The organism is Sphingopyxis sp. Soil_C_28 (genome assembly GCF_057657055.1).
In genome coordinates this window covers 535,001-590,256 of sequence record NZ_JBDGJE010000002.1, presented here as the reverse complement: position 1 = coordinate 590,256, position 55,256 = coordinate 535,001, and the positions used below count along the sequence as shown (strand labels likewise).

Annotated in this window: 55 protein-coding genes, 1 tRNA gene and 2 rRNA genes (2 of these 58 running past the window's edge); 31 read left to right on the top strand and 27 right to left on the bottom strand. The window is 64.3% G+C overall.

Annotated elements, in window-relative coordinates:
- The 4 genes in view from AC3A43_RS10960 to crtY are tightly spaced (each overlapping or abutting the next) and all read right to left on the bottom strand, a layout consistent with a single transcriptional unit that may run on beyond the window.
- Positions 1-546, bottom strand: partial view of a phytoene/squalene synthase family protein gene (locus AC3A43_RS10960; protein ID WP_487792566.1) — the 5' portion only. Its footprint begins 429 nt before the window's first position; only the first 546 of its 975 coding nucleotides appear in the window; its start codon is at positions 544-546; its stop codon lies off the left edge, out of view.
- Positions 546-1,127 carry an LOG family protein gene (locus AC3A43_RS10955; protein WP_487793040.1) on the bottom strand — a complete coding sequence of 194 codons (582 nt, stop codon included), beginning with the start codon at positions 1,125-1,127 and terminating at the stop codon, positions 546-548. Before AC3A43_RS10955 ends, AC3A43_RS10960 begins: the two co-directional genes overlap by 1 nt.
- Positions 1,127-2,602 carry a phytoene desaturase gene (locus AC3A43_RS10950; RefSeq protein WP_487792565.1) on the bottom strand — a complete coding sequence of 492 codons (1,476 nt, stop codon included), beginning with the start codon at positions 2,600-2,602 and terminating at the stop codon, positions 1,127-1,129. Before AC3A43_RS10950 ends, AC3A43_RS10955 begins: the two co-directional genes overlap by 1 nt.
- Positions 2,599-3,756, bottom strand: a complete 1,158-nt coding sequence (crtY, locus tag AC3A43_RS10945; RefSeq protein WP_487792564.1) for a lycopene beta-cyclase CrtY — start codon at positions 3,754-3,756, stop codon at positions 2,599-2,601. The genes AC3A43_RS10950 and crtY overlap by 4 nt, the downstream gene beginning before the upstream one ends.
- 74 nt (positions 3,757-3,830) lie before the next feature.
- On the opposite strand from crtY, the gene AC3A43_RS10940 reads away from it, so the two are divergent.
- Positions 3,831-4,598 carry a sterol desaturase family protein gene (locus AC3A43_RS10940; protein ID WP_487792563.1) on the top strand — a complete coding sequence of 256 codons (768 nt, stop codon included), beginning with the start codon at positions 3,831-3,833 and terminating at the stop codon, positions 4,596-4,598.
- The gene (locus AC3A43_RS10935) at positions 4,534-4,953 is read left to right on the top strand and encodes a DUF2141 domain-containing protein (RefSeq protein ID WP_487792562.1); all 420 of its coding nucleotides are present in this window, start codon (positions 4,534-4,536) and stop codon (positions 4,951-4,953) included. Before AC3A43_RS10940 ends, AC3A43_RS10935 begins: the two co-directional genes overlap by 65 nt.
- A 46-nt stretch (positions 4,954-4,999) precedes the next feature.
- On the opposite strand, the gene AC3A43_RS10930 is transcribed toward AC3A43_RS10935, so the two are convergent.
- A complete protein-coding gene (locus AC3A43_RS10930) occupies positions 5,000-5,215 on the bottom strand; it encodes a hypothetical protein (RefSeq protein ID WP_487792561.1) in 216 nt (71 codons plus the stop codon).
- A 114-nt stretch (positions 5,216-5,329) separates the two neighbouring features.
- Between AC3A43_RS10930 and lnt the strand changes: the two genes are divergently transcribed.
- The 6 genes from lnt to AC3A43_RS10900 all read left to right on the top strand — a co-directional run bounded on the left by lnt (position 5,330) and on the right by AC3A43_RS10900 (position 11,143).
- On the top strand, positions 5,330-6,919 hold the full coding sequence (lnt, locus tag AC3A43_RS10925) for an apolipoprotein N-acyltransferase (RefSeq protein ID WP_487792560.1): 1,590 nt from the start codon (positions 5,330-5,332) through the stop codon (positions 6,917-6,919).
- 49 nt (positions 6,920-6,968) lie between these two features.
- Complete coding sequence (metK, locus tag AC3A43_RS10920; RefSeq protein WP_487792559.1) at positions 6,969-8,189, top strand: methionine adenosyltransferase; 1,221 nt, start codon at positions 6,969-6,971, stop codon at positions 8,187-8,189.
- Positions 8,186-9,445, top strand: a complete 1,260-nt coding sequence (locus AC3A43_RS10915) for a threonine synthase (RefSeq protein WP_487792558.1) — start codon at positions 8,186-8,188, stop codon at positions 9,443-9,445. Before metK ends, AC3A43_RS10915 begins: the two co-directional genes overlap by 4 nt.
- 44 nt (positions 9,446-9,489) lie before the next feature.
- On the top strand, positions 9,490-10,218 hold the full coding sequence (gene trmB / locus AC3A43_RS10910; protein ID WP_487792557.1) for a tRNA (guanine(46)-N(7))-methyltransferase TrmB: 729 nt from the start codon (positions 9,490-9,492) through the stop codon (positions 10,216-10,218).
- Positions 10,219-10,341: 123 nt separating this feature from the next.
- Positions 10,342-11,031, top strand: a complete 690-nt coding sequence (locus AC3A43_RS10905) for a response regulator transcription factor (protein WP_487792556.1) — start codon at positions 10,342-10,344, stop codon at positions 11,029-11,031.
- Positions 10,994-11,143 carry a hypothetical protein gene (locus AC3A43_RS10900; protein WP_487792555.1) on the top strand — a complete coding sequence of 50 codons (150 nt, stop codon included), beginning with the start codon at positions 10,994-10,996 and terminating at the stop codon, positions 11,141-11,143. The genes AC3A43_RS10905 and AC3A43_RS10900 overlap by 38 nt, the downstream gene beginning before the upstream one ends.
- Positions 11,144-11,302: 159 nt before the next feature.
- Here the strand turns inward: AC3A43_RS10900 and AC3A43_RS10895 are convergent, their stop codons facing one another.
- A complete protein-coding gene (locus tag AC3A43_RS10895; RefSeq protein WP_487792554.1) occupies positions 11,303-11,638 on the bottom strand; it encodes a hypothetical protein in 336 nt (111 codons plus the stop codon).
- A gap of 113 nt (positions 11,639-11,751) precedes the next feature.
- On the opposite strand from AC3A43_RS10895, the gene AC3A43_RS10890 reads away from it, so the two are divergent.
- Together AC3A43_RS10890 and AC3A43_RS10885 are read left to right on the top strand one after the other, a co-directional pair.
- Entirely contained in the window at positions 11,752-12,648 is an 897-nt protein-coding gene (locus AC3A43_RS10890; RefSeq protein ID WP_487792553.1) for a LysR family transcriptional regulator, read from the top strand.
- Positions 12,649-12,771: 123 nt separating this feature from the next.
- Complete coding sequence (locus AC3A43_RS10885; RefSeq protein WP_487792552.1) at positions 12,772-13,539, top strand: sulfite exporter TauE/SafE family protein; 768 nt, start codon at positions 12,772-12,774, stop codon at positions 13,537-13,539.
- A 78-nt stretch (positions 13,540-13,617) separates the two neighbouring features.
- On the opposite strand, the gene AC3A43_RS10880 is transcribed toward AC3A43_RS10885, so the two are convergent.
- On the bottom strand, positions 13,618-14,169 hold the full coding sequence (locus AC3A43_RS10880; RefSeq protein WP_487792551.1) for a hypothetical protein: 552 nt from the start codon (positions 14,167-14,169) through the stop codon (positions 13,618-13,620).
- Between the two features lie 192 nt (positions 14,170-14,361).
- Here AC3A43_RS10880 and AC3A43_RS10875 point away from each other — a divergent pair, with 192 nt between their 5' ends.
- Entirely contained in the window at positions 14,362-15,498 is a 1,137-nt protein-coding gene (locus AC3A43_RS10875; RefSeq protein ID WP_487792550.1) for a beta-ketoacyl-ACP synthase III, read from the top strand.
- Between the two features lie 45 nt (positions 15,499-15,543).
- Here the strand turns inward: AC3A43_RS10875 and AC3A43_RS10870 are convergent, their stop codons facing one another.
- From AC3A43_RS10870 to hisB, 5 genes are read right to left on the bottom strand one after another with little or no spacing between them, the layout of a single operon-like run.
- On the bottom strand, positions 15,544-16,632 hold the full coding sequence (locus tag AC3A43_RS10870; protein WP_487792549.1) for a calcium:cation antiporter: 1,089 nt from the start codon (positions 16,630-16,632) through the stop codon (positions 15,544-15,546).
- 50 nt (positions 16,633-16,682) lie between these two features.
- Positions 16,683-17,462, bottom strand: coding sequence for an imidazole glycerol phosphate synthase subunit HisF (gene hisF, locus AC3A43_RS10865; protein ID WP_487792548.1), 780 nt, complete (start codon positions 17,460-17,462; stop codon positions 16,683-16,685).
- Positions 17,459-18,193: a 1-(5-phosphoribosyl)-5-[(5-phosphoribosylamino)methylideneamino]imidazole-4-carboxamide isomerase gene (hisA, locus tag AC3A43_RS10860; protein WP_487792547.1), complete on the bottom strand. Its 735-nt coding sequence runs from the start codon at positions 18,191-18,193 to the stop codon at positions 17,459-17,461. The genes hisF and hisA overlap by 4 nt, the downstream gene beginning before the upstream one ends.
- On the bottom strand, positions 18,181-18,786 hold the full coding sequence (gene hisH / locus AC3A43_RS10855; RefSeq protein ID WP_487792546.1) for an imidazole glycerol phosphate synthase subunit HisH: 606 nt from the start codon (positions 18,784-18,786) through the stop codon (positions 18,181-18,183). Before hisH ends, hisA begins: the two co-directional genes overlap by 13 nt.
- A gap of 49 nt (positions 18,787-18,835) precedes the next feature.
- On the bottom strand, positions 18,836-19,423 hold the full coding sequence (gene hisB / locus AC3A43_RS10850; protein WP_487792545.1) for an imidazoleglycerol-phosphate dehydratase HisB: 588 nt from the start codon (positions 19,421-19,423) through the stop codon (positions 18,836-18,838).
- 96 nt (positions 19,424-19,519) lie between these two features.
- On the opposite strand from hisB, the gene AC3A43_RS10845 reads away from it, so the two are divergent.
- The 4 genes from AC3A43_RS10845 to AC3A43_RS10830 are packed head-to-tail and all read left to right on the top strand — an operon-like array spanning position 19,520 to position 22,118.
- Complete coding sequence (locus AC3A43_RS10845; RefSeq protein ID WP_487792544.1) at positions 19,520-20,002, top strand: SspB family protein; 483 nt, start codon at positions 19,520-19,522, stop codon at positions 20,000-20,002.
- A gap of 1 nt (position 20,003) precedes the next feature.
- Positions 20,004-20,318: a hypothetical protein gene (locus AC3A43_RS10840; protein WP_487792543.1), complete on the top strand. Its 315-nt coding sequence runs from the start codon at positions 20,004-20,006 to the stop codon at positions 20,316-20,318.
- Positions 20,315-21,709 (top strand): class II fumarate hydratase, encoded by a 1,395-nt coding sequence (fumC, locus tag AC3A43_RS10835; protein ID WP_487792542.1) that lies wholly within the window; start codon positions 20,315-20,317, stop codon positions 21,707-21,709. The genes AC3A43_RS10840 and fumC overlap by 4 nt, the downstream gene beginning before the upstream one ends.
- A gap of 40 nt (positions 21,710-21,749) precedes the next feature.
- Complete coding sequence (locus AC3A43_RS10830; protein WP_487792541.1) at positions 21,750-22,118, top strand: hypothetical protein; 369 nt, start codon at positions 21,750-21,752, stop codon at positions 22,116-22,118.
- Here AC3A43_RS10830 and AC3A43_RS10825 read toward each other — a convergent pair.
- Positions 22,115-22,675 (bottom strand): DUF2585 domain-containing protein, encoded by a 561-nt coding sequence (locus AC3A43_RS10825; RefSeq protein ID WP_487793039.1) that lies wholly within the window; start codon positions 22,673-22,675, stop codon positions 22,115-22,117. The genes AC3A43_RS10830 and AC3A43_RS10825 overlap by 4 nt on opposite strands.
- A gap of 55 nt (positions 22,676-22,730) precedes the next feature.
- Here AC3A43_RS10825 and gmk point away from each other — a divergent pair, with 55 nt between their 5' ends.
- A complete protein-coding gene (gmk, locus tag AC3A43_RS10820; RefSeq protein ID WP_487792540.1) occupies positions 22,731-23,393 on the top strand; it encodes a guanylate kinase in 663 nt (220 codons plus the stop codon).
- Positions 23,394-23,413: 20 nt separating this feature from the next.
- On the opposite strand, the gene AC3A43_RS10815 is transcribed toward gmk, so the two are convergent.
- From AC3A43_RS10815 to AC3A43_RS10800, 4 genes are all read right to left on the bottom strand, one after another.
- A complete protein-coding gene (locus tag AC3A43_RS10815) occupies positions 23,414-23,857 on the bottom strand; it encodes an acyl-CoA thioesterase (RefSeq protein ID WP_487792539.1) in 444 nt (147 codons plus the stop codon).
- A 1-nt stretch (position 23,858) separates the two neighbouring features.
- Positions 23,859-24,641, bottom strand: coding sequence for an SDR family NAD(P)-dependent oxidoreductase (locus tag AC3A43_RS10810; protein ID WP_487792538.1), 783 nt, complete (start codon positions 24,639-24,641; stop codon positions 23,859-23,861).
- 117 nt (positions 24,642-24,758) lie between these two features.
- On the bottom strand, positions 24,759-25,928 hold the full coding sequence (locus AC3A43_RS10805; protein ID WP_487792537.1) for an acetyl-CoA C-acetyltransferase: 1,170 nt from the start codon (positions 25,926-25,928) through the stop codon (positions 24,759-24,761).
- A gap of 31 nt (positions 25,929-25,959) precedes the next feature.
- Entirely contained in the window at positions 25,960-27,114 is a 1,155-nt protein-coding gene (locus tag AC3A43_RS10800) for an acyl-CoA dehydrogenase family protein (RefSeq protein WP_487792536.1), read from the bottom strand.
- A gap of 218 nt (positions 27,115-27,332) precedes the next feature.
- Here AC3A43_RS10800 and AC3A43_RS10795 point away from each other — a divergent pair, with 218 nt between their 5' ends.
- From AC3A43_RS10795 to AC3A43_RS10765, 7 genes are all read left to right on the top strand, one after another.
- The gene (locus AC3A43_RS10795; RefSeq protein WP_487792535.1) at positions 27,333-28,202 is read left to right on the top strand and encodes an SMP-30/gluconolactonase/LRE family protein; all 870 of its coding nucleotides are present in this window, start codon (positions 27,333-27,335) and stop codon (positions 28,200-28,202) included.
- Between the two features lie 296 nt (positions 28,203-28,498).
- Positions 28,499-30,634 (top strand): M3 family metallopeptidase, encoded by a 2,136-nt coding sequence (locus AC3A43_RS10790; RefSeq protein ID WP_487792534.1) that lies wholly within the window; start codon positions 28,499-28,501, stop codon positions 30,632-30,634.
- 821 nt (positions 30,635-31,455) lie between these two features.
- Positions 31,456-32,358: an SPFH domain-containing protein gene (locus AC3A43_RS10785; RefSeq protein WP_487792533.1), complete on the top strand. Its 903-nt coding sequence runs from the start codon at positions 31,456-31,458 to the stop codon at positions 32,356-32,358.
- A gap of 9 nt (positions 32,359-32,367) precedes the next feature.
- On the top strand, positions 32,368-32,571 hold the full coding sequence (locus tag AC3A43_RS10780; RefSeq protein WP_487792532.1) for a type II toxin-antitoxin system antitoxin: 204 nt from the start codon (positions 32,368-32,370) through the stop codon (positions 32,569-32,571).
- A 1-nt stretch (position 32,572) separates the two neighbouring features.
- Entirely contained in the window at positions 32,573-32,815 is a 243-nt protein-coding gene (locus AC3A43_RS10775; RefSeq protein ID WP_487792531.1) for a hypothetical protein, read from the top strand.
- Positions 32,816-32,903: 88 nt separating this feature from the next.
- Positions 32,904-33,575, top strand: coding sequence for a ribulose-phosphate 3-epimerase (rpe, locus tag AC3A43_RS10770; protein WP_487792530.1), 672 nt, complete (start codon positions 32,904-32,906; stop codon positions 33,573-33,575).
- Positions 33,576-33,578: 3 nt separating this feature from the next.
- Positions 33,579-35,357, top strand: coding sequence for a heparinase II/III family protein (locus tag AC3A43_RS10765; protein WP_487792529.1), 1,779 nt, complete (start codon positions 33,579-33,581; stop codon positions 35,355-35,357).
- A 42-nt stretch (positions 35,358-35,399) separates the two neighbouring features.
- Here AC3A43_RS10765 and AC3A43_RS10760 read toward each other — a convergent pair whose 3' ends face one another.
- A complete protein-coding gene (locus AC3A43_RS10760) occupies positions 35,400-37,775 on the bottom strand; it encodes a TonB-dependent receptor plug domain-containing protein (protein ID WP_487792528.1) in 2,376 nt (791 codons plus the stop codon).
- 188 nt (positions 37,776-37,963) lie between these two features.
- On the opposite strand from AC3A43_RS10760, the gene AC3A43_RS10755 reads away from it, so the two are divergent.
- From AC3A43_RS10755 to AC3A43_RS10735, 5 genes are all read left to right on the top strand, one after another.
- Positions 37,964-39,418, top strand: coding sequence for a purple acid phosphatase family protein (locus tag AC3A43_RS10755; RefSeq protein WP_487792527.1), 1,455 nt, complete (start codon positions 37,964-37,966; stop codon positions 39,416-39,418).
- A gap of 37 nt (positions 39,419-39,455) precedes the next feature.
- A complete protein-coding gene (locus AC3A43_RS10750) occupies positions 39,456-40,478 on the top strand; it encodes a phytase (protein ID WP_487793038.1) in 1,023 nt (340 codons plus the stop codon).
- Positions 40,479-40,557: 79 nt separating this feature from the next.
- Positions 40,558-42,192: a bifunctional phosphoribosylaminoimidazolecarboxamide formyltransferase/IMP cyclohydrolase gene (purH, locus tag AC3A43_RS10745; RefSeq protein ID WP_487792526.1), complete on the top strand. Its 1,635-nt coding sequence runs from the start codon at positions 40,558-40,560 to the stop codon at positions 42,190-42,192.
- A gap of 68 nt (positions 42,193-42,260) precedes the next feature.
- Positions 42,261-42,941 (top strand): YqaA family protein, encoded by a 681-nt coding sequence (locus tag AC3A43_RS10740; protein WP_487792525.1) that lies wholly within the window; start codon positions 42,261-42,263, stop codon positions 42,939-42,941.
- A gap of 73 nt (positions 42,942-43,014) precedes the next feature.
- Positions 43,015-44,268: an NAD(P)/FAD-dependent oxidoreductase gene (locus AC3A43_RS10735; protein WP_487792524.1), complete on the top strand. Its 1,254-nt coding sequence runs from the start codon at positions 43,015-43,017 to the stop codon at positions 44,266-44,268.
- Positions 44,269-44,278: 10 nt separating this feature from the next.
- On the opposite strand, the gene AC3A43_RS10730 is transcribed toward AC3A43_RS10735, so the two are convergent.
- From AC3A43_RS10730 to AC3A43_RS10720, 3 genes are all read right to left on the bottom strand, one after another.
- Entirely contained in the window at positions 44,279-44,824 is a 546-nt protein-coding gene (locus AC3A43_RS10730) for a VOC family protein (protein WP_248458466.1), read from the bottom strand.
- Complete coding sequence (gene hppD / locus AC3A43_RS10725; protein WP_487792523.1) at positions 44,821-45,909, bottom strand: 4-hydroxyphenylpyruvate dioxygenase; 1,089 nt, start codon at positions 45,907-45,909, stop codon at positions 44,821-44,823. The genes AC3A43_RS10730 and hppD overlap by 4 nt, the downstream gene beginning before the upstream one ends.
- A 180-nt stretch (positions 45,910-46,089) precedes the next feature.
- Entirely contained in the window at positions 46,090-47,964 is a 1,875-nt protein-coding gene (locus tag AC3A43_RS10720) for an ABC-F family ATP-binding cassette domain-containing protein (protein WP_487792522.1), read from the bottom strand.
- Positions 47,965-48,044: 80 nt separating this feature from the next.
- Between AC3A43_RS10720 and AC3A43_RS10715 the strand changes: the two genes are divergently transcribed.
- Complete coding sequence (locus tag AC3A43_RS10715; protein WP_487792521.1) at positions 48,045-48,467, top strand: VOC family protein; 423 nt, start codon at positions 48,045-48,047, stop codon at positions 48,465-48,467.
- A gap of 2 nt (positions 48,468-48,469) precedes the next feature.
- Here the strand turns inward: AC3A43_RS10715 and AC3A43_RS10710 are convergent, their stop codons facing one another.
- From AC3A43_RS10710 to AC3A43_RS10700, 3 genes are read right to left on the bottom strand one after another with little or no spacing between them, the layout of a single operon-like run.
- On the bottom strand, positions 48,470-50,026 hold the full coding sequence (locus AC3A43_RS10710) for a DHA2 family efflux MFS transporter permease subunit (RefSeq protein ID WP_487792520.1): 1,557 nt from the start codon (positions 50,024-50,026) through the stop codon (positions 48,470-48,472).
- A gap of 3 nt (positions 50,027-50,029) precedes the next feature.
- Positions 50,030-51,190 carry an EmrA/EmrK family multidrug efflux transporter periplasmic adaptor subunit gene (locus AC3A43_RS10705; RefSeq protein ID WP_487792519.1) on the bottom strand — a complete coding sequence of 387 codons (1,161 nt, stop codon included), beginning with the start codon at positions 51,188-51,190 and terminating at the stop codon, positions 50,030-50,032.
- On the bottom strand, positions 51,190-52,617 hold the full coding sequence (locus AC3A43_RS10700) for an efflux transporter outer membrane subunit (RefSeq protein ID WP_487792518.1): 1,428 nt from the start codon (positions 52,615-52,617) through the stop codon (positions 51,190-51,192). Before AC3A43_RS10700 ends, AC3A43_RS10705 begins: the two co-directional genes overlap by 1 nt.
- 50 nt (positions 52,618-52,667) lie before the next feature.
- On the opposite strand from AC3A43_RS10700, the gene AC3A43_RS10695 reads away from it, so the two are divergent.
- Both AC3A43_RS10695 and AC3A43_RS10690 read left to right on the top strand, forming a co-directional pair.
- Positions 52,668-53,315, top strand: a complete 648-nt coding sequence (locus tag AC3A43_RS10695) for a TetR/AcrR family transcriptional regulator (protein WP_487792517.1) — start codon at positions 52,668-52,670, stop codon at positions 53,313-53,315.
- 80 nt (positions 53,316-53,395) lie between these two features.
- On the top strand, positions 53,396-54,694 hold the full coding sequence (locus AC3A43_RS10690; RefSeq protein ID WP_487792516.1) for an Hsp70 family protein: 1,299 nt from the start codon (positions 53,396-53,398) through the stop codon (positions 54,692-54,694).
- Between the two features lie 89 nt (positions 54,695-54,783).
- On the opposite strand, the gene AC3A43_RS10685 is transcribed toward AC3A43_RS10690, so the two are convergent.
- The 3 genes from AC3A43_RS10685 to AC3A43_RS10675 all read right to left on the bottom strand — a co-directional run.
- A tRNA-Met gene (locus tag AC3A43_RS10685) sits at positions 54,784-54,860 on the bottom strand.
- 121 nt (positions 54,861-54,981) lie between these two features.
- A 5S ribosomal RNA gene (gene rrf, locus AC3A43_RS10680) occupies positions 54,982-55,096 on the bottom strand.
- 119 nt (positions 55,097-55,215) lie between these two features.
- Positions 55,216-55,256 (bottom strand): 23S ribosomal RNA (locus AC3A43_RS10675) (it continues 2,752 nt past the right edge of the window).

The window sequence follows — 55,256 nt, the reverse complement described above, 5'->3', positions numbered from 1 at the left end:
GTCGCGCGCGATATTGGCAAGCTGGAACGCAATGCCGAGGTCGCAGGCGCGGTCGAGCGTCGTCTCGTCGGTCGGCTCGATGCCCATCACCAGCGCCATCGCGACCCCGACTGCGCCGGCGACATGATAGCCGTACCGCAACAGGTCGGCCTCGCTGCGCGGGCGCCAGTCCTTTGCATCGAGTTCGAAGCCCGCGATGATGTCGTCGATGACCGCGCGTGGGATCGCCACTTCGGTAAGCAGGAAGCCGAGCGCGTCGAACGCCGGATCGCCGGTCGGCTCGCCGGCAAAGGCTCTGTCGGTCTGCGTCCGGATATGCGCGACCGCTGCGACGGCGTCATGATCCTGCGTCATCGCGCCGCCATGGTCCTGCCCGTCGGTCAGGTCGTCGGCGGCGCGGCACCAAGCATAGAGCAGCCACACCCGTTCGCGCGTCTCGCGGTCGAACAGCTGGCTGGCGAGGGCAAAGCTTTTCGATCCGCGCGCGATGCTGTCGTGCGCGAAACCGTGGAGGGCATGTGCATCATAGACCCCCTCTTCGATCATTACAGATTTTCGGCCTTCATCGCGAAGATCGTCTTGTGCGGCACATAGGCGGCCATCTTATCGAGCAGGTCGTCGAGCCCCGCGTCAACGATCATGATCCCGGCGTGCGCGGGCCGGATGAAGCCGACCTCGACCATGTTCCGGTTGAAGGCGATCAGATCGTTGTAAAAGCCCGCCGCGTTGAGCAGCCCGACGGGCTTGGCGTGATAGCCAAGCTGCGCCCAGCTGATCGCTTCCCACAATTCGTCCATCGTGCCGACGCCGCCGGGAATGGTGAGGAAACCGTCCGACAGGTCGGTGAACATCTTTTTGCGTTCGTGCATGCCGCTGACGACATGCAGTTCGGTACAGCCGCGGTGCGCGACTTCGGCCCCGACCAGCGCCTCCGGGATAATGCCGATCACCTCGCCGCCGGCCTCCAGCGCGCTATCGGCAACCGCGCCCATCAGCCCGAGCCGGCCGCCGCCATAGACGACGCCGATCCCGCGCTCCGCCAACGTGCGCCCGACATGGCGCGCGGTTTCAATATAGATCGGATCTTCGGGGGTCGCGGACCCGCAATAGACGGCAAGGCGTTTCATCATTCTTCCAACATCAATTGGGCGGTCGCCTTGGCGCTACCGACGACCCCCGGGATACCCGCGCCCGGATGCGTCCCCGCGCCGACGAAGTAAAGATTCGAAATCACATCGTCACGGTTATGGGCGCGGAACCAGGCGCTTTGCCACAGGACGGGCTCGAGGCTGAAGGCGCTGCCCAGATGCGCCGACAGGTCGCGGCCGAAATCGGCGGGGGTGTAATGGAACCGCGTGACGAGGTTGGCGCGGAGACCCGGCAGGACGCGGCGCTCGACCTCGTCCAATATGGCGTCGGCAAAGCGCGTTCCGAATTCGCCGTCCCAATCGGCCTTCGCCTTGCCGAGGTGCGCGACGGGGGCGAGCGCATAGAAAGCAGCGTGCCCAGGCGGCGCCATGCCCGGGTCGGTAATGCTGGGATGGTGGAGGTAGAGCGAGAAGTCGTCGGGAACGACGCCGCCGTAAATATCGTCGAGCAGGCCCTTGTAGCGCGGGCCGAACAGGATGCTGTGATGCGCGATATCGGGATAGTCGCCCTTCACCCCGAAATGCACGACCATGAGCGAGGGCGACCAGCGTTTGCGCGCCAGGCTTTTCGCGACTTTACCCCCGCGCGGATGATCGGCGAGCAGCGCGCGATAGCTGTGCATCAGGTCGCCGTTGACCGCGACCATAGCGGCGTCGCCGTGCCAGCCGCTTGCGGTGGTGACCCCCGTCGCGCGGCCGTCCGCGGTGTCGATCTTCGCTACCGGATCGCCAAGGCGCAGCGTGCCGCCGAGCCGCTCGAACAGCCGCACCATAGCGCTGACCAGCGCATTGGTGCCGCCGCGCGCGAACCAGACGCCGCCGTCCTTCTCGATCGTATGGATCAGCGCATAGATCGCGCTGGTCGTCATCGGGTTGCCGCCGACCAACAGCGTGTGGAACGACAGCGCCTGTCGCAACCGTTCGTCCTGCACATAGGAGGACACGATCGAATAGACGCTGCGCCATGCCTGATATTTCATCAGCGCGGGCGCCGCCTTGATCATCGAGGCAAAGTCGAGGAAGGCGACCGCGCCAAGCTTCACATAGCCCTGTTCGTAGACACCCCGCGAATAGGTGAGGAAGCGGTTATAGCCGTCGACATCGGCGGGGTGGAGCTTTTCGATCTCGGCGCGAAGCGCGGCCTCGTCGTTCGAATAATCGAAGTTCGTCCCGTCGGGCCAGTTCAGCCGGTAAAAGGGCATGACCGGGACCAGATCGACGTCGGTCGCCATATCCTGCCCGCTGAGCGCCCATAATTCCTGAAGGCACGGCGGATCGGTGATCACGGTCGGCCCGGCATCGAAGGTGAAGCCGTCCTTGACCCAATGATAGGCGCGCCCGCCGGGCTTGTCGCGCGCCTCGACGATCGTCGTCGCGATCCCCGCCGACTGGAGCCGGATTGCGAGCGCTATGCCGCCGAAACCGGCGCCGATAATGATAGCCGAGCGGGTCATTTCCAGTCCAGTTTCGAAAGCGCCGCAATGGCGCGGCCCACAGATACGGGCGGCTTGCCCGAAAGGATGCGAAGCTTGTCGGTAGCGGTCGATCGTCCGGCGTAAAAGCGCGCGATCAATCCCGGTGCCAAGCGGTAAAAGCGCTCAAAAACCTTGAAACGCGCATCCGGCTCGGCAGCGCGGAACAGCATCGCGCCGAGCATGCGATAGAAGCGCTGCCGCCGCCACGACGCCGCCGCACGGTCGCGGAGCATGTTTGCCAGATCGGGGCGATCGACGATCCCGGGTAACGCGGTCGCGGTCCGCACCGCATCGGGAAGCGAATAACCCGTCATGGCCTGAAAGGCGCCCGCGCGCACGCCGATCCGGCCGGCGCGATCGGACTCGGGCCAGAGTCGGCCGAAATCGCCCGCAATGACGACCGGCAGAACGCCCGTTTCCTCGCGCGTCGTCGCGGTGACGTTCCATTGGCGCCGCGCCGCGTAGGTCGCGATCCGGTCGCGCACCTCGGCTATGTCGAGGTCGGGGCTGTCGCTGTAATAAGTGTCCTCGACGAAGACGGTCTCGGCATCGAAGGGCAACAGATAGACGAAGCGATAGCCGTCCATCTGCTCCACCGTCGCATCCATCACGACGGGCCGATCAAGGCCATGCCCGCCCTCGACGCTCAGCGCCTGTCCGACGAATTTCTGCCACCCGCAATCGAGACCGGGAAATTTGCCGACGCCGCGCGCGTCGATGACATGCTTCGCCGAAAGGCGCCCGCCGCGCGACAGCAGCAGATGGTCCGGCGCGACATGCTTCGCCTTGTCGGCGATGATGTGCCCGGCGGGTAACGCCCCGATGACCGCATCGGCGAGCGCTTCTCCGGTGATGCTCTTGTACCCCATTCGCACCCTGCGCTCGTGCGAGGGAAAGCGGACGTCGTACTGCGTCCAGTGATGCCGGACGAGCGGCGCGACGAGCCAGCGATCCTTTTTTGCGATGTCGCTGTCGAAAAAGGACCAGATATGATTGCCGCCGATCGGCCCCGGCTCGATCAGCCGCACGTCGAGGTCGGGGCGCTTAGCCGCCAGCGCAAGCGCGGCGAGCCCGCCGGCGAGCCCGCCGCCGACAATCGCGATATCGCAGAAATCTGTGTTGCCCGCCGCCATCGCACCGCCCTAGCCGCCCCGGCGCGCAGGCGCAAAGCCATTGCAACGCCGCGGCGAGCGGCTAGCCTCGCGCGATGACCGGCTGGCCGATCCTTGTTTCCGCTCTCGCGATGACCGCGATTGTCGGCGTGCGTTACCTGATCACCAGCGGCGCCTTCGCCTTTGCGACGCGGCTGAAACACCCCGGCCTCTATCGCGGGCTGGAACCGCAGATGCGCCGCGAGATCGGCTGGAGCCTTGCGAGCGCCGCGATCTACGGGATTCCGGCGGGCGTGGCCGCATGGGGATGGCAGGCGCATGGCTGGACGCGCATCTACACCGATTGGGGCGCTTTTCCGCTCTGGTATCTGCCCGTCAGCCTCTTCGCCTATCTGCTGATCCACGACACATGGTTCTACTGGACGCATCGCTGGATGCACCGACCGGCGTTGTTCCGAATCGCGCATGCGGTCCACCATCAAAGCCGCCCGCCGACCGCCTGGGCGGCGATGAGTTTCCACCCTGTCGAGGCGATCACGGGCGCTCTCGTCATCCCGGCGCTGGTCTTTGTCATCCCCATCCATGTCGCCATGCTCGGGCTTGTGCTGACGATCATGACCGTGATGGGCGTCGGCAATCATATGGGGTGGGAAATGTTTTCGCGCGCGCTTGTTCATGGACCAGCAGGGCGATGGCTGATAACCGCGACCCATCATGAACAGCATCATGCGGCCTATCGGGGGAATTATGGGCTTTATTTCCGCTTCTGGGACAAGGCGTGCGGCACGGATATCGGGCTTGGCGATTTTGCCGCTGCTCATCGGCGCCGCGAGCGCGCCACCGACGCCCGCGCCGACGGTTGAGGTCAGCGTTACCGGCCTGCGCAGCGCAAAGGGGCAGATCCTTGTCTGCCTCACCACCAATCCCAAGGCATTTCCCGATTGCAGCAAGGACAAGGCGTCGGTGCGGATGGCGGTAAAGGCCGCCGACGCCGGCGATTTCTTCGTGCGCGCGCCCGCGGCGGGCACCTATGCGATCGCCGTCGTCCATGACGAGAACAGCAACAACAAGATGGATGTCGCGATCTTTCTGCCCAAGGAAGGCTTCGGCTTTTCGCGCAATCCCACGATCACCGTCGGGCCGCCGAGCTTCAAATCGGCAAGCTTTGCGGTGACAGGCGACATGCGCCAGTCGATCAAGATGAAATATATGCTCTAACCGGCTCTGCGCCGTTCGATACGGCTTTGGGGTGGGAGGCGGACTTCTAGCTGCCGGTCAGATTGGCATTGCCTGGAGCGTAGATCGTGCCCAACGGCTCCTCCCATCCGTATTGCAGCTTCCCCGCTTCGATAGCCTCATCGATTTGGCTTAGAGCGCCTGCAATAAGGATTTGGAGGGTTTCCGGCAGTGATGGTTCGTTCGTCAGGTGAAACCTAAGATCATCTCGACAGCGGCAAAGATCATCCAACACAAGTTCCATAACGCATATCCTATCGCACGACTGACTCGTCCGCAATTGGTCGATTGCGGCCATTCCGCCGCTAAATCGCACGCGCCATTGTCGGGCGGTGGGCGCGGCGCTAAAGCAACGCCCGTGACCGCGACCTCCTCCCGCATCGCCGCTTTCGCCCAGCGCTGGCCAAAGCTTCTTGCCCTGTTGCTCGGTGCCGTTTCGGCAACCGGCTTTGCCCCGCTCCACCTCTGGCCGCTGACCCTGCTCGCGCTCGCGGGCTGGATGGCTCTGGTGGCGCGCAGCCCCAAGGGGTGGCGCGCGTTCGGCATTGGCTGGGCGTTCGGGGTCGGCCATTTCGTCGTCGGTCTCAACTGGATCGCGACCGCCTTCACCTATCAGGCGGCGATGCCCGCATGGCTCGGCTGGATCGCGGTGGTGCTGCTGTCGCTTTATCTTGCGGTCTATCCGGCTTTTGCCGCCTGGGGCGCCTGGATAATGAAGCCCAAGGCAGACGCACATTTTGCGGCGCCGTCCTTTCTACTGGCCTTCGCCGCGCTTTGGACGCTTACCGAATGGCTTCGCAGCTGGATTTTCACCGGCTTCGCATGGAATCCTCTGGGGGTGATTGCGGTCCCGCACGTTGCCGCGCCCGCCGGCTGGATCGGGACCTATGGCATGAGCGGGATCGTCTGCTTGCTCGCAGCCGTCCTGATATTGGCATGGTTTCACCGCCGTGTCGCGGCGGCGGTACTCTTCGGCAGCCTGCTCACCTTATGGGGTGCGGCATCTGTCACGCAAATGGGTCGTAGCGCCGACGCCGCCGTTCACTCGAAGGGTATGCAGCGCATCCCGATCACCGTCGTCCAGCCGAACGTCGGCCAGCAGGACAAGTGGGAAGGCAGCAAAGCCGACGCCAATTTCGCCAAGCTCGCCCGGCTGACCGCGCCAAAGAACGACACCCCGCGCCTGATCCTGTGGCCCGAGGCGGCGGTGCCCGATTATCTCGAAACGGGTTATCCGGCGCCCTATTACGACCGCTCGCCCGTCGAGGCGCGCTTGCGGTTGATCAAATTGATGAATCCCGACGATCTGATGCTGCTCGGCGCGCTCAAGCTCGAACTCGACAAGTCGGGCGATGTCGTCGGCGCGCGCAATGCGGTGATGACCATCCACGCCGACGGTACGCTTGGCCCGCGGTACGACAAGTCGCACCTCGTCCCCTACGGCGAATATCTGCCAATGCGGCCGGTCCTGTCCGCCATCGGCCTGTCGCGCCTCGCCCCCGGCGATATCGATTTCTGGCCCGGCCCCGGCCCGCACACGCTCGACCTCGGCGCCTTTGGCCGGGCGGGCCTGCAAATCTGCTATGAAATCATCTTTTCGGGACAGGTCGTCGACCGCGCACACCGCCCCGATTTCATCTTCAACCCGTCGAACGACGCCTGGTTCGGCGGCTGGGGTCCGCCGCAGCATCTGGCGCAGGCGCGACTGCGCGCGATCGAGGAAGGATTGCCGGTCGTGCGCGCAACGCCGACGGGGATCAGCGCGGTGATCGACGCCGACGGCCGGATCCTCGAATCGCTCCCGATGCACACCGCCGGCCGGATCGATACGGTGCTGCCGCAGGCGCATGCACCGACGCTCTTCGCCCGCTTCGGCAACATGCTGCCGGTCGGATTTGCGCTGCTGTTGCTCGCGGCCGCCATTGCCTTTCGCCGGCGCGGCCGCTAACAGCGCGCAGACATAAAGCATCCTTTATATTCGATCCAAAAGGTCTCCCATGCGCAACAGCTTCCTCTTCACCTCCGAAAGCGTGTCCGAAGGACATCCCGACAAGGTGGCCGACCAGATCAGCGATTCGATCGTCGACCTGTTCCTGTCGAAGGATCCCGAAGCGCGCATCGCCTGCGAAACGCTGACGACGACCCAGCTTGTTGTGCTGGCCGGCGAAATCCGTTGCAAGGGCGTGTTCGAAAATGGCGAATGGGCGCCGGGCGCGCTCGAAGAAATCGAGGCAACCGTCCGCAAGACCGTTCGCGAGATCGGATATGAGCAGGACGGCTTCCACTGGAAAACCTTCCGGTTTGAAAACAACCTCCATGCGCAGTCGGCGCATATTGCGCAGGGCGTCGACGCAAGCGGCGACAAGGACGAAGGCGCCGGCGATCAGGGCATCATGTTCGGCTATGCGTCGGACGAAACCCCCGATTTCATGCCCGCGACGCTCGACTATAGCCACAAGATCCTCGAACGCATGGCCGCCGACCGCAAGGCCGGTATCGCGCCCTTCCTCGAACCCGATGCGAAGAGCCAGGTCACGCTACGCTATGCCAACGAGCGTCCGGTCGAGGCGACCGCGATCGTCGTGTCGACCCAGCATGCGCCGGGCTATTATTTCCACAACGGCGAAGGCGACGAAGCGAAATATCTCGAACTGCGCAAATATGTGCTCGGCGTGATCGCCGACGTGCTGCCCGCCGAACTGCTGACCGCCAACACCGTCTATCACATCAACCCGACCGGGCGCTTCGAGATCGGCGGCCCCGACGGCGATGCCGGCCTGACCGGGCGCAAGATCATCGTCGACACCTATGGCGGCGCCAGCCCGCACGGCGGCGGCGCGTTCAGCGGCAAGGACCCGACGAAGGTCGACCGGTCGGCGGCCTATGTCACCCGCTACCTCGCCAAGAACATCGTCGCCGCGGGCCTCGCGCGCCGTTGTACGATCCAGCTCAGCTATGCGATCGGAGTCGCCGAACCGCTGTCGATCTATGTCGACCTGCACCGCACCGGCACCGTCGATGAAGGCAAGATCGAGGCGGTGATCCCGCAACTCGTCCGCCTGACCCCCAAGGGCATCCGCACCCACCTGGGCCTCAACAAGCCGATCTACAAACAGACCGCCGCCTACGGCCATTTCGGCCGCACGGCGGAGGGTGACAGCTTCCCGTGGGAACGCACCGACCTCGTCGACAAGCTGAAAGCGGCGCTCGCAAATTGAGCGCGCCGCTGCCGCTCAACGTCAATCTGAGGGCCGAGCGGCCGACCTTCGTCACTCATCTCGAATGCGGGCTGACCGGTGAGCGGATCGAGGCCGGTGTCCTGCACGGCCTCTCGCCCGCCGGCCGCCCGCTGCTCGTCCGCTATGACCTCGCCGGCGTCGGCGCAGCGATCGACAAGGCCGCTATCGCCGCGCGCCCGCGCGACCTGTGGCGCTGGCGCGAACTGCTGCCGGTGCGGCGCTCCGAAAACATCATCAGCCTTGGCGAAGCCGACACGCCGATCATCGCGCTCGACAAGGTCGCCGCTGCGGCAGGCGCAAGCGCCGGCACTTTGCTCGTCAAGGACGAAGGCCGCCTGCCGACCGGATCGTTCAAGGCGCGCGGGCTGGTCATGGCGATCAGCATGGCGAAGGAGCTGGGCGTGACCAGCATCGCGATGCCGACCAATGGCAATGCCGGTGCCGCCGCGGCCGCTTACGCGACGCAGGCGGGGATCGAAGCGATCGTCTTTTGCCCCGACGACACCCCCGAGATCAATGTGCGCGAGATCGCGGCGCAGGGCGCGCGCGTCTACCGCGTCAACGGGCTGATCGATGATTGCGGCAAGCTGGTGCGCGAAGGCGCGGCGGCGAACGGCTGGTTCGACCTCTCGACGCTGAAGGAACCCTATCGGATCGAGGGCAAGAAGACGATGGGGCTGGAGCTCGCCGAACAATTCGGCTGGGCGCTGCCCGACGTGATCTTCTACCCCACCGGCGGCGGCACCGGACTGATCGGCATGTGGAAGGCGTTCGCCGAATTGCAGGCGCTCGGCTGGATCACCGGCAAGCTGCCGCGCATGATCGCGGTGCAGGCCGAGGGCTGCGCGCCGATGGTGCGTGCGTGGGAAGCCGGCGAACGCCACGCGATACGCTGGGAGGATGCGCATACGATCGCCGCGGGCATCCGTGTCCCGCAAGCAGTCGGCGATTTCCTGATCCTCGACGCGGTCCGCGAATCGAACGGCGGCGCGATCGCGGTCAGCGATGTGGCAATCCAGCAAGCCGTCGACGATGCCGCGCGCGGCGACGGCCTGCTCCTCTGCCCGGAGGGCGGCGCAACGCTCGCGGCATGGCGTCAGGCGCGCGCCGAGGGCTGGGTGCGCGATGGCGAGACCGCCCTGCTGTTCAATTGCGCCACCGGCCTCAAATATCCGCTGCCCGATGCATCGCAGACGCTCGACCGCCACGCGCCCATCGACTTCACGCGACTCTGAGCCGCGACTTGCCGCCGCGCGGCCTCGCGGCTAGGGCGCGCGGCATGACTGCTTACAAACCCGGCGATCCGACGACGATCAACCGCCTCTATGGCCGTTCGAAGGGTAAGCCCCTGCGCGCTGGCCAGCAGGATCTGGTCGACACGCTGCTGCCGCAGATCGCGGTGCCCACCGAGGGCGACGTGACCGCCGAAGCGCTGTTCGGTTACGACCGGCCACTGCATTTCGAGATCGGCTTTGGCGGCGGCGAGCATATGGCGGGGCGCGCCGATATGCTGCCCGACCATGGTTTCATCGGCGCCGAACCCTTTCTCAACGGGGTCGCGCAGGCGCTGGTCCATGTCGCCGGAGATCATGGCGAGCGGCTACCGCTGGGCAATGTCCGCATTCATTTCGGCGACGCGCTAGAAGTACTGCGGCGGATTCCCGACGAGGCGCTGAGCTTCGCCTATCTGCTCCATCCCGATCCCTGGCCCAAGGCGCGCCATGCGAAACGGCGGATGATGAACGACGGGCCGCTCGACCTGATCGCGGCGAAGCTGAAGCCCGGCGGCGAATTCCGTTTCGGCACCGACCACCCGATCTATCTTCAACACGCGCTAATGGTGATGCGCCGCCATCGCCATCAGTTCGAGTGGCTGGCGCAGGACGCCCGCGATTTCCAGGTTCGCCCCGGCGGCTGGCCCGAAACGCGGTACGAGGCCAAGGCGCGCACGCTCGGGCATGAGGTGTGGTATTTCCGCTATAGGCGGACAAGCGCGAAGTCCGGCTGACACCCCGACCCGACAGATGTCGGGCATTGATCTTTTTCCTAATGCGAATAATTATTAACTCGTATGACGCCTCCGCTGCGACAAGGGGTAGCACGTCAGACTGCAGTACGAGGGACCGGGAATTTGTCGGCGATTGTTACGCGTGCGGAGCCAGCGGCGCTCACCGATCGGGCGCCGGCGCTCGCGCACCATATTGTCGTGGTCGACGACGATGCCGGGGTGCGAACGCTCCTGACCCGGATTTTGCGCGAATGCGGATATGAAGTCACCGGCGCGCGCGACGGCACGGAATTGAAAGCGATCGTCGGCACGGGCCGCATCGACCTGATCCTGCTCGACATCATGTTGCCCGGCGAAAGCGGCATCGCCCTGTGCCAGATGATCCGCGCGCAGAGCCGGGTGCCGATCATCATGATCAGCGCGCGTGGACAGGAAAGCGACCGGGTCGCCGGGCTCGATGTCGGCGCCGACGACTATATCGCCAAACCGTTCGGACGGTCGGAGGTGCTGGCCCGGGTCCGCGCGGTCTTGCGGCGCATGCGCGACCCGCACGCGCCGCTCGACGCGCCGGTGCCCGAACGGTTCGAATTTGCGTCCTGGCAATATCATGCACGGCGGCGCGAACTGATCGCACCTTCGGGCGCCGAGGTCGATCTGACCGCGGCCGAGCAGGATCTGCTGCTCGCGCTGCTCCGCCATCCGCAACGGATGATCGGCCGCGAAAGACTGCTCGAACTGTCGCGCAGCCGCATCGGTTCGCCAACCGACCGGCCGGGTGAACAACCTGCTCAACCGCGATTTCCGCGGCTATGACGTCGATTTCGGCAGTCCGGTGGGCAGCATCTACACGCCAACCTATATCGATCACTATAACAACAAGGACAAGGCGCGGAGCTATTGGGTGAGCGTCAACGCCCGCTTTTAAGGGCGCCCGCCCCTTCGGCCGGAGGCGGCTATGACGCGATTGCGCCCGTGCGCGCGAAGACAAACAAATGGGGCGGCCTCTTTACGAGGGCCGCCCCAGTTTTGTGGATCCGTCGGGGAGAGGGAGAGGACGGTCCGGAGATTGGTATGTCAGGCTGTCTTAGCGGGCAGCCATCTGGCTGTCGGTTTCGACTTCGGCGACGCCGGCGATCTTCAGCGCGGCGCGGAACTGCTTGGCAGCAGCGCGTTCGTTGCCGGCTTCGCAAAGCTTCTTGCCGGTCGAAACAAAGCGCTTGGCGCTCGACTGCTTGGCGCCTTCGACGCCGCCAGCGGCAACATGGGCCTGTTCGGCCAGACCGGCGCAGCGATAATCACCGCTCGACTGGGCGTAAGCGGGGGTCGCGGTTGCGATCAGGCCGGTGAACGCAAGTGCCGACGCGGCAACAATTGCAAAAGCGGCAGGAAAGCGGCGATAAGAGGAGAGCTGATAGGCCATGGGAGAGGTTCCTTTCGTTTCGTTGTGCAACCTTTTTAGTTGCTGTTGCGCACATAGATAATCCTCTATAATCTGCAAGTGCTTTGAAGCAGGATTTAACAATCCCCCATGGGGTGCTCGACGGGATCGAGGCTTTCCTGCGTGTCGCGGAACGGCGGAGCTTTTCCGCAGCGGCGGTCGATCTGGGCGTCTCGCCCTCGGCGATCAGCCAGACGATCAAGGGGCTCGAAGCGCGCGTCGGCGCGCCCTTGTTCATGCGCACCACGCGCAGCGTCGGGCTGACTCAGGCGGGCGAGATGTTCCTCGAACGCGCCGCGCCCGCCTATGCGGGTCTCGGCGACGCCTATGAAGCCGCGCGCAATCTCGGCAACCGGCCCGCGGGCCGGCTGCGCATCAACCTGATGCGCGGCGCGGTCCAGCCCTTGTTCGAACCGATCATCGCGGGCTTTTGCGAAACCTATCCGGAGATCGAACTGGAAATCTACGCCGAAGACGCTCTGGCCGACCTCAGCGCGGGCGGGTTCGACGCCGGGGTGCGGATGGGCGAATCGCTCGACGCCGATGTGATCGCCGTCCGCCTGACCGGGCCGTTTCGTTTCGTCGCGGTCGCCACCCCCGGTTATCTGGCGAAGCACGGGCGTCCGGAAAGCCCCGACGAACTGCGCAACCATCGCTGTGTGCGCATGCGCATGGGGAGCGGCGCATTGATGCCATGGACCTTCGAGAAGGGAAATCGCGAGATCGAGGTCGGGGTGACCGGGCCAGTGATCGTCAACGACTTCACCGCGATGATGGTCGCCGTGCACGCCGGGGTCGCAATGGGGATGACCGCAGAGCCGGTGGTCAAGGCGCAGGTCGCCTCAGGCCAGCTCGAGCTGGTGCTGGCCGACTTTGCATGTTCGACCTCGGGCCTGTTCCTCTATTATCCCAGTCGCAAGCAAGTGATGCCGAAACTTCGCGCGTTCATCGACTATGTGCGCGACTATCTGCCCGACGACGTCTCCGGCTGACTCTGTCGGAAGCGTGCGATCGAGCGCAGAAACAAATCCCTTTGCCGCCAGCAGAAAAATTGGGCTGGCGCCGACACGGAAATCCCGGCAGCAGGTTCTCTATCAAAAGGGTTGGGATGAATTATGATCGATTTTGCGGCTATCGACTTTACCGCCCTGTTGCCGTTCATCCTGATTGGTTTCGCAGCGCAGCTGGTCGACGGCGCGCTCGGCATGGCGTTCGGAGTCATCTGTAACACGCTGCTTGTCGCCGTTCTCGGCGTCCCGCCTGCGACCGCCTCGGCGCGCATCCATGTGGTGGAGATTTTCACGACCGGCGCGTCGGGACTCAGCCATTTATTTCACCGAAACATTGACTGGCCGCTGTTCTGGCGCCTTTTGATTCCGGGCGTGGTCGGAGGCGTATTGGGCGCCTATGTGCTGTCGTCGCTGCACGCCGATGTCGTAAAGCCCTTCGTGCTCGGCTACCTGGTGCTGATCGGCGTATGGCTGCTCGTTCGCGGCCTGCTCTATCCGCCCAAATTCGACAAGCCTAAGATCGTTGCGCCGCTTGCGGTCGTCGGTGGCTTTCTGGATGCCGCAGGTGGCGGCGGCTGGGGACCGGTGGTCACCTCGAACCTGCTCGTTCAAGGCGGCGAACCGCGCAAGGTCGTCGGCACCGTCAACAGCGTCGAATTCTTCCTTGCCGTCGCCGTCTCGATCGCCTTCATCTGGAATCTGGGTTTCTCGCAAATTCTCGGGCCGACGCTCGGCCTGATCGTCGGCGGGGTCGCGGCGGCGCCGCTGGGCGCAATGATGGCCAAACGCTTCTCGCCCAAAGTGATGTTGGTCATGGTCGGCATCGTGCTGATCGCAACCAGCGCCTTTGGCCTTTACAAGGCGCTGTCCTGAAGGACCGCTTTCGACTTTTAGCCCTCTCCGACGGGCGAGGGCCAATGGCCGTTTCCTGCCCCTAGGCGGACCGAATGCTCAATTCGCGGGCCGGGTCTCGTCGATCTTGTCGACCCATTCGGGATAGAAGCTCGGCTCGCGCGCCGACCAGCCCGGCGCGGTCGCAGCAGCTTCGCTGATCGACTGCAGAAGCAGCCGGCGCTTCTCTGGGTGGAGATGCGGCAGCGATGCCGCAGCGCAGAAAGCGCCGGGTAGCCACGGCCGCACATGTCCGCCAAGCAACCGCTCATAGAGGAAGCGATAGGGCGCAAAGGCGTGCAGCCGATCCTGGCCCAGGTCGAATGCCGATATCGCAATCAGCGGCGCCATGAAATGTTCGAGGGCGTCGAGGCCGCTGTCGTCGGGAATATGGGCACGGACATCAACCAGCCGCTGATAGACACGCGCCTGAACGCGGATCGCGGTTTCCTCGACCATGTCGCGCGACCAGCGCGCGATCGCGTCGTCGCGTTCCAACCCGATATCGAGCGAGCGGCGGATGTACCGCTGCGTCGCCGCCGGGAAGGCCGCAAATTCCTTGATTTCCGATATCGACAGATCACCTGCTGCCGGTCCCGAACGCGTCGCCATGGTCGTGCTCCCGCACGGCGCCCGGGGAGCCATCCCCCCGGAGGCCTGCAATTAGGCAGTCTGCCACCAAAATGGTTAGTGGCAGGTTAACCATTATATTAGCGATCGTTCAGCCAGCTTGTGGGCGTTGCGCGACGCCGCGACCGGGCCTAATCAGCGTGTCTTGAAACGATAAGACACACGAGAGCCATCATGTCGCACACACCGCAGCCGGTCATTTCAGCAACCGGCCTCTTCACCCCCGCCGAACGCATCTCCAACGAAGAACTTGTCGCCAGTTTTAACCAGTATGTTGCGCTGCACAATAGAGAAAATGCCGATGCCATCGCGGCGGGTGATGTCACCGAACTCGCAGAATCGAGCGTCGAATTCATCGAAAAGGCTAGCGGGATCGGGTCGCGCTTCGTCGTCGACAAGGCGGGCATCCTCGACCCTGAACTTATGGCGCCGCGGATCGATGAGCGGGGCAATGACGAACTGTCGATCCTTGCCGAAATCGGGGTCGCCGCCGCAAAGGACGCGCTGACGCGTGCCGGCCGCGATGCCGCGGATGTGGACGCGGTGCTGTGTGCGGCGTCGAATATGCAGCGGCCTTATCCGGCGATGGCAGTCGAAATTCAGGATGCGCTAGGGATCGATGGCTTCGGTTTCGACATGAATGTTGCCTGCTCGTCAGCGACGTTCGGCATCCAGACCGCCGCCGATTATATCCGCGCGGGGCACGCAAAGAGCGTGCTCGTCGTGAACCCCGAAATCTGTTCGGGCCACCTCAACTGGCGCGACCGTGACAGCCATTTTATCTTTGGCGACGTCGCGACCGCGATCCTCGTCGAAGACAAGGCGATTGCACCCGCGGGGCATTGGGACATTCTCGGCACCAAGCTCAAGACCGTTTTCTCGAACAACATCCGCAATAATTTCGGTTTCCTGAACCGCGGCCACGGCGGCATCGACCAATCGGGACCGAAGAGCGACAAGCTGTTCGTCCAAGAGGGCCGCAAGGTGTTCAAGGAGGTCGTGCCGATGGTCGCGAACATGATCGTCGAGCAAATGGACGTGCTGGGGCTGGCAGGCGGCGATATGCGCCGGCTGTGGCTGCATCAGGCAAACACCAACATGAATCGCCTGATCGCGCAGCGCGTGCTGGGGCACGAAGCGAGCGAGGACGAAAGCCCGACGGTACTCGATACCTATGGCAATACATCCAGCGCGGGGTCGATCATCGCCTTTCACCTCCACCATGAGGATATGGTGGCGGGTGAGACCGGGCTGATCTGTTCGTTCGGCGCAGGCTATTCGGCGGGCACGGTGTTCGTTCGCAAGACCTGAACCAAAAACGTTGCGAGCAATTAAATAGGGACTGTCCCTATTTAATTAGGGTACGAAAGTCGTGAACAGGTAGATCGCGAACAGCATCAGGTGGATCACGCCTTGCAGCACCGTGGTCCGCCCGTTCGCCAGCGTCTGCACCGATACGATCAGCGACAGGAACAGCAGCACCGTCGACTTGGCATCGAGCCCGAGGCTGATCGGCATGTCGGTCATGATCGAAAGGATTGCGACCGCCGGAATGGTGAGCCCGATCGTCGCGAGCGCCGATCCGAGCGCGAGGTTCATGCTGGTCTGCAGGCGGTCGGCCTTCGCCGCGCGGACCGCTGCCAGGCCTTCCGGCGCGAGGATCAATGCCGCGATCAGCACGCCGAGAACCGCCGGCGGTGCGCCCCAATCGGAGAGCAGAGCGCCCATGACCGGCGACAGATTCTTGGCGAGCAGAACAACCGCGACCAGACTTGCGAGCAGCAGCGCTCCCGATATAGCGGTACGCTGCCCGCTCGGCGGCGGCGCATGCACGTCGGGCTCTCCGTCGCCGTCGGCGTCGCCATCGGGAAGGAAATAGTCGCGGTGCCGGACCGTCTGAACCAACGCAAAGGTACCATAGAGAATCAATGAAACGACCGCCACGAAGCCAAGCTGCGTCGCCGAATAAAAGGGCCCCGGCACGCTCGACGTGAAATTGGGGAGCACCAGCGTCACGACCGTCAGAACGGTGAGCGTCGCGAGCGCAGCGCCGATTCCGGTACGCTGGAACCGCTGTTCATGATGGCGGATCGCCCCACTGAGCAGGCAGAGGCCCATCAGGAGGTTGAGGATCACCATCACCGCCGCGAACACCGTATCGCGCGCCAGCGTCTGGGCTTTTTCGGGCTCGGCCTGCATCAATGTCAGGATCAGTCCGACTTCGATCACCGTGACCGCAAGCGCGAGGATCAACGTGCCGAACGGTTCGCCCACGCGGTGCGCGATGACCTCGGCGTGGTGCACCGCCGCGATGATCGCACCCATCAGAATGAACGCGACCAGCCAAGCGTTCAGCGGCATCGCGAGGCTCGCTATCGCGGCAAGGAAACCGAGGACGGGGAAGATGTCGTGGGTGCGATCGGCGAGACGGAGTTTAGAAGTCATGGGCTTCTATTGCAGCCCCCTCCCCGCATGACTACCCCGCCGAGGGATTTTTAGTGCGCGCGAACCGGTAATCCGGCCGCGGCGAGCCGCGCATGCGCTTCGGCGACGGTCGCTTCGCCGAAGTGGAAGATGCTCGCGGCGAGCACTGCGCTGGCATGGCCCTCGACCACCCCCGCGACGAGATGGTCGAGATTGCCGACGCCGCCCGAGGCGATCACCGGCACGCTGACCGCATCGGCGATCGCGCGGGTGAGTGCGAGGTCGTAACCGTCCTTGGTTCCGTCACGATCCATGCTGGTGACGAGCAATTCCCCGGCACCTAGGGTTGCGAGACGAACGGCGTGCTCGAGCGCATCGATGCCCGTCGGCTTGCGACCGCCATGGGTGAAGATTTCCCAGCGCGGCGCTTGATCGTTTTTGGCATCGATACGGCGCGCATCGATGCTGCCCACCGCGCACTGGCTGCCGAAACGGTCGGCGATATCGGCGACCAGCTCCGGCCGTGCGACCGCGGCGCTGTTCACCGCGACCTTGTCGGCGCCGGCGAGCAGCAGCGCGCGCGCGTCATCGGCGCTGCGCACCCCGCCACCGACGGTGAGCGGCATGAAACAGACCTCGGCGGTGCGGCTGACCATGTCGAGCAACGTGCCGCGGCCTTGATGGCTGGCGGAAATGTCGAGAAAACAAAGCTCGTCGGCGCCCGCGGCATCATAGGCGCGCGCCGCCTCGACCGGATCGCCCGCATCGCGGAGATCGACGAAATTGACTCCCTTCACGACGCGCCCATCGGCGACGTCGAGGCAGGGGATAACGCGAACGCGGACGGTCACGCCGCGCCCGCTGCGATCGCTTCGGCGAGATCGAGCCGGCCGTCGTAGAGCGCGCGGCCGGTGATCACGCCTTCGATGCCGTTTGCGACATGCGGGCGCAGGGCGTGGATGTCGTCGATGTCGGCGACACCGCCCGACGCTATCACGGGAATGGCAACGGCTTGTGCGAGCGCAACCGTCGCCTCGACGTTGCAGCCCCTGAGCAGTCCGTCACGGCCAACATCGGTAAAGAGCAAAGCCGCAACGCCCGCATCCTCGAACCGGCGCGCAAGATCCTCGACGCGCACGTCGGACACATCCGCCCAACCCTCGGTCGCAACCATGCCATCGCGTGCATCGACCCCAACGACGATCCGGCCGGGCAGGTCGCGCGCCGCGGTCTTTACAAACTCGGGGTCTTTGAGCGCCGCGGTGCCGATAATTACGCGCTCGACGCCGAGCGCGAGCCAGCGATCGACCCCGGCGCGATCGCGGATGCCGCCGCCAACCTGCACCTTGCCCTGAAAGGCGGCGATGATGCTCTCGACCGCATCGCCGTTGATGCTCGCACCCGCAAAGGCGCCATCAAGGTCAACGACATGAAGATGTGACGCTCCGGCCGCCGCGAACAGCCGCGCTTGCGCTGCGGGGTCGTCGCCATAGACGGTCGCGCGCGCCATATCGCCCTCAGCCAGCCGCACCACCTGCCCACCCTTGAGATCGATCGCGGGGAAGATAGTCAGGGTCGCCACTTCAGGAACCTTTCCAGTGTTGCGAGGCCATAGGCCTGGCTTTTTTCGGGGTGATATTGGACGCCGACGACATTGTCCTTCGCGACCGCGGCGACGAAGCTCGCGCCATGGCTGCTCGTGGCAGCGACATCGACCGCGTCGGCAAAATGATAGCTGTGGAGATAATAGGCCTCGCCCGCTGCGATCACCGGATGCGCGAAGGCGGGCACGACATCGTTCCAGCCCATGTGCGGGATGCGCAGGCCCGGTTGCGGATCGAAGGCGCGCACGGTGCCGCCGATCCAGCCAAGCCCCGCGTGCCGCCCATGCTCCTCGCCCGCATCGGCGAGCAACTGCATGCCAACGCAAATGCCGAGGAAGGGCACGCCTTCGCCGCGTACGCGGCGCTCCATCGCTTCGATCAGCCCGTCGATCTCCGAGAGTCCGTTCATGCAGGTGGCAAAGGCCCCGACCCCCGGCAGCACGACCCGATCGGCCTTGGCCACGACATCCGGGTCGGCCGTTACGGCAACATTCTCCGCGCCCGCCGCGACGAGCGCATTATGCACCGAACGAAGATTGCCGGCGCCATAGTCGATCAGGGCAATGGTCACCCGCGACGCAGCATTTTTAAATAGGGACAGTCCCTATTTAATGCGTCGGTCACAGCACGCCCTTCGTGCTGGGGATGGCATCGCCCTTGCGCGGGTCGATTGCGACGCCTTGGCGCAATGCGCGCGCCAGCGCCTTGTACATGCTTTCGGCGATGTGATGGTTATTCTCGCCGTACAGCATCTCGATATGCAGCGTGATCCCGGCGGTCTGCGCGAAGCTGTGGAACCAGTGCGGAAACATCTCGGTGTCCATCTCGCCTAGCCGCGGCTGTGAGAAGGCCGATTTATAGACGCAGTGCGGGCGCCCCGAAATGTCGAGCACGCAGCGCGTCAGCGTTTCGTCCATCGGCGCGTGCGCCTCGCCGTAGCGCGCGATGCCGCGCTTGTCGCCAAGCGCTTTCGCCACGGCTTCTCCCAGTGCGAGCGCCGAATCTTCGACGGTGTGATGTTGATCGATGTGAAGGTCGCCCTTTACCTGCATCGAGATGTCGATCAGCGAATGGCGCGACAATTGCTCGACCATATGGTCGAGAAAACCGATACCGGTGGACACCGAATATTCGCCCGTTCCGTCAAGATTGACGGTAATCGCGATATCCGTTTCCTTGGTCGTGCGCTGGACGGTGGCGGTACGCATGCGGACGCCTTAGAGCCTATTTTTCGCGTTGCAAGGTGACTTTCCCCGGCTGAGACCTCTTGACCGGCGCGCGCCGCCCGTTCATCCCCTCGCCCCATGAGTGACGATGTACGCGACAGCCTGATTCCCTATGACGAAATCGTGCAGGACGCCCTGCGCGCCGTGGTCGGCCGCGTGCTGAGCCAGATCGTGGGTTATGACAGCCTGCCCGGCGAACATCATTTCTATATCACCTTCAAAACGCAGGCGGTCGGGGTCGATATTCCGGCGCATCTGATCGCCAAATTCCCCGACGAAATGACGATTGTCCTGCAGAACCGCTTTTGGGATCTGAAGGTCGAGGACGATCATTTCAGCGTTGGCCTGTCGTTCAACCAGACGCCGTCAATCCTCGTCATTCCCTATGCCGCGATCACCGCTTTCGTCGACCCGTCGGTCGATTTCGGACTCCAGTTCCAGGTCAGCGACGACGACGAAACGCAGCCCGAGCCGCATGACGAAGCCGACAACGACCGTCCCGAAGTTATCAGCGAGGATGGATCGAATGTCGTGACCGTGGATTTCGGCAAGAAGCGATAAGATGGTGGGCCCCAACTGGCCCCCGAGCCGATTCTGGCAATATTGGGCCCTCGCGGGCATGGTCGTGCTCACCGCCGCCTTCTGGTGGAGCGTCGAAGGCTATGCGTTGGCGCAAAGCAACATTCTGCGCGGACAGATTGCGGACGGGCTGCTGCGTTTCAGCGTGCTGATCCTGACGCCCGCGCTTGTTCTTGCCTGGCTCGCGGCCGCATGGCTGCGCCGCCGGGTTGGCGACGGCGGATATTGGCAGATGCTGGGCCTTGTCGCGATGATCTGGGCAGGCTCGGTGCTGGTGACGAGGATGCTGGCGGGATGAGCACGCGAATCGAAAGCGACAGCATCGGCGAGATCAAGGTTGCCGCCGAAGCCTATTGGGGAGCGCAGACCGAGCGCAGCCGGCACAATTTCGCTTTTCCGGCGCACGAGCGCATGCCGCTGCCGATCGTTCGCGCCCTCGCGCGGATCAAGGGCGCCGCCGCGCGGGTCAACCGCGCGCACGGGCTGGATGCCAGGCTCGCAGAAGCGATCGATGCCGCTGCCGAAGCCATAGTCGCCGGCGACTATGACGATCAGTTCCCGCTCGCGATCTGGCAAACGGGCAGCGGCACGCAGTCGAACATGAATGCCAATGAAGTGATCGCAGGCGTTGCCAATGAGAAGCTCGCGGGCACACGCGGCGGCAAATCACCGGTCCACCCCAATGATCATGTCAACATGGGCCAGTCGTCGAACGACAGCTTTCCGACCGCGCTGCACGTCGCAGTCGCGGTCGAGACGACCGCGCGGCTACTGCCGTCGCTGGTCATTCTCACCGATGCGCTCGCCGCCAAGGTCGACGCATGGAGCGATATCGTCAAGATCGGCCGCACCCATTTACAGGACGCGACCCCGCTGACGCTCGGCCAGGAATTTTCGGGCTATGTCGCGCAGCTGATCGCGTGCCGCGCGCGGATCGAGGGCGCGCTGGCGCATAATATCTGCAAGCTCGCGCAGGGCGGGACCGCGGTGGGCACCGGGCTCAACGCCCCCGCCGGGTTCGACGTCGCGATGGCGGTGGAGTTGTCGAGCAGCACCGGCATCGCCTTCGAACCCGCGCGCAATAAGTTCGAAGCACTGGCATCGAACGACGGCCTCGTCTTCTTCTCGGGTGCGTTGAACACGCTCGCGGTCGCACTGACCAAGATCGCGAACGATATCCGCCTTCTCGGATCGGGCCCGCGCGCCGGCCTTGGCGAACTCGACCTGCCTGCGAACGAGCCGGGAAGCTCGATCATGCCGGGCAAGGTCAATCCGACCCAGTGCGAGATGCTGACGATGGTCGCCGCGCAGGTGATCGGAAATCATCAGGCGGTGACAATAGGGGGGCTTCAGGGCCATCTCGAACTCAATGTCTTCAAGCCCTTGATCGGATCGAACGTGCTGCGCTCGATCGAACTGCTGACGATCGGAATGGCCGGCTTCACCGAACATTGCGTCGTCGGCATCGAGCCCAACCGTGCCCGCATCGATGAGTTGATGAATCGCTCGCTGATGCTCGTCACCGCGCTGGCCCCCGAAATCGGCTATGACAAGGCCGCGAAGATCGCGAAGCACGCGCACGAGAGTGGGAGCACATTGAAAGAGGCAGCGCTCGATCTCGGCTATGTCAATTCCGCGACCTTTGACCGGTTGGTCGATCCGCGCACGATGCTGGGGTCGGAACCCTAGGCCCCCTCGGCGAATTGATAGGGGAGAAGGAGATTTGGGCATGATTGGCAGGATCGTTGGTGGCGTCCTTGGCAGCGCGATTGGGAAACAAAAAGGCAATCACCCGGTTGCAGGCGCGGTCATCGGCGCCGGCGCCCTGTTCGCAGCGCGGCGCCTGTTCCCGCAGCGCTATGCCGCAATCGCGGCTTGGGCCGCAGCTGGTTATCTGACCAAGAAATGGGCCGAACGCGCCGAAGCGCGTAAGGCAGCCGAAGAAGCGCATGCGCTCGATCCGCAGCTTGTGAATGCGGGTGTTGTCGATACCTACGCCGGAACGGCGGCCGTGCCGACAGACGGACAAGCCATGGGCGACGCTTTACCTCCGGCCATCCCGGTCGACACGAGCGGGCGCAGCAGCGCGATTCATTAAGCGCCGGCTTGCCACTCCTTGATCGCCTCGACGGGTGAGACCAGCATCAGGACATTGAGCGTCAGATTATCGCGGATCGTCCATAGGGTGAACAGTTCGAACGCGATGGCGATGGTGACCGTCGCCCACCAGCGCATCCGGCTCGCCGCGAGGAAGCCGAGGATCATGAAGAGCACGTCGCTCACCGAGTTGAGGATCGAATCGCCGCTGTAACCGAACGCCATCGTCACCTCGCGATAGCGATCGATGATGATCGGCGAATTTTCTAGGATTTCCCACGCCGCCTCGATCCCGATCGCCAAGGCCAGTGCGACCCACAAGGGTTGGCGCGGCAAGAGCCAACGCCCGAGGCCGTAGAAGATGAAGCCATGAATGATATGGCTGAAACTGTACCAGTCCGAAATCTGCTGGCTGTTCTGGTTCGATTGCACCGTGCCATGCCACAGGCTGATCGTACCGCACGGGCAGATCGGCGGGCGGCCCATCGCGAACAGGATGGCGGCGAAAACCGCGACCATCACCGCCGCGACCCACCAACCCTTGCGTGAAATTCCCATCATGTGCCGCCCCCTTGGCGCTTGACCGATGGCGCCCATTTGGCGAATAGCGCCCATGGCTGAAAGCGTCCACCTGAACCGCCGCGGCGTGTTGTTCGTCCTCTCCTCGCCCTCGGGCGCAGGCAAGACCACCATTTCGAAGATGATGCTCGCGGGTGACGGCGATATCGCGCTGTCGATCTCGGCAACGACGCGCCCGCCGCGTCCGGGCGAGGAAGACGGCAAGGATTATCATTTCGTCGACACCGAAACGTTCAAGCGGATGGCGGCCGACGGCGAATTTCTCGAATGGGCGCATGTATTCGGCCACCGTTACGGCACCCCGCGCGCGCGGGTCGACGAACTTCTCGACGCCGGCAAGGATGTGCTGTTCGACATCGACTGGCAGGGCGCGCAGCAACTGTATCAGGAGGCCGGCCCCGACGTCGTGCGCGTCTTCGTCCTGCCGCCGACGATGGAAGAACTCGAACGGCGCCTGCGCGCGCGCAACACCGACAGCGATGAGGTGATCGCGGCCCGCATGGCGCGCGCCGCGAACGAAATCAGCCACTGGGACGGCTATGATTATGTGCTGATCAACGACAATGTCGAAGAATGTTTCGACGAAGTCGTCGCGATCCTTCGCGCCGAACGGCTGAAACGCCGGCGGCAGATCGGCCTGATCGGCTTTGCCCGCGACCTGATCCGCTCGGTCCCGGACGCCGATAACTCGCTCTAACAATTAAATAGGGACTGTCCCTATTTATTGGCGGGTGTCACCAGATTGGCATTCAGCTCCGCGACCATCTGGGCGCGGAGCGGTTTGGCCTGCCCCTCGGTGCGGCACACGACAACGGTGTCGCAGGTCGCAATCGGACGGCCGTTCTGGAACATTGCCTGGACGATCATCCAGCTCGAGGTGCCGAGCCGGCCGATGCCCGTGGCGATCCTGACTGGATCGGGGAAATTGCCCTCGGCGAGATAGTTGATCTCGACCGCGGCGACCATCGTGCGTTCGTTGGAGGGGCGTTCGTCGAGCGGGCGTACCTGACGGTTCAACAACACCCGGCCGCTTTCGAACAAAGCGGCAAAGGCCACATTGTTGAGGTGGCCGTTAATATCCATGTCCTGAAAACGCGTCTGCAATTCGATGCAGACGGGGTAGCTGGCGGCATCGAGCCGCCAGCTTTCCGGTTTGGGCATATCAGCGCGGCGCCATACGGATGCCGCCGTCGAGGCGGACGTCCTCGCCGTTGAAATAGCCATTCTCGATCATGCACATCGCGAGATTGGCGTATTCTGCGGGTACGCCGAGGCGCTTCGGGTTGAGCACCGACGCGCCCAAAGCATCGCGCACCGGCTGCGGCGCGCCCGCGAGCAACGGGGTGTCGAAGATGCCTGGCAGGATCGTGTTGACGCGGATATTCTCGTTGCCGAGATCGCGCGCGATCGGGAGGGTCATGCCGACGACGCCGCCCTTTGACGCCGAATAGGCCGCCTGCCCGATCTGGCCGTCCTCGGCCGCAACCGATGCGGTGTTGACGATCGCGCCGCGCTCGCCGTCTTCCATCGGGTCGAGCGTCATCATGCCCGCCGCCGACTTGGCGATGCAGCGGAAAGTGCCGACGAGATTGATCTGGATCAGCCAGTTGAAGGCATCGAGCGGGAAATGCTTGATGCTGCCGTCTTCCTTCGAGCGGCTCGCGGTCTTGATCGCATTGCCGGTGCCCGCGCAATTAACGAGGATGCGTTCCTGACCATGCGCTTCGCGCGCTTTGGCGAAACCGGCGTCGACGCTGGCATCGTCGGTGACATTCACTTCGCAGAAAACGCCGCCGAGTTCAGCCGCGAGCGCGGTGCCCTTTTCTTCCTGCAGGTCGAAAATTGCGACCTTCACACCCTTGGCTGCGAGCGCGCGCGCGGTGGCGGCACCGAGGCCCGAGGCGCCGCCGGTGACGACGGCGGATACGGTGGAATCGAGTTTCATATTGGTCTCCTTGAAGCCCTCCCCTGGAGGGGAGGGTTTGGGTGGGGCATGTTAAGGGGGCCGATAGCCGACAGGCCGTCCCCCTGACCCCTCCCGCAAACGGGAGGGGAGATTTTGTCAAAGCCGTTCGATGATCGTGACGTTGGCCTGACCGCCGCCTTCGCACATCGTCTGCAGGCCATATTTGCCGCCGGTCGCGTCGAGCACGCCGAGCAAGGTGGCCATGAGCTTGGTGCCCGAGGCGCCGAGCGGGTGGCCGAGCGCGATCGCGCCGCCGTGCTGGTTAAGCCGGCCATGGTCAGCGCCCAGATATTGCAGCCACGCCAGCGGCACAGGCGCGAACGCCTCGTTGACCTCATAGGCATCGATATCGCCGATCTTCATGCCCGCTTTCTTGAGCGCGCGCTCGGTCGCAAACAGCGGCTCTTCGAGCATGATGATCGGGTCGCCCGCGGTCACCGAAATATGGTGGATGCGCGCGCGCGGGGTCAGATTATGGTCCTTGAGCGCCTGTTCGGACACGACAAGCGCGGCCGAAGCGCCGTCGCAGATCTGCGAGCTGGTCGCTGCGGTGATCGAGCCGCCTTCCTGCAGAATCTTGACCCCGGCAATGCCTTCGAGCGTTGCATCGAAGCGGATGCCCTCGTCGATAAGATGCGTCTGCCGGCCGTCGGGCGTGTCGATCTCGAGCCCGACGATCTCGCGCTTGAAATGGCCGGCCTCGGTCGCGGCCTTGCCGCGGCGATGGCTTTCGAGCGCATAGGCGTCGAGATCGTCCTTGGTCAGGCCGTATTTTTTGACGATCATTTCCGCGCCCATGAACTGGCTGAACATGATGCCGGGATATTTTTCCTCGAGCCGCTCGGACTTATAATGGCCGAGCCCTTCCTTCATGAACAGGGTCGCAACGCTGCCCATCGGCACGCGCGTCATGCTTTCGATGCCACTCGCAAGCACGATGTCCTGCGTTCCCGACATCACCGCCTGCGCGGCGAACTGGATCGCCTGCTGCGACGATCCGCACTGGCGGTCGATCGTCACCGCGGGGATCGAGTCGGGCAGTTTCGAGGCGAGCACCGCATTGCGGCCGACGTCCATCGTCTGTTGTCCGCCCTGCGACACGCAGCCGGTGATGACGTCGTCGATCGCCTTGGTATCGAAGTCGTTGCGATCGGCGATCGCGTCGAACACCGCGGCGCCAAGGTCGACGGGGTGCACGCCAGCGAGCCGGCCGCCGCGCTTGCCGCCCGCTGTGCGGACGGCGTCGACGATATAAGCAGTAGCCATGGGAGAATTCCTTTCCTGCGATTTCAAACGATCAAAGCTTGCGCCCGATCAATTCCTTCATGATTTCATTCGTGCCGCCAAAGATGCGGGTGACGCGCGCGGCGCGCCAGGCGCGGGCGATCGGATATTCGTTCATATAGCCCGCGCCGCCGTGAAGCTGGAGGCATTTGTCCATCACTTCCCACTGAAGTTCGGTGTGCCAGAGCTTCGCTCCGGCGCCTTCCTCGGGGGTCAGTTCTTTCTTCAGATGACGCGCCAGCGCCCAGTCGAGATGCGCCCAGCCGACCTGGAGCTTGGTCTTGAGGTCGGCGAGCACGAAGCGCGTATTCTGGAAATCGAGGATCGGCTTGCCGAACGCCTTGCGGTCGCGGGTGAATTCGACGGTGTCGTCGAACGCGCGCTGCGCCGATGCCTGCGCCGACACTGCGATCGAGAGGCGTTCCTGCGGCAGCTCGCTCATCAGATAGATGAAGCCCTTGCCCTCTTCGCCAAGGCAGTTGGTGATCGGCACGCGGACGTCGTTGAAGAACATCTCCGACGTGTCGGCCTCGTCCTGCCCGATCTTGTCGAGATTGCGACCGCGCTCATAGCCTTCGCGGTCAGCCTCAACGAGGACGATCGACACGCCCTTCCACGCCGGCTGGACCTCGGTGTCGGTCTTGACGCAGACGAGGATCAGGTCGGCGTTCTGACCGTTGGTGATGTAGGTTTTCGACCCGTTGATGACATAGTGATTGCCATCCTTCTTCGCGGTCGTGCGCATACCCTGAAGGTCGCTGCCGGTGCCGGGTTCGGTCATCGCGATCGCCGTGATCACCTCGCCCGCGACCATCTTGGGCAGCCAGTGCTTCTTCTGCTCTTCGCTGCCATATTTGACGATATAGCTGGTGACGATGTCCGACTGGAGCGAAAAGCCGGTCGTCGCGCGGCCATAATAGGCGCTCTCTTCATCAACGATCGCGTTATAACCGAAATCGAGGCCGAGCCCGCCATATTCCTCGGGAACCGTCGGGCACAGCATGCCAAGCTCGCCCGCCTTCGGCCAGATATCCTTGGGCACGATGCCGTCCTCGGCCCATTGCGCGGCGTTCGGCGCGATTTCCTTTTCGAGGAACTGGCGGACCGTGGCGCGGAAGGCCTCATGGTCTTCGGAATAAGCGGAGCGCGACAGATTATCGAGCGACATGGTCTTTCCTTTCCCGGTGCGCCGGCCGGGCGCGGATGTTTGCGAAGGTGCCACGCAGCGCGCGGCCCTTGGCGCCTACCTGACCTTACGTTTACGTGCACGTCAAGTAGAAATGCCGCTACGGCGGCGAAGGTGGGGCAAACCTGCGCCGGGGAGCGTCACGACGAATAGGTTTGCAGCCGCTGGGCAGCGCGCACGCCCCGCGCTAAGACCTTTCCATGGTCCAACTGCTCCTCGACGCCCGCGCGCTGCTCGGCGAATCGCCCTTCTGGCACGCTGCCGAAGCCCGCCTCTATTGGGTCGACATCGAGGGCCGGAAAATCCATCGCACCGATCCCGCCACCGGCGCCGACGAGGTGATGGAAGTTGCCGAGCAGGTCGGTTGTATCGCACCGCGCGCGGGTGGCGGACTCGTCGCGGCGCTCGAAAATGGCTGTGCGCTGATCGACGGCTGGGGCGCCGCGCCGCGCGCCTTCGGTCCTGCGGTTCTGGCCGACAAGCCCGAGCAGCGCTTCAACGACGGCCGTGTCGATACGGCGGGGCGCCTGTGGGTCGGCAGCCTGACAAGCGACAAGGCAAATCCGACCGCGACGCTCTACCGGCTCGATCGAGATGGGTCGCTGAGCGAAGTTTTCGGTGGGATCACCACCAGCAACGGTGCGGCGTTCAGCCCCGACGGGCGGACCTTTTACCACGCCGACACGCCCACCCACGCAATCCGCGCCTTTGACGTCGATCTGGCCGCCGGCACGCTCGCCAACGGCCGCATCTTTCACCAGTTCGCGTTCGGCAACGGCCGCCCCGACGGCGCCGCAGTCGATGCCGAGGGATGTTACTGGTCGGCGCTGTGGGACGGCTGGCGCGTCGTGCGCCTGTCGCCCGCGGGCGAACTGCTCCAGACCGTCGAACTGCCCGTCCAGCGCCCGACGATGATCGCCTTTGGCGGCGCTGACCTCCAGACCGCCTTCGTCACCAGCGCGGGCAAGAATTTGACCGACGAGGAGCGTGAGGCGCAACCGCACGCGGGCGGAGTTTTCACTTTCCGTGTCGATACGCCCGGATTGCCGCAGCCGGTATTCGAAGGCTGAGTGCAATCCTCCCTGTCGCGCAGCGATGGGGAGGTGGCAGCGCGCAGCACTGACGGAGGGGCTATGACGCGACGTTGCGGCCCCTCCACCACCGCTTCGCGGCGGTCCCGGTCCCCACGGCTGCGCCGCAGGGAGGATTGATTGCCCCCGCCCACGCTTGCACCCCGCTGTCATATAAGGTTAAGACGGGCCAGACATGGTTTCGTTCGAAACCTTATTCCCCGGGAGATTTACCGATGTCGCGCACCGCGCACCCTTTTGCCCGCCGTTTGTCGATCCTGCTTGCATCCACTGCCATGACTGTGGGTTATAGCCAGATGACCGCAACCGCCGCCGAACCGACCGCCGCCGCCACACCGGCAACGACCGCCCCCGCGGGCGAAAACCCGATGCTCGCGCCCTGGACCGGCCCGTTCGAAGGGGTGCCGCCGTGGGACAAGATGGACCCCGAGCTGTTCCCCGACGCCTTTGCCAAGGCGATGGCCGAGACCAGGGCGCAGGTGCAGGCGGTGATCGACAATCCCGAAGCGCCAACCTTTGAAAACACGCATGTCCCGATGATGCTGGCGGGCGACACCGCCGACCGGCTGTTCGCGCTGTGGGGCGTGCAGTCGTCGAACAAGTCGAACGACCGCGTCGAGGCGATCGACGCCGAGTGGAGCCCCAAAATCTCCACCTTCTATACCGAGCTGTTCCTCGAGCCGAAGCTCTTCGCGCGCTACAAGGCGGTGTACGACAAGCGGAACAACAGCGGTCTCAACGCGCAGCAGATCCGCATCGTCGAGCGCAGCTATGACGAGATGGTGCGCGATGGTGCCAACCTGTCGCCCGAAAACAAGGCGAAGCTGGTCGCGATGAACGCCAAGCTTGAAGGCCTGTTCTCGAGCTTCTCGTCGAAGCTGCTCGGCGACGAAAAGCTCTATACCTTCGTCACCGACAAGGCCGAACTTGCGGGCCTCGAACCCAGCTTTGTCGCTTCGCTCGCCTCGGCCGCCGAAGCGAATGGCAAGCCCGGCCAATGGGCGATCAAGAACACCCGCTCTTCGGCGCAGCCGGTGTTGCAGAACGCCACCAACCGCGCCCTTCGCGAAAAGGTCTGGAAGGCGTTCGTCAGCCGCGGCGACAATGGCAATGTCAACGACACGAACCAGACGATCGCCGAAATCCTGAAGCTGCGGCAGCAGCGCGCCGAACTGCTCGGCTTTGCGACGCACGCCAATTATCGCATGGCCGACACGATGGCCAAGACCCCCGGGAATGCGATGGGCCTGATGATGAAGGTCTGGCCCGCCGCCGTCGCGCGCGTGAAGGAAGAGGTCGCCGACATGCAGGCGATCGCCGACGCCGACGCCAAGGCGGGCAAGGGTCCGAAGCTGACGATCGAGCCGTGGGACTATCGTTTCTATTCGGAAAAGGTCCGCAAGGCGAAATACGACCTCGATGAAAGCGAAGTGAAGCCGTACCTTCAGCTCGACAAGCTGACGCAGGCGATGTTCTGGTCGGCGGGGCAGCTCTATGACCTCGGCTTCCGCGAAAACACCGGCACCGTCCCGGTTTTCGACCCCAAGGTCAAAACCTTCGAGGTTTATAACCTCAAGACGAACGAGAATGTCGGATTGATCTATCTCGACAATTTCGCGCGCGACGGGAAGCGGTCGGGCGCGTGGATGACGACCTATCGCAGCCAGCAGACGCTGGGCGGCGAACGCAATGTCCTCGCGTCGAACAACAACAACTTCACCGAAGGTGCGAAGGGCGAGCCGACGCTGATCAGCCTCGACGATGCGACGACCTTGTTCCACGAATTCGGCCACGGCATCCATTACCTGCTGCAGCACATCAACTATCCCGCGCTCGCCGGGGTGCCGCGCGATTTCGTCGAGTTCCCGAGCCAGGTGAACGAGAATTGGCTGATGACCCCCGAAGTGCTGTCGAAATATGCGACGCACTACAAGACGGGCGAACCGATGCCGCAGGCGCTGGTCGACAAGATCCTCGCGTCGAACAAGTTCAATCAGGGCTTCGAAACGGTCGAGTATCTTTCGAGCGCGATCGTCGACATGAAGATCCACGATCGCAAGGTCCCGGTGACCGACGTCGACAAGTTCGAGCGCGAAACGCTGGCCGAAATGGGCATGCCGAAGGAAATCGTCATGCGCCACCGCCTGCCGCAGTTCGGCCATCTGTTCAGCAGCGACGCCTATTCGGCGGGCTATTACAGCTATCTGTGGTCCGAAACGATGGACGCCGACACCTGGGCGGCGTTCACCGAAGCCGGCGGCCCGTGGGACAGAACCGTCGCCGACAAGTTCCGCACAATCCTGTTGATGACCGGCAACGAAACCGACCGCGCCGAGGCCTATCGCGCCTTCCGCGGGCGTGACCCCGATGTGAAGGCGCTGCTGAAAAAACGCGGTTTTCCGACCGAATAGGATTATTGAGACCGGGGAGGCAAAGGGGGCGATTTCGCCCCCTTTGTTTGTGCCATCGGCCCTCCGGTGATCGTCACCTTACGACCGATTGTGGAGTTCAATCCTCCCTGTGGCGAAGCCATGGGGAGGTGGCAGCGCGAAGCGCTGACGGAGGGGCGATGGAGCCGACGTTGCCGCCCCTCCACCATCCGCTTCGCGGACGGTCCCCCTCCCCATCGCTGCGCGACAGGGAGGATGAAAAGGTCCGCTTCCCACCCCGTTTCGGTCGCTCCGCTCCAATCTCGTTATTATGACCGGAAACGACCGATTGCGGACGTTCGTTTCCGCGTGCATATGAAGATCATGTCGGTGCACGATCCAAGAGCAGAAGGCCGCCTAGCGCGATCAAGGTTTTCTGCAGCGTTTATGTCGGATACGAAGTGGCGAAAGCTATTTGCAACTGTAGCGCGAGCACGGCCCGAGATAGACAAAATGGTCGTCAAGTTTGTTGACGTAGCTCCCCGCCAGATGAACTTTCCGCCAGACCTTCGTTGTCCTTGGCCATATATGGACACGATAGAATTTGGCCCCACGGAACTTAGAGCAATCGAATGGCTGGAATTACCGGCAGACCTTAGAGGCATCCTTGAAGAAGTCGGCAAGTTTCCCGTTGGAATATCAGAGGGTCGCACCCGCATCACTGGCTACGCTTCTCCAATCCGCTGACGTCCGCTTTCCACCCCAAAGCAGACCCAGCGCCTATCCATCCGAATCCGGTTGACCGTCGCCAAATTCGATATAAATATGATATCATCTTTATATCGAATGATTCGGAGGGCAAAATGGTCGAGGGAACAACACCGGCGCTGAACCGCAGCCGCGAAACGCGGGCGATGACGCAAAGCGGTTATCTGATGCTGCTGATCTGGGTGGTACTGCTGGGCATCGCCGCGTGGGCGGGGATCAGCAATGCCGCAGCCGAATTTCAGGTCGCGTGGAAATGGGCGATCGTCGCCGCGTCTGCAGTGATCGGCACGATCATCCTCTGCGGCTTTTACCTGATCAACCCCAATGAAGCGGCGGCAATCCAGCTGTTCGGCGCGTATAGGGGCACCGATCGCGAGGAAGGGCTGCGCTGGGTGCTGCCCTGGCTGACGCGCAAGAAGATCGCGGTGCGCGCGAACAATGTGATTTCGGACAAGATCAAGGTCAACGACCTGCGCGGCAACCCGATCGAGATGGCGGCGCAGGTGGTGTGGCGCGTCACCGACACCGCGCAGGCTTTGTTCGACGTCGACGATTACAAGGAATTCGTGATGGCGCAGATCGAGGCGGCGGTGCGCTCGATCGGATCGCGCTATCCCTATGACGATATCGAGCATCAGGAAGTCACGCTGCGCGGCAATCATGACGAGGTCGGGGTCGAGTTGCGCAAGGCGCTGATCGAGCGGTTGAGCGTCGCGGGGATCACCGTCGACGAATGCGGGCTGACCCATCTGGCCTATGCGCAGGAAATCGCGGGTGCGATGCTGCGCCGCCAGCAGGCCGAGGCGGTGATTTCGGCGCGCAAGAAGCTGGTCGAGGGCGCGGTGACGATGGTCGAAATGGCACTGAACCTGCTGTCCGAAAAGGGCGTCGTCGAGCTCGACGACGAACGCAAGGCGGCGATGGTGTCGAACCTGATGGTCGTGCTGTGCGGCGAACGCGACACGCAGCCGGTGGTGAACGCCGGTTCGCTTTACTGAGTTCGCCCGGTGACTGCGTCGTCCAAAAAGGCCTTTGCCCTCCGTCTCGATCCCGCGCTGTATGCGGCGATCGAGCGGTTGGCGGCGGCCGAACTGCGCAGTGCCAATGCCGAAATCGAGATATTGCTGCGCGAGGCGCTGGGCCGGCGCGGGATGAGCGTCAAGCAGTCGGAAGCCCCCAGGCGCGGCCGGCCGCCAAAAGAGGAGAGCTGATATGCTGCACCTGTTCATGCGCAAGGGCCCGTGGTTTCGCGCCAAAAGCCGGGGATATGGCACCGGCCTGCCCATCGTTTGGGAAGGCTGGTTCTTCCTCGCGCTCCATGTCGCGATGATTGCCGGGCTGGCGGTGGCGTTGCAGGGCCGGCCGGTATTGATGACGATCGCGGTCGTGCTGGCGGGGCTCGCGCCGATGCCGATCTATCGCGCCAAGACCGACGGCGGATGGCGCTGGCGATAGGCGCCATGCGACATTATTTGAGGATAGCGGTCGATAGCGCCGCCGCCCCGCTTGCCCCCGACTCGCTTGATGGTTAAGGCCGGTGGTCATGACCGGCTCCACCACCCCCGTCCGTATTGCCCCTTCGATCCTCAGCGCCGATTTCGCGCGGCTGGGCGAAGAGGTGCGCGCGATCGAGACGGCGGGCGCCGACTGGGTCCATATCGACGTCATGGACGGCCATTATGTGCCCAATTTGACGATCGGCCCGGCCGTGGTGAAAGCGCTCCGCCCGCATTCGACTTTGCCCTTCGACGTCCATCTGATGATCAGCCCGGTCGACCATTTCCTCGACGCCTTTGCCGAAGCGGGCGCCGACATCATCACCGTCCATCCCGAAGCCGGGCCGCACATCCACCGCACCGTCCAGCACATCAAGTCGCTGGGCAAGCAGGCGGGTGTGTCGCTCAACCCCGCGACGCCGGCAAAGATGCTCGATTATCTGATCGACGACATCGACCTCGTGCTGATCATGAGCGTCAATCCGGGGTTCGGCGGGCAGAGCTTTATTTCGAGCCAGCTGCGCAAGATCGAGGCGGTGCGCAAGATGATCGACAAGACCGGCCGCGATATCAGGCTGGAGGTCGATGGCGGGATCGATGCGGGCACCGCCCCGCTGGCGATCGCCGCGGGCGCCGACGTGCTCGTGGCGGGGACCGCCACCTTCAAGGGCGGTCCGGACGCCTATGCCGACAATATCCGGCGGCTGCGCGGCGCCTGATCGATGGAGGGGAGACCGTTGACCGCTGCCCCTGCCGATCCACCGCTCGACCTCGGTGACGAAGCGCCGCCGCTCGACGACACGATCGAGCCCGGCAAACGGCTGATCCGCCTTCCCGCCGACAAGGGGCTGTCGCTCGGCGACCGCGTTGCCAATGCGATCACGCGCCTGACCTGGCGCACCCCGCTCCACGCGCTCCGCCTGAAGGGGCGTTTTCCGCTCAAGCTGCTCGGGGTGCCGGTGGACCCGGTTCCGGGCGACGCGCGCGCAGGAACGGCGATCCGCGCGGGCCATTTCCTGCATCGCGGGCTCAAACTGCCGCTCGGCGAGCTTAATTTCGCGACGCTGGACGTCGCGCCGACCTTTGCCGATTATCTCCACAGCTTTGCCTGGCTGCGCGATCTGGCCGCGACCGGTTCGCGCGCCGACGGCGCCCCGATTGCCGAGGCGGTCGTGCGCCACTGGCTCGGCACGCATGGCGAGGCCGTCGGCGAACCCGCGTGGAAGGCCGACAATACGGCCTGGCGCATCCTGTTCTGGGCGAGCCACGCGCCGCTGATCCTGTCGTCGAGCGACCTTGTCTATCGTTCGGCGGTGCTCAACCATCTCGCGCGCGCGGCGCGTCACCTCGACCGCGTTGCCGACAAGACACGCCCCGGGACCGGCCAGATGGTCGCATGGGTGGGCATCGTCGCGGCCTCGTTGCTGATGCCCGGCGGCGAACCGCGGCAGGTGTTCGGCGAGGCGGGCCTGCGCAAGGTGTTAGAGACCAGCTTCTACGCCGACGGCGGTAATATCTCGCGTTCGCCGCAAGCGCAGCTCGACGCGGTCATGGCGCTGTCGATGCTCGTGAAAATCTATGACATGCGCCGCATGGAGGTGCCGCCTTTCATTCAGGAAGTGCTCGCGCGCGCGGTCCCCGCGCTGCTCGGCCTCGTCCACAGCGACGGCGGCATGGGCAGCTGGCAGGGCAGCGGCGCCACCTCGGCAGCCTATGTGCAGGCGATCGTCGATGCCAGCGGCGTGCGCACGCGGCCGCTGAAGCAGGCGCGCGACTGGGGGTATCAGCGGCTGGTCGCGAACAAGGTCGTGCTGCTCGCCGACGCGGCGCCGCCGCCGATCGCGCGCGTGACCGAGGCGGGCTGCGCCTCGACGCTCGCCTTCGAGCTTAGCGATGGTGCCGAACGCATCGTCGTCAATTGCGGCGGCGCGGCGCTGACCGGCGCGACCATTCCTGCCGACCTGGCCCGCGGTCTGCGTACCACTGCGGCGCATTCGACGCTGACCTTGGGCGACAGCAATTCGACCGCGATCCTTTCGAACGGCTCGCTCGGCAAGGGCGTGACCGAGGTCGAGCTCGACCGGCGCGAGACGCCGCAGGGCAGCCGGCTGGAGATGAGCCATGACGGCTATGCGCGGCGCCACGGGCTGATCCACCGCCGCCTGCTGATCCTGTCGCCGAACGGGCGCGAGCTCCGCGGCGAGGATCTGCTGCTCCCCGCCCCGCGCACACGCCGCAAGGGCGACAAGGGGTTCACGCTGCGCTTTCACCTTGGCGCGCATATCTCGGCGAGCCTGACGGCCGACAAATTGGGGGCGCTGCTGCGTATCAACGGCGGTCCGCTTTGGCAGTTCCGCACATCCGAAGGCGGGCTCGACATCGAGCCGAGCCTGTGGGTCGATGGTGAAGGCCGTCCGCACCCGACCGAGCAGCTCGTCGTCACCGGCATCGCGCCCGCGGGCGGCGCCAGCATCGGCTGGATCTTCAAACATATCGGCTGACGGCGACGGGCAAGGGACTGCCCGCCGCCGCAAGCCAGCGCGTCAGAAGGCGTAACGCGCCATCAGCTGGAAGACGGGGCCCGCCTTTTCGCTTTCGAGTTCATATTCGTCGAAACGGCGCCCGTCGGCCGGAGTGCCATCCTCCTCGAGGCCAAGCTGCGCGTTGCGCGTGGTAAACTTGTTGAACGCTTCGCGCTTCGCGCCGTTGAGCAGGTTCGATCCCACCGCGCGGATCGTGAAGCTCTTGCCGAACCGCTTTTCGACGAAGACTTCGAGGTCGGCGCCATAGGCGGTGAAGACTTCCTCGCCGACAGTGCGGTCGAACGCGCCGCCCTGTTTGCGATAGGTCGCACCGAACGCTGCGCCGACCGACGGAATGTCCTGGATCACGCCGAAGTTGTAGACATATTTGCTCTGGCCGTTGAAGCGGCGTTCGCCGAACTCGTCGATAATCTTGCTGTCGAGCCACGATATGTTGCCGAAAACGCCGGTGTCGGGCAGCCCGACAAAACCGAGGTCGGTCGAGAGGTCAAATTCGACGCCCCACACCTTGCCATCGCCGATATTCTGCGGCTGGTAGACGAAGGTCCCCGCGCCTTCCGACCCTTCGACGCCGGTGTTGGTGAGTTCGATCAGGTCGTTCACCTTGCGATAGAAGACGTTGACGCCGGCAATGCCAGACCGGCCGAGCTTTTGTTCATAACCCAGATCGAAGCCCCAGGCCGTTTCGGGATCGAGCAGCGGGTTGCCGAGCAAATCATTGTCGCCAAGTTCGGCATCGAGCTGCGCCGGCGACAGGAAATTGAATTCGGGACGGCGGCTGGTCCGGGCGGCGGAGGCAGTGATACGGCCGCGCGCGCCGACGTCGATCTTCACCGAAGCCGAGGGGAGCAATTTTTCGTAATCATTGTCGATGCGCGTTGCGGGCGGGGTCAGATCGTCGATCGTCAGGTCGGTCGTTTCGTAACGCACGCCCGCTTCCCACTTCACGCCGGGCATGTCGCCCTCGGCCAGCACAAAGCCGTCGAGACGCTTTTCCTCGATGGTGTTGATACCGCCCACCGCGGGAACGAACGCGCCGAAGGGGCGCATGAACTCGGTGGGATTGCGCGCGAACTGGTCATAGCCCTGGCGATTGGCAGCGGTCAGATTGTAGCGGTCGCGTGGCGCCTCGGTGATCGAGGTCGAACGGTCCTTGTCCTGCCACAGGCCGCCGAAAAGCAGCTTTGTATTTTCGCCGAGCGGGAATTCATGTTCCAGCCGTACCGAAAACTCCTTGTCGGTGATGCCGGTGCGCGTCTGGTCGCCGGTGAAGCGCGGCAGCGCGCGGTCGAATTCGACCTCATATTCGGTTTCGAACTGCTTTTCGTCGAAATAGGCGTAGCCGATTTTCAGGCTGGTTTCGCCCAGCGACCAACGATGCGCGAGCTTGCCGTTGACGCTGTAATTGTCCTGATTGATCTTGGCGACATTGGCATTGTCGACGGTCAGATTGCCCGGCGGCGTTGCGCGGATCGGGCCGTTGATGTTGGTCGGGTGATTATATTCGAAGCTGCGCTCGGTTTCGGTACGGTCAGTGTGAACGTAGAAACCGTTGACCGAGAAATCGGTCGTATCGCCCTTGATGTCATAGGTCGCGTTGAACGAATAATCCTTGCCGTCGCGGGTGTCGGTCTGGTCTTCGCGATTTTCGAAAACGTCGGGATCCGTGGCATAATTCGGATCGTTTTCGGGCGAATCATTGTAACGCAGCGAATATTTCTTCTTCGGATTGTGGCGGCCCTGAAAATTGCCCCCGATCAGGAAACGGCCCGGCCCGAGCGCGCCGCCGAACACGCCGCCGATGCTGGGTTCGAGTTCCTTGTCGTCATAGTAGAGGCCGCCCGCGCGCAGATAACCGCCGTCGAGTTCGTAACCGTCGCGCAGCTTGATGTTGAGGGTGCCCGCGACCGCATCGCCGGTGCGACGCGCCGACGACGAGCGGACGATTTCGACGCGGTCGATCAGTTCGGCGGGGATGCGGTCGAGGAAGAAACTGCGGTCGGCGTTCGATCCCGGCACCTTTTCGCCGTTGATCAGGATCTGCGTATAGCCCGGCGGCAGGCCGCGCAGCCGCGCGCCGTCGCTTTCGATGACGTCGGACAGGAAGGTCACCGACGGCACGCGCTTCAGCGCGTCGCCGGCAGTCAGCGGTTCGAAGCGCTGGAAGAATTCGCTGTCATAGGAAAGAACGGGCTCTGCTTCATTTTCGCCGCGGTTGCGATATCCGATGCTGCCGAGCACCACGATGTCCTGCGCCGAGGTAATCGTGCCGTCCGCGTTCTGGATCGGCGCTTCCTGCGCGGCGGCAGGAGCAGTGGCGAGCGCAGCGGCAAGCGCAGCAACGGCGGCAGAATGCAGGCTGAAAATTCGAATCATGGCGTCAGACCCCCTTTGTGGTTGCCGGGCCTCTAGGGGGAGCATGTGACAGTTTGCGGCGAACGAGATGACGCTTTTTTGACAGTTAAGTGACGGAAATATTGTGCTATTGACGCGGCGCCTCTTTGCTGGGACGGCGCGGCGCCCATGCGCCCACGCGCTTGGAGAACAGGGGAGTTCGCATCGCCATGATCCGCAAAGGGAAGCCGTTGATTTCGCTGGCGCTTGGATCCGCACTATCGGTCTTAGCGGCTCCGGCCGCCGCCGATCCCGTGACGACCGGCTTTCCGATCGTCACGCAGACCGAGGATGGCGCCCCCATTTCCCGTTCGGCAGGCCTTCCCTATGCGCCCCGGAATCTTCCCGACCGTATCGTTCTGACCCCCGGCGCCGATCCGGCGCGCGACATGGCGGTCGCGTTTCGCACCGACACCGCGCAGGCGACGGCCGAAGCGCAGTTGGCAGTGTCGGTCGACGGGCCGACGCTTGAGGAAAAGGCCCGGCTCGTGACCGGAAAGACGATGCCGGTGGACAGCAGCTATGGCCCCGCGCTCTACCATCAGGTCCGTTTCAACGATCTGCAGCCCGACACCGTCTACACCTATCGCGTCAAAGGCGCCGCGGGCTGGAGCGAATGGTATCAGTTCCGCACCGCCGCCGCCGAAGCCAGGCCGTTCCGCTTTCTCTATCTCGGCGACATCCAGAACGGCATATTGACCTATGCCAGCCGCGTGATCCGGCAAGCGTTCCACGCCAATGGCGATATCCGCCTGGTTGTCCACGCCGGCGATCTTGTCGCCCAGCGCGACGACCTCGACCATGATGACGAATGGGGTGAGTGGAATCAGGCGGGCGGCTATAATTATGCGATCGTCCCGCAGGTGCCCGCGACGGGCAACCATGAATATGTCGATGTATTGAAGCCCGACGGCACCGAAAGCCGCAAGCTCGGTCCCTATTGGCCGGCGCAGTTCGCGCTGCCGACCAATGGCGCCGATCCGGTCAAGGTAACGACCTATTACACCGATTATCAGGGCGTGCGTTTCATCATTCTCGACGGCACCGCAGCGATCGACCTCGGGTCGATGAAGGCGCAGACCGATTGGCTCGACGCGACGCTCGCGTCGTCAAAGGCGAACTGGAACGTCGTGCTGTTCCACCAGCCCGTGTTCACCTGCGCGCGCCCGAACGACACCAAGGAAATCAAGGCGGCGTGGAAGCCGGTGTTCGAAAAGCGCAAGGTCGACCTGGTGCTGCAAGGCCACGACCATTGTTACAGCCGCCTGACCGCCGAAGCGGGCCGCGAGGCCGGCGCCAAGGCGCGCGCCGACGGCAAGCTACAGGGTCCGGTCTATCTGGTCTCGGTCACGGGGTCGAAAATGTACGCGCTCAACGACCGCTCGGCGACGCAGCCCGACAAGGTCGCGGAGGCGACTGAATTGTATCAAATCGTCGATGTCGAACCGCGGCGGATCAAGTTCCGGACGTTTACGGCATCGGGCAAGCTCTACGACGGCTTCGATCTTGAACGGACGGCGCAGGGCAACAAGCTTAGCGAGATCAGCGAGCCGACGATTGCCGCACGGCGCTGTTCGGGCGACGTCGGCCCCGACGGTGGGCGCTGCGTCGCCCGAGGCAAATAAGCGCGGCGAAAGAGTAACGACAGACGGGGGGAAGATGATGAAACGGATTTCGAAATGGCTCGCCGTGTCGGCGCTTGCCGCGACCGCCACCGGCTGTGCCGGGGGCGAGCCGGTGTTCACCGGCTTGCCCCCGGTGCAGGTTACGGCGAACGGCGAAACCGCGCCCGTCGGGACCGGCCGCGCCGATGCCGCGGATGATCCGGCGATCTGGATCGATCCCGCCAACCCGAACCGCGCACTGATCGTCGCGACCGACAAAAAGGCGGGGCTGCATGTCTATGATCTGACGGGCAAGGACATCGCGTTCACGCAGGCGGGCCTCGTCAACAATGTCGATGTCGCGGGCAATATCATCGTCGCGAGCGATCGCAACGACGGGGTGAACGCGCATCTCGCGGTGTTCCGCCTCGATGCCGACAAGCCCGCGATCGTCGCGCTCGGTCGCGCGGCAGCGGGCACGGGCGAGGCTTATGGCCTGTGCCTCAAGAAGACCGCGCCGGGCGCGCCGATCACCGCGGCGCTGATCGTCAAGGACGGAACGGTGCGCGTCGGCACGCTGACCGTCGCCGACGGCGCGGCGCCGAGCTTTGCGATGGAATGGGAATATAAGATCCCGACCCAGTCCGAAGGCTGCGTCTTCGACGGCGACACGCTGTACGTCGGCGAGGAAGATGCGGGCGTCTGGAAACTCGAACGCAATGGTGCGGGCGCCACGGCGGCCATGGTCGCGCCGGTCGACAACCAGCGCCTCGTCGCCGATGTCGAAGGCCTTGCGACGATCGACCACAAGGGCCAGCGCTACCTGCTCGTGTCGAGCCAGGGCGACAATGCCTATGCGGTCTTCCGTCTGCCTTCGATGGACTATGTCGGCCGCTTTGCCGTTGCGGCGGGCGCGTTCGGCGCGACGAGTGAGACCGACGGGATCGAAGCCGTGGCCGGCAATTTCGGCCCCGCTTATCCCGACGGCATCTTCCTCGCGCAGGACGGCGACAACGCCCCCAAGGCGCAGAATTTCAAACTGGTGCGCTGGGACCAGATTGCGGCGGCGCTGGGGCTCTAAAACGGGCGCAAGGGTTGCGATACGGACGGCGCGCGCCTAGGGGGGCCGCGTCATCCCATCGCCAGCCGAGGCCCTCCCCATGACCGACCTGATTCCCGTCCGCCGCGCTCTTCTGTCCGTCAGCGACAAGGCGGGGCTCGCCGAGCTTGCCGCCGCGCTCGTCCGCCACGGCGTCGAACTGGTCTCGACCGGCGGTACCGCGAAGGCGTTGCGCGAGGCGGGGCACAATGTCCTCGACGTATCGGACCTCACCGGCTTTCCAGAGATGATGGACGGCCGCGTCAAGACGCTGCACCCGACGGTCCACGGCGGCATCCTCGCGGTGCGCGACGATGCGGCGCATGTCGCGTCGATGGAGGAACATGGCATCGGCGCGATCGACCTGGTCGTCGTCAACCTCTACCCCTTCCTCCAGACCGTGACGAGCGGCGCCGACCGCGACACGATCATCGAGAATATCGACATCGGCGGCCCCGCGATGGTGCGCTCGTCGGCGAAAAACCACGCCTTCGTCGGCATCGTCACCGAGCCTGAGGATTATGCCGCGCTGATCGAAGAGATGGACGCCAATGGCGGCGCAACCACCCTCACCCTCCGCAAGCGTCTCGCCGCGACCGCCTTTGCGCACACCGCGACCTATGACGGCATGATCGCGCAATGGTTCGCCTTTGCCGATCAGGGCAAATTCTTCCCCGACACGCTGCCGCTGACGACGAAGCTGTCGGCCGAGCTGCGCTATGGCGAAAATCCGCACCAGAAGGCGGCGCTCTACCTGCCCGTCGGCCCCGCGGCGCGCGGCATCGCGCAGTCCGAACAGGTGCAGGGCAAGGAACTCAGCTATAATAATATCAACGACGCCGACGCCGCGCTCGAACTGGTCGCCGAATTCCGCGAGGCCGACCCGACCTGCGTTATCGTCAAGCACGCCAACCCGTGCGGCGTCGCGACCGCCGCGACGATCGCCGAAGCCTATGACGCGGCGCTGAAATGCGACGATGTGTCGGCATTCGGCGGCATCATCGCGGTCAACCGGCCACTCGACGGGCCGACCGCCGAGGCGATCAGCGGCATCTTTACCGAGGTCGTCTGCGCACCCGACGCCGATGCCGATGCGCGCGCGGTGTTTGCGAAGAAGAAGAACCTCCGCCTGCTGCTGACCGGCGAATTGCCCGACCCGGCGCGCGGCGGGCTGATGATGAAGACGATCGCGGGCGGCTGGCTCGCGCAGAGCCGCGACAATGGGCGTATTTGCCCTCCCGGACGTCTGCCCCGAGTTTCGCGCGATGTTAGCATCGGCAGCGAACTTCATTTGGTGACCGAACGCGAACCCACCGAAGAAGAACTCGCCGACGCGCTCTTCGCGTGGACGATCGCCAAGCATGTGAAGTCGAACGCGATCGTTTACGCCAAGGGCGGATCGACCGCGGGCATCGGCGCGGGGCAGATGAACCGCCGCGACAGCGCACGCATCGCTGCGGTGAAGGCGCGCGAAGCCGCAGAATCGCACGGCTGGGCCAGCCCGCGCACTGTGGGCAGCGCGGTGGCGAGCGATGCCTTCTTCCCCTTCGCCGACGGCCTGCTCGCGGCGGTCGAGGCGGGCGCGACGTGCGTGATCCAGCCGGGCGGCTCGATCCGCGACGATGAGGTGATCGCGGCGGCGAACGAGGCGGGCCTCGCAATGGTGTTCACCGGGATGCGCCACTTCCGCCACTGATCGGCTCGACTTCGCCAGAACCGACCGGCATAGATGTCGCAGCGCAACCCTCGCGCCAAAGGACCAGCATGACCGCCACTGCCCACCGGCCCGGTTTCATCCAGCGTATGTACAACTGGACGATGGAGAAATCGGCGCATCCGCACGCCGAATTCTGGCTGGCGCTGGTCTCCTTCGTCGAAGCGAGCTTTTTCCCGATCCCGCCGCACCCGCTGCTCGGGCTCATGTGCCTCGCCAATCCGAAGAAGGCGGTGCGCTATGCGATCATCTGCACCATCGCCTCGGTGATGGGCGGGATGCTCGGTTACGGGATCGGCTTCTTCCTCTATGAGAGCGTTGGCCTGTGGCTGCTCGGGGTGCTCGGGCTGACCGATGCCTTCCCGCCGGCCGCCTGCTATTTGCGCGAATTCGGTGCCGAGATCATCCTGATCAAGGGCGCGACGCCGATCCCGTTCAAGCTGCTGACGATCACCGCCGGCTTCATCCACATGAACTTCTGGACCTTCCTGTGGGCAAGCCTCGCCAGCCGGGCCTTTTCCTTCATGCTTGTCGGAATCCTGTTCCGGCTGTTCGGGGCGCCGATCAAGGCGTTCATCGACAAATATCTGATCTGGGTCACGGGCGCGTTTCTGGTCGCCGTGGTCGCGGGCTTCCTCGCGATCGGCGCGCTATCGGGCGATGGCAAGAGCAAGGAAGCCGACAAGTGCAGCGGTGCGACGCTGGAGAGCATCGGGCTCGACAGGAAATAGCGGCGCGCCGTGCAACCCGGAGGCCCCCCGTGAATTAGGTGCGTGTCGCCCAGGCCGCGGCACGGAGCATCCCATGACGAAGACCCCCTCGCGCTCGAGCCAGGCATCGGTCACCCACCATCGCGATCTGCGTACCGGCCAGTCGATCTGGTCGGCGCGGCGGCGTCCGACGGTTCCGACACACGCTTTGACGCGCGACATCCGCTGCGACGTCGCGATCATCGGCGCGGGGATTTCCGGCGCGCTGATCGCCGAAACGCTGTCGGAGGCGGGGTTGCAGGTCGTCGTGGTCGACCGGCGCGGGCCGCTGGATGGATCGACCGCAGCGTCGACCGCGATGCTGCAATATGAAATCGACACGCCGTTATCGCTGCTGTCGCGGCAAATCGGACGCGACCGCGCCGAGCGTTTGTGGCGGCGGTCACGGCAGGCGGTCGATGCCCTGCGCGAGCGAACCGAGCGATTGGGGCTGAAGGTCGATGCCGCGACGCGCGGGTCGATCTATCTGCATGGCAATGTTCTGGATGCCGAGGGTCTGGCGCGCGAGGCCGATGCACGGCGGCGCGCGGGGTTCGAGATCGAGCTGCTGAAACCCGCCGCGGTGCTCGACCGATATGGCATCGCGGGACGCCATGCGATCATCGGGTTCGGCAATTATTCAGCCGATCCGCGCCAGCTCGCGGCGGGCTATCTGAATGTCGCGGTCGGGCGCGGGGCGCGGATTTACAGCCCTGTGGACATTTGCGACGTGGCGCCAAGCGAAAGCGGCATAACGCTCCAAAGCGCCGATGGCCGCGAAATCCGCGCGCGATATCTGATCGTCGCGACGGGCTATGAGATGATGAAGGGCATCCCGCGCAAGGGAAACAAGATCATTTCGAGCTGGTCGATCGCGACCAAAGCGCAGCCGCGCGCAATCTGGCCGACGGCGGCGATGATCTGGGAGGCGGCCGATCCGTATCTCTATATCCGCACCACCCCGGCCGGCGAGGTGATCTGCGGCGGCGAGGATGAAGAGATCAGCGACGCGGACGAGCGCGATGCCAAGATTGCCGCAAAGACCGCCACCTTGTCACGCAAGCTCGCAGCCCTGCTGCCGATGATCGACGCAACACCGATCCACGCGTGGGCGGGCAGTTTTGGTGACAGCAAGACCGGCACCCCGACGATCGGCCGGATCCCGCGCATGCCCAATTGCTACGCCGCGATGGGATATGGCGGCAACGGCATCACCTTTTCGATGATGGCGGCGCAGATGCTGCGCGGCATGATTTGCGGCGACGGCGACCCCGACGCCGATCTGGTCAGCTTTTCGCGGAAATTCTGACCAGCCGGGCTTATTCGTTCGCCGCGGTGTGCAGCCAGTCGGCGTGGCGCGGCGCCTTTTTGGTCTGGCTCCACTCTTCGAGCATCAGCGGCGCGACGCGCTTCAGCTCGGCATATTGCTCGGCCGTGCCGATGTCGCACGCCAGTTCGACGCGGTGGCCGTTGGGATCGAAGAAATAGATCGATTTGAAGATGCCGTGATGCGTCGGGCCGAGCACGTCGACGCCTTCGCTTTCCAGATGCGCCTTCGCCGCGACCAGTTCGTCGAAGCTGCCGACCTTGAACGCGAGATGCTGGACCCACGCCGGCGTATTCTCGTCGCGGCCCATGACGGGCTGGTTCGGCAGTTCGAAGAAAGCGAGGATGTTGCCGTTCCCCGCCTCGAGGAAGACGTGCATATAGGGGTCATATTCGCCGGTCGACGGCACATGATCCTCGGCAAAGGCGGTCGTGTAGGTCATGCCGAGCATGCGCTCGTACCAGTCGACCGTCTCTTTCGCATCCTTGCAGCGATAGGCGGCGTGATGCACGCCGCCGAGTTTGATCGGGCTGGTCATTCGGCGGGTTCCTCGACAGTCAGGGCTCCGCGGCGAATCTGGTCCATTTCCATCGATTTGAACAGCGCCGTGAAATTGCCTTCGCCGAAGCCCTCATCCTTCTTGCGCTGGATGAATTCGAAGAAGACGGGTCCGATGACGGTCTGGCCGAAAATCTGGAGCAGGAGGCGCGGGTCGCCCTCGGTGGTCGAGCCGTCGAGCAGGATGCCGCGCGACTGGAGGCCGTCGACCGATTCGCCATGCCCCGGAAGCCGGTCTTCGAGCATCTCGTAATAGGTTGCCGGCGGCGCGGGCGCGAAGGGGTTGCCGAGTGCCTTGAGCTTGTCCCACGCGGCGTAGAGATCGTCGCAGCTGAACGCGATATGCTGGATGCCCTCGCCATTATAGGCGCGCAGATATTCCTCGATCTGGCCCTTGCCGCCCGCACCTTCTTCGTTGAGCGGGATACGGATCTTGCCGTCGGGGGCGGTCATCGCCTTCGACGTCAGGCCGGTATATTCGCCCTTGATGTCGAAATAGCGGATCTCGCGGAAGCCCGCGATACGCTCGTAGAACGCCGCCCAATGCGCCATCCGGCCGCCATAGACATTGTGCGTCAGGTGATCGATCAGCTGCATGCCCGCACCGACAGGGTGACGATCGACGCCCTCTTCATAGATGAAGTCGATGTCGTAGATGCTGAGGTCGTCGCCGTAACGATCGATCATATAGATGATCGAACCGCCGATGCCGCGGATTGCGGGCAGGCGCAGTTCCATCGGGCCCGGATTGACCTCGACCGGCTCAGCGCCGCGGGCGATCGCCTCGGCATAGGCCTTGGCGGCGTCGCGGACGCGCCAGCCCATGCCGCACGCCGAGGGACCATGCTCGGCCGCGAAATAGGCTGCGGGCGATTTGGGTTCGTAATTGGCGATCAGGTTGATGCCGCCCTGGCGCCACAGCTGGACGTCCTTCGAACGGTGATGCGCGATCTGGGTAAAGCCCATCGCCGCGAACACGGGTTCGAGAATACCCTTTTCGGGCGCCGAAAATTCGACGAATTCAAAGCCATCGAGGCCCAGCGGATTATCGAAAAGGTCGGCCATGTCGCATTCCCATCTAGTTTCAATTGAAACTATTATGATGGAATGGGGTGGCGGAGTCAATGCGGGAGGCGAGCGAACGCTGGCGCAAGTCGTCATGCCGGGCTTGACCCGGCACCCGCCTTTTTCTCCTCAAGAAGGCAGGCCCCGGATCAAGTCCGGGGTGACGGAATGGAGGAATGCTCAGGCGGCGGCGGTCTCAAACGCCTCCAGCGCTTCGCTCGCCGCGACCCAGCGCGCCTCGGCGGCTTCCTGCGCCGCGACGATCTTGCCGCGCCGCTGCGACAGCTCGCTCATCGTCAGGCCCTTATATTCGCTCGCAGCGCCCTGCGGGTCGAACATCGCGCGATCGATGGCGGACAGGACGACCTCATATTTGGCGAGATCGGCCTCGGCATCCGAGACGTCTTTCTTGATCTTCGCGGCCGCCTCGCGCGCTGCGGCGGCGGCCTTGCGGTCTTCCTTCTTGTCGGCTTTGGACACGCGGTCCTTCTGCGGGCCCTTCCCGAGGATCATGTCGACATAATCGTCCATGCTGCCGTCATATTCGCGCGCAGTGCCATCATCGACAAGCACCAGCCGGTCGGCGGTGAGTTCGAGCATGTGGCGGTCGTGGCTGACCAGCACCACCGCGCCCTCGAAACCGTTGAGCGCCTGCACCAGCGCCTCACGCGCATCGACGTCCAGATGGTTGGTCGGTTCGTCGAGGATGAGGAGATGCGGCGCATCGCGGGTGATGAGCGCCAGCGCCAGCCGCGCGCGTTCGCCGCCCGACAGCTTCGCAACCTGCGTCACCGCCTTGTTGCCCGAGAAGCCGAAACGGCCGAGCTGCGCGCGGACGGCGCCCTGCGTCTTGCCCTCCATCACGCGCGTCATATGCGCGAGCGGGGTGTCGCTGCCGTCGAGTTCCTCGACCTGATATTGGGTGAAATAGCCGACGCGCATCTTGCCCGACGCCGCCATCGCGCCCGCCATCGGGCTGAGCTGCGCCGCGAGCAGCCGCGCGAGCGTCGTCTTGCCATTGCCGTTGCGGCCGAGCAGCGCGATGCGGTCGTCGGGATCGATGCGCAGGTTCAGCCGCTGCAGCACCGGTTTGTCCGCGTAACCGACGCTGGCAAGGTCGAGCGTGATCAGCGGCGGCTTGAGTTCGTCGGGGCTCGGGAAATCGAACGCGAGCGTCTGATCCTCCGCCAGCGCCGCGATCGGCTGCATCCGCGCGAGCATCTTGGCGCGCGACTGTGCCTGTTTCGCGGTCGAGGCACGCGCGCTGTTGCGCGCGACATAATCCTGGAGCTTCGCGCGCTGCGCATCCTGCGATGCCTTGGCCGCGGCGAGCTGTGCCGCGCGTTCGGCGCGCTGGCGCTCGAACGAGTCATAGCCACCGGTGTAGAGCATGACCTTGCCGCCCTCGAGGTGGAGGATATTGTCGACGACATTGTTGAGCAGGTCGCGCTCGTGGCTGATCACGACGAGCTGCCCCGGATAGGCGCGCAGGAAGTTTTCGAGCCACAAAGTCGCTTCGAGATCGAGGTGGTTCGACGGTTCGTCGAGCAACAGCAGATCGGGTTCGGAGAACAGCAGCGCCGCAAGCGCGACGCGCATTTTCCAGCCGCCCGAGAAGCTGTCGAGCGGCTGGCCCTGCATATCCTCGTCGAAACCCAGCCCGATCAGGATGCGCGCGGCGCGCGCGGGAGCGGTATAGGCGTCGATCGCGATCAGCCGTTCGTGGATATCGCCGAGCTTGTCGGGGTCCTGCTCGGTCTCCGACGCCGTCAGCAGCTCGGCGCGCTCGGTATCGGCGGCGAGCACGGTGTCGAACGGCGTCGCGGTGCCGTTCGGCGCTTCCTGCGCGATATAGCCGACGCGCGTCTTGCGCGGCATGTCGATGCTGCCCTCGTCGGCCTCGAGCTGGCCGATCATCACTTTCATCAGCGTCGATTTGCCCGCGCCGTTGCGCCCGATCAGCCCGACGCGGCTTTTCGCCGGCAGGCTCGCGGTGGCGCGTTCGAGGATGGCGCGCCCGCCAAGGCGTACAGTGATTCCGTTGATCGTCAGCATGGGCGCGCGCCTAGCATGTTGCGGCGCACAACCCAAGTCCCGGACTGGCTTTCCGCATGCGGGTGCGGCAAATGGGTTGCATGACCGGCCTTGCCCCCTTTCACATCGCCTTTCCCGTCGACGATCTGGACGCCGCGCGCCATTTTTACGGCAATGTCCTCGGATGCCCCGAGGGACGCAGCAACCCCGACTGGATCGACTTCAACCTTTATGGGCATCAGATCGTCGCGCACCGCGTCGATACGCCGCGTACCAAGCCTGCGCATAATCCGGTCGATGGCCATGATGTGCCGGTGCCGCATTTCGGCGTCGTGCTGCCGCCCGCCGAGTGGCAGGCGCTGGCCGATCGGCTGAAGGCCGCAGGCACGACATTCGTGATCGAACCGCAAACGCGCTTTCCCGGCCGGCCGGGCGAGCAGTCGACGATGTTCTTTTTCGATCCCGCGGGCAATGCGCTCGAGTTCAAGGCCTTTGCGGATCTGGGACAGCTGTTCGCCAAATAGAGCTAGTGCCCGCCGCCCATCGAAATCTGTTTCGGGCGCGGCGCGAACCACACCGATATCGCAGCGATCACGAAGACCACCCCTGACGCGAGGAACAGGTGGAGCACACCGAGCGTCGAGGCCTGCACCTCGACCAACCGCTCGATCGCGGCGCGTGCCTGTTCGAGCGTCAGCCCGGCGCTTTGCATCGAGGTCATGGCCGCTTCGGGATTGTTGAGCGCCGATACGAGTTCGGACCGCGAGGTCCGGCTCGCGTCGTCCCATGCAGTCGTTGCGACCGCGGTGCCGATCGCCCCGCACAAGGTGCGCAGGAAACTCATCAACCCGGCCGCCGAAGTCTGCAGATGCGATGGCACCGAACTCAGCGCGAGCGCGGTGAGCCCGACGAAGAAGAAGGGCATGCCGATCCCCTGCAGGATATGCGGCATCGCCAGCGTCCAATACCCGACATCGGCATTCCAGCTCGCGCGAAGGACAGACATCAGCGCCATCCAGAGGATGCCGCCCGAAATGGTGATCCGAACATCGACTTTGGTCATCAGCCCCGCCGCGACGGGCGACAGGAGGACGGCGAACACCCCGAGCCAGGCGACGATAAACCCCGTCTGCGTCGCCGTATAACCCGCGACCTGTTGCAGCCAGAGGGGCGTCAGCACGACCTGCGCAAAAAAGGCGCCGAATCCCAGCGATATCGCCATCGTCGCGAAGGTGAAGCCGCGGAAGCGGAAGATGCGCAGGTTCACGACCGGATTGGCGTCGGTCAGCTCCCAGATCACGAAGGCAGCGAAGCTGATCGCGGCAAGCACCGCGAGCCCGATGATCCACACCGATCCGAACCAGTCATGTTCGCGGCCGGTGTCGAGCATGATCTGGAATGCGCCGACCGAGACGACGAGCAGGATCAAGCCGACGACGTCGATGCGGGCCTTGGTACGCTTGGTCTCGAACGGCGTCAGCAGCGTGAAAACGCCGAACGCGCAGATCGCGACGACCGGCAGGTTGATGAAGAAAATCCACGGCCAGGTCCAGTTGTCGCTGATCGATCCGCCGAGGATCGGGCCGAGAATCGGCGCGGTCGTCGTCGTCATCGCCCAGATCGCGAGGCCGATGCCGGCCTTTTCCTTGGGGAAGATGCGGAGCAGCAATATCTGCGACAACGGCATCAGCGGACCGCCGGCAAGGCCCTGCAACACGCGGAAGAGGACCAGCGCGTCGAGCGTGCGCGACACACCGCAAAGGAAAGAGAAGATGCCGAAGCCGATGATCGAGATCATGAACCAGCGCACGGTGCCGAAGCGCATCGCGAGCCAGCCAGTGAGCGGCACGGCGATCGCATCGGCGACCGCATAGCTGGTGATGACCCAAGTGCCCTGCGTCGGCGACACCGCGAGACCGCCCGCGATATGCGGCACCGACACATTGGCGATCGTCATGTCGAGCACGACGACGAAATTGGCGAGCGCGAGCGCGAAGGCGGCGACGATCAGCCGCACCCCGGTCAGCGGTTGCGGTTCGGCCGGGATGCTGGCGGATAGGGCGGGAGCGACAGCGCTGGCCATGGCTCAGCGACCGCGCGTGTCGATCGTGGCTTCCATCGTCAAGCCGACGCGCAGCGGATGCTCCTTGAGCTGCTTCGGATCGAGCGCGATGCGCACCGGCAGACGCTGGACGACCTTCACCCAATTGCCCGTCGCATTTTGCGCGGGGATGAGCGAAAAGGCCGCGCCGGTGCCGCCGGCGACGCCGACCACTTTTCCGCGAAAGACGACGTCGCCGCCATAATAGTCGGACACCAGTTCGACCGGCTGGCCGATGCGGATATCCTTGAACTGGCTCTCTTTATAATTGGCGTCGACATAGGCGGTGCTGATGGGGACGAGTATCATGATCGGCGCGCCCGCGGCGATCCGCTGGCCGACCTGAACCTGGCGGTTGGTGACGATGCCGTCGACCGGCGCGCGAAGCACAGTGCGCGCGAGGTCGAGCCTGGCCTTTTCAAGCCGCGCTTCGGCCGCCGCGACGTCCGGTGCGGTGTTGATCGTCGTGCCGCGAACGACGGCTTCGGCGGCGCCGAGGTCGCCGCTCGCCGATCCGCGTGTCGCTTCGGCGGAGGCGATGCCGGCGGCGGCAAGGTCGCGCGCGGCCGAGGCCGACGCGAGCGCGGCGCGCGCCGAGGTCAGTTCTTCGCCCGACACGGCGCCGGTGCCCGCGATGCTCTCGCGCCGCGCCAGTTCGGCGCGGGCTCGCTCGACCGTTGCGTTGGCGTCGCGAAGACGCGCGCGCGATTGGGCGATGTCGGCGCCGCGCGCCGTCACGCGGGCGCGGGCGGCATCGGCGGTGGCGCTGGCCTGTCCGTAGCGCTGGCGCGCGAGGCGCAGCGCGGCTTCGGCGTCGGCGACCGCGATGCGCTGGTCGGCATCGTCGAGGATGACGAGGATGTCGCCCTTCTTCACCGCCTGTGTGCCGCTGACGCGCACTTCCTTGACGGGACCGGAAACCAGCGCGGTGACCTGCGCCGAGTCCGCGCCGACATAGGCATTGTCGGTATGGACGCGCCCCGCCTGCGTCAGGAAATACCAGACGCCCCAAAGGATCGCGACCGTCACGACAACGATCGCGAGGATACGGAGCAGCTTCTTGCGCTTCGCGCCATTGGCTTCGGGCGCCGCTTCGGGAAATGTCTCGGGAGCGGGGGTTGCGGCTGCAGCCGTTTCGTCGGCCATCATTCGTCTCCTGTTGAGTTGCTGGCCCGGTATCCGCCGCCAAGCGCGCGGATCAGGGCGATATCGAGCGTGAGCTGGCGCGCCTCGAGGTCGGCGACGGCGCGGCTCAATGCGACCATGCTGTCCTCGGCGGTCAGCTGGACGATCTGGTTCGAGAGGCCGGCGCGATAGCGCAGCCCGGCGAGCTTCGACGCTTCGGCCGCCGCGGCCAGCGCCTCGCGACGCCCCGCAAGCTGGCGCTCGGTCGCGGCGCGGCTGGCGACGATATCGGCGACGTCGCGCAGCGCGCCGATCAGCGTGCGGTCATAGGTTGCGACCGCGACATCATAGTCGGCGCGCGATCCGCGATAGCGGCCCTGAAGGCGCCCGCCCTCGAAGATCGGCAGGCTGATCGCGGCGCCGCCATTGCCATATTCGGACCCCGATTTGAACAGGTTGGAGAGGCCGAGCGACTGGAGCCCGACAAGCGCCGACAAGCTGATATTGGGATAGAAATCGGCGCGCGCGACGTCGATGCGCCTGGCGGCGGCTTCGGACCGCAACCGCGCCGCGACGATATCGGGGCGCCGACCGATCAGGTCGATCCCGGCATTGTCCGGCAAACCCAGCGACGGCCGCGCCATCTGCGGGCGCGCGATCGACAGGCCCCGGTCGGGTCCGGCACCCACGAGTGCGGCGAGCCGGTTGCGCGTCGCAGCGATCGCTTCTTCGAGCGCGACGACGTCGGCGCGTGCCGAAGCGGCGCGACTTTCGGCCTGCCGCTGGCTCGCCTGATTTTCGATCCCCGCGCGCGCGCGCTCACCCGACAGGTCGGCGCTCGCGGTGCGGACGCGCACCGCATCGTTGGCGACGTCGAGCGCGTGATAATAGCCCGCGAGATCGGCGTAGGCCGCCGCGATTCCGGTGGCGAGCATCAGCCGCGCCTGCGCTTCGTCGACGCGCGCTGCCTCGGCCTCCGACGTCGCGGCGGCGAGCGCCGCGCGATTGCGGCCCCACAGGTCGAGGTCGAACGAAAAGGTCGCGGCCATATGGCCGGTGTCCTGGATACCGTCGGGCACGAAGTCGGGCGGGATACCCAGATTCTTGCTTTGCTGGGTGCCGCCGGCGCTGGCTTCGGCACCGACGCGTGGCAGCAGCGCCGCCCCCGCCTGCTGCGCCATCGCATCGGCAGCGCGAACGCGTGCGGCAGCGATCGCGACATCGGGCGAGCCCTTCAGCCCTTCGGCGATCAAGCTATCAAGTTGCGCATCGCCGAAACCCTGCCACCACCCGTCGGCGGGCCACAGGCCTTGCGCATTGGCAAAAGTCGCGCGCGATTCGAGCGAGGCAGCGGTCGCCCGGACGGGCTTGGGCCCGACATCGGGAACGTTCGCGCAGCCCGCAAGCAGACCGAGAACAGAGGCTGTGAGAAGAATCGATCTGGGCATGGCTTCCAACGATACTATCTGGTATCATGGGCCATTGGACCTCGGAGGATATGTTGTCAATCGAAATGATACCAGCTGGTACGGCCCCTGCCGACGATGCTGCGGCGCTGCGGCGCAAGGCATTCGTCGACGCGGCGCGCGAGCTGTTTTTCGCGAACGGCTATGCGGGCACGACGATGTCGTCGATTGCGAGCAAGGTCGGCGGTTCGAAGACGACGCTGTGGACCTATTTCCCGTCGAAAGAAGATCTGTTTGCCGCGGTGGTCGATGGTATCGTCGAACAATATGGCGATGCGCTCACGATCGACCTGCCGCTCGACGAGCCGGTGCCCGACGTCCTGCGTCGTTTCGGCAATGTGTTGATGACGAAGCTGACGGCAACGCCCTTGCTATCGCTCTATCGGCTCGTTGTTGGCGAGGCCGATCGCTTCCCGCATCTGGCAGAGACTTTTTATAACCGCGGTCCGCGGCGCGGAAAGGCGCGCGCCGCCGACTGGGTCGCTGAAAAGATGGTGCGCGGTGAAATCCGGATGGGCGATCCCATGCGCGCGGTGCAGCAATTCTCCGGCCTGTGCCAGTCGGGCCTCTATCAATTCGCGGTTCTCAACCTTTCCGAAAGCCGCGACCTCGGCCGCCTGCAGGACGAAGTCGACGCCGCGGTCGACACTTTTTACCGCGCCTGGCGGCCCGAGGCCTGAGTTCGGGGCAAACTTGCCCCGTCGCCCGTCCTGTGCAATAGGCCCCGCCCCGCAAGGGATCCCATCTACAGGAGCATGTCATGGACAAGGCGGCCGCGAGCGCGCTCGGCCTCGATTTCGGCACGACCAACAGCGTCGTCGCGCTGGCCGATGGCCAGGGCGGAACGCGCCTTGTCGAGTTCGGCAATGCCGACGCGAGCGACGCGGTCTTCCGGTCGGCGCTGTGCTTTTGGGAAGAGGAACGGGGCTGGAACGGGATTGCGCACGAAGCCGGTCCCTGGGCGATTGAGGAATATCTCCAGTCGCCGCTCGACAGCCGCTTCATCCAGTCGTTCAAGAGCGTCGCCGCGAGCCCCTTGTTCGAACGTGCGATGATCTTCAACAAACCCTTTCGGTTCGAGGACATGGGTCGCCTGTTCCTGCAGCGCCTTGTGACGCACGCCGGTGGCCAGCTCGACGAGCGGCCGCACCGCGTGATCGTTGGGCGCCCGGTCGAATATGCCGGCGCGCGCGCCGATGCCGCGCTCGCGCGCCAGCGTTATGACGCGATGCTCGAGGCGTTCGGTACCGAAATCTATTATGTCCACGAACCGCTTGGCGCAGCGCACAGCTATGCGTCGCGGCTGACCGAGCCGGCGACGATATTGGTGGCGGACTTTGGCGGCGGTACGACAGACTTCTCGATCGTCCGCGTCGCCGAGCCCGGCGCGGCCCGCCGCTGCATTCCGCTCGCGTCATCGGGCATCGGCATTGCCGGCGATCGCTTCGACTATCGGATCGTCGACCGCCTCGTGCTGCCGCTGCTCGGCAAGGGAAGCAACTATCGCTCGTTCGACAAGCTGCTCGAGATACCGGGCGGATATTTCGCCGATTTCGGCGATTGGTCGCGGCTTGCCATGATGCGCAATCGCCGCACGCTCGACGAGATCCGCCGCCTTCAGCGCGACGCTGTCCATCCCGAACTGATCGGCCGCATGATCGCGCTGATCGAGCATGAGCAGGGATTTCCGCTTTACGACGCGGTGGGCCAGCTCAAGCGGGCCTTGTCGAGCAGTGACCAGGCCACATTTCACTTCGCCGGCGGCGGAATCGAGATCGGTGCCGACGTGCGCCGAGCCGATTTCGAACAATGGATTGCCGACGATTTGCGGCGCATCGAAGCGGCGATGGATCAGGCAATGGCTCGGGCGGGGATTGCGCCCGTCGATATCGACCGGGTGTTCCTGACCGGCGGATCCTCGTTGATCCCCGCCATCCGCAGGCTGTTCGATCGGCGGTTCGGCGAAGAACGCATCGCGACCGGCGGAGAATTGACGTCGATCGCCCACGGCCTGGCGCTGATCGGAGAGGAGTCCAATCCGGCCGAATGGGAGGCTTAAACCGCGACCGAAAGCTTCAAGAGCCGGCAAACAGCCCGCGTCAGACACGAAAAAGCCCGCCATCCCATAGGGAAAGCGGGCTTTTTTGTTGGTTGCGGGAGTAGGATTTGAACCTACGACCTTCAGGTTATGAGCCTGACGAGCTACCGGGCTGCTCCATCCCGCGCCACCAAAGTGCGAATCTTCGCGCCAGGCGCGGTTCGCAAAACAGCAAAAGGCCGGCATTGCTGCCGGCCTCTAACTTTGTGAATGGGTTTTTCCGATTTCAGCCTCACGCCGACCACAATGCCTGGCGACGTCCTACTCTTCCGTTGCTTAAGCAGCAGTACCATCGGCGCTGTCAGGTTTCACGTCCGAGTTCGAGATGGGATCGGGTGGGTCACTGACGCCATGGTCACCAAGCAATGAAGTCGGCGTGGGTCAAAATCGGGTTTCAATCGATGTCCGTGCAATATTTTACTGAGTACAATCATCCACTTGTCGCGGACAACCTATCAGGGTTGTCGTTGATGGTGGGACTCTTAAGTGCGAATAGAGCAATTAGTATCGGTTAGCTCCACGC

Excerpts from the sequence above, each read along its gene's own strand:
- AC3A43_RS10955 (WP_487793040.1), bottom strand. The coding sequence starts at position 1,127 with ATGAAACGCCTTGCCGTCTATTGCGGGTCCGCGACCCCCGAAGATCCG.
- AC3A43_RS10950 (WP_487792565.1), bottom strand. The coding sequence starts at position 2,602 with ATGACCCGCTCGGCTATCATTATCGGCGCCGGTTTCGGCGGCATAGCG.
- crtY (WP_487792564.1), bottom strand. The coding sequence starts at position 3,756 with ATGGCGGCGGGCAACACAGATTTCTGCGATATCGCGATTGTCGGCGGC.
- AC3A43_RS10940 (WP_487792563.1), top strand. The coding sequence starts at position 3,831 with ATGACCGGCTGGCCGATCCTTGTTTCCGCTCTCGCGATGACCGCGATT.
- AC3A43_RS10930 (WP_487792561.1), bottom strand. The coding sequence starts at position 5,215 with ATGGAACTTGTGTTGGATGATCTTTGCCGCTGTCGAGATGATCTTAGG.
- metK (WP_487792559.1), top strand. The coding sequence starts at position 6,969 with ATGCGCAACAGCTTCCTCTTCACCTCCGAAAGCGTGTCCGAAGGACAT.
- trmB (WP_487792557.1), top strand. The coding sequence starts at position 9,490 with ATGACTGCTTACAAACCCGGCGATCCGACGACGATCAACCGCCTCTAT.
- AC3A43_RS10895 (WP_487792554.1), bottom strand. The coding sequence starts at position 11,638 with ATGGCCTATCAGCTCTCCTCTTATCGCCGCTTTCCTGCCGCTTTTGCA.
- AC3A43_RS10885 (WP_487792552.1), top strand. The coding sequence starts at position 12,772 with ATGATCGATTTTGCGGCTATCGACTTTACCGCCCTGTTGCCGTTCATC.
- AC3A43_RS10880 (WP_487792551.1), bottom strand. The coding sequence starts at position 14,169 with ATGGCGACGCGTTCGGGACCGGCAGCAGGTGATCTGTCGATATCGGAA.
- AC3A43_RS10875 (WP_487792550.1), top strand. The coding sequence starts at position 14,362 with ATGTCGCACACACCGCAGCCGGTCATTTCAGCAACCGGCCTCTTCACC.
- AC3A43_RS10870 (WP_487792549.1), bottom strand. The coding sequence starts at position 16,632 with ATGACTTCTAAACTCCGTCTCGCCGATCGCACCCACGACATCTTCCCC.
- hisB (WP_487792545.1), bottom strand. The coding sequence starts at position 19,423 with ATGCGTACCGCCACCGTCCAGCGCACGACCAAGGAAACGGATATCGCG.
- AC3A43_RS10845 (WP_487792544.1), top strand. The coding sequence starts at position 19,520 with ATGAGTGACGATGTACGCGACAGCCTGATTCCCTATGACGAAATCGTG.
- AC3A43_RS10840 (WP_487792543.1), top strand. The coding sequence starts at position 20,004 with ATGGTGGGCCCCAACTGGCCCCCGAGCCGATTCTGGCAATATTGGGCC.
- fumC (WP_487792542.1), top strand. The coding sequence starts at position 20,315 with ATGAGCACGCGAATCGAAAGCGACAGCATCGGCGAGATCAAGGTTGCC.
- AC3A43_RS10830 (WP_487792541.1), top strand. The coding sequence starts at position 21,750 with ATGATTGGCAGGATCGTTGGTGGCGTCCTTGGCAGCGCGATTGGGAAA.
- AC3A43_RS10825 (WP_487793039.1), bottom strand. The coding sequence starts at position 22,675 with ATGGGAATTTCACGCAAGGGTTGGTGGGTCGCGGCGGTGATGGTCGCG.
- gmk (WP_487792540.1), top strand. The coding sequence starts at position 22,731 with ATGGCTGAAAGCGTCCACCTGAACCGCCGCGGCGTGTTGTTCGTCCTC.
- AC3A43_RS10815 (WP_487792539.1), bottom strand. The coding sequence starts at position 23,857 with ATGCCCAAACCGGAAAGCTGGCGGCTCGATGCCGCCAGCTACCCCGTC.
- AC3A43_RS10810 (WP_487792538.1), bottom strand. The coding sequence starts at position 24,641 with ATGAAACTCGATTCCACCGTATCCGCCGTCGTCACCGGCGGCGCCTCG.
- AC3A43_RS10805 (WP_487792537.1), bottom strand. The coding sequence starts at position 25,928 with ATGGCTACTGCTTATATCGTCGACGCCGTCCGCACAGCGGGCGGCAAG.
- AC3A43_RS10800 (WP_487792536.1), bottom strand. The coding sequence starts at position 27,114 with ATGTCGCTCGATAATCTGTCGCGCTCCGCTTATTCCGAAGACCATGAG.
- AC3A43_RS10795 (WP_487792535.1), top strand. The coding sequence starts at position 27,333 with ATGGTCCAACTGCTCCTCGACGCCCGCGCGCTGCTCGGCGAATCGCCC.
- AC3A43_RS10790 (WP_487792534.1), top strand. The coding sequence starts at position 28,499 with ATGACTGTGGGTTATAGCCAGATGACCGCAACCGCCGCCGAACCGACC.
- AC3A43_RS10785 (WP_487792533.1), top strand. The coding sequence starts at position 31,456 with ATGGTCGAGGGAACAACACCGGCGCTGAACCGCAGCCGCGAAACGCGG.
- AC3A43_RS10775 (WP_487792531.1), top strand. The coding sequence starts at position 32,573 with ATGCTGCACCTGTTCATGCGCAAGGGCCCGTGGTTTCGCGCCAAAAGC.
- rpe (WP_487792530.1), top strand. The coding sequence starts at position 32,904 with ATGACCGGCTCCACCACCCCCGTCCGTATTGCCCCTTCGATCCTCAGC.
- AC3A43_RS10765 (WP_487792529.1), top strand. The coding sequence starts at position 33,579 with ATGGAGGGGAGACCGTTGACCGCTGCCCCTGCCGATCCACCGCTCGAC.
- AC3A43_RS10760 (WP_487792528.1), bottom strand. The coding sequence starts at position 37,775 with ATGATTCGAATTTTCAGCCTGCATTCTGCCGCCGTTGCTGCGCTTGCC.
- AC3A43_RS10755 (WP_487792527.1), top strand. The coding sequence starts at position 37,964 with ATGATCCGCAAAGGGAAGCCGTTGATTTCGCTGGCGCTTGGATCCGCA.
- AC3A43_RS10750 (WP_487793038.1), top strand. The coding sequence starts at position 39,456 with ATGAAACGGATTTCGAAATGGCTCGCCGTGTCGGCGCTTGCCGCGACC.
- purH (WP_487792526.1), top strand. The coding sequence starts at position 40,558 with ATGACCGACCTGATTCCCGTCCGCCGCGCTCTTCTGTCCGTCAGCGAC.
- AC3A43_RS10740 (WP_487792525.1), top strand. The coding sequence starts at position 42,261 with ATGACCGCCACTGCCCACCGGCCCGGTTTCATCCAGCGTATGTACAAC.
- AC3A43_RS10735 (WP_487792524.1), top strand. The coding sequence starts at position 43,015 with ATGACGAAGACCCCCTCGCGCTCGAGCCAGGCATCGGTCACCCACCAT.
- AC3A43_RS10730 (WP_248458466.1), bottom strand. The coding sequence starts at position 44,824 with ATGACCAGCCCGATCAAACTCGGCGGCGTGCATCACGCCGCCTATCGC.
- hppD (WP_487792523.1), bottom strand. The coding sequence starts at position 45,909 with ATGGCCGACCTTTTCGATAATCCGCTGGGCCTCGATGGCTTTGAATTC.
- AC3A43_RS10720 (WP_487792522.1), bottom strand. The coding sequence starts at position 47,964 with ATGCTGACGATCAACGGAATCACTGTACGCCTTGGCGGGCGCGCCATC.
- AC3A43_RS10715 (WP_487792521.1), top strand. The coding sequence starts at position 48,045 with ATGACCGGCCTTGCCCCCTTTCACATCGCCTTTCCCGTCGACGATCTG.
- AC3A43_RS10710 (WP_487792520.1), bottom strand. The coding sequence starts at position 50,026 with ATGGCCAGCGCTGTCGCTCCCGCCCTATCCGCCAGCATCCCGGCCGAA.
- AC3A43_RS10705 (WP_487792519.1), bottom strand. The coding sequence starts at position 51,190 with ATGGCCGACGAAACGGCTGCAGCCGCAACCCCCGCTCCCGAGACATTT.
- AC3A43_RS10700 (WP_487792518.1), bottom strand. The coding sequence starts at position 52,617 with ATGCCCAGATCGATTCTTCTCACAGCCTCTGTTCTCGGTCTGCTTGCG.
- AC3A43_RS10695 (WP_487792517.1), top strand. The coding sequence starts at position 52,668 with ATGTTGTCAATCGAAATGATACCAGCTGGTACGGCCCCTGCCGACGAT.
- AC3A43_RS10690 (WP_487792516.1), top strand. The coding sequence starts at position 53,396 with ATGGACAAGGCGGCCGCGAGCGCGCTCGGCCTCGATTTCGGCACGACC.